Source organism: Streptomyces sp. NPDC102279, from assembly GCF_044766365.1.
In the GTDB taxonomy this organism is placed as follows: domain Bacteria; phylum Actinomycetota; class Actinomycetes; order Streptomycetales; family Streptomycetaceae; genus Streptomyces.
In genome coordinates this window covers 248721-305171 of the sequence record NZ_JBIWLU010000008.1, presented here as the reverse complement: position 1 = coordinate 305171, position 56451 = coordinate 248721, and the positions used below count along the sequence as shown (strand labels likewise).

The following is a 56451-nucleotide window of genomic DNA, read 5'->3' as shown; positions in this document are numbered from 1 at the left end:
GACGCCGAACAGATCCGCAAGATAGCGGGACAGCCGACCGGCGAGTGGATCGGACCGGAGAACCCGGAGCAGGAGGCGCGCGGTTTCACCGAGGCCGCCGAGAAGGCCGACCGGGCCGCGATCATCGTCCTCTACAACATCCCGCACCGCGACTGCGGCCAGTTCTCGCAGGGCGGCGCCGCCGACGGCAACGCCTACCGGACCTGGATCGACGGCGTGGCCCGGGGCATCGGGGACCGCCCCGCCACGGTGATCCTGGAGCCGGACGCCATCCTGCACCTGGTCAACCAGTGCACCCCACAGGAGTTCCGCGAGGAGCGCTACGACCTGCTCAAGGGTGCCGTCACACAGCTCACGTCCCTGAAGAACACGAAGGTGTACCTCGACGCGGGCAACGCCGGCTGGGGCCACCCCGACCAGATCTTCGAGCCGCTGCGCGCCGCCGGAGTCGACCGGGCCGACGGCTTCTCGGTCAACGTCTCCAACTTCTACTCGACCGAGGACTCCGTCGCCTACGGCAAGCGGCTCGCGGCGAAGGTGGGGAACAAGCACTTCGTCATCGACACCAGCCGCAACGGCAACGGCCCCTACACGGGCGGCAAGCCCGACGAGAACTGGTGCAACCCGCCGGGCCGCGCGCTCGGCGAGAACCCGACGACGAAGACCGCGGACCCGCTCGTCGACGCCTACCTGTGGATCAAGCGTCCGGGCGAGTCGGACGGCACCTGCAAGGGCGGCCCGAAGGCCGGCGAGTGGTGGGCGGACTACGCGCTCAAGCTCGCGAAGGCGTCCAAGTAGCCGCACCGGCCCGCACACGAGAGGGCGCCCTCCGCCGGGGAGCGGAGGGCGCCCTCTCGCGCAACCACCCTGCTGTCAGGGCACCTTGACCCACTGGGCCTTGCTCGGGGTGCCCTGGTCGTCGGTCACGAACAGCATGTACCAGCCGGACTCCACGAGGTTCCGGCTCTTCGGCACGGTCACCGAGATCCCCGTCGCCGTCTTCGTGAAGTCCAGCGCGACGGACCGCTGGTCGACGTCGGTGACATGGGTGGACGCGCTCGGCCGGATCAGCCGCGCCGTCCTGATGGACGAGCCGTGCGCCGAGGTGAACGTCGCCGAGGCCCCCCGGGCGATCGTCTTCGGCCCCCCGGACAGCGAGGGCCGCGAGTCCCGGTAGAGGTACGGCGGCGTGTAGATCTCGATGCGCTGCTCGAACGTGGCCGGCTTGGTGTTGGCCTTGTCCGCGTAGAGCGAGTTGGAGCCGAAGAACATCACGCGGCCGTCGGGCAGCAGGATCGAGCCCGAGTGGTAGTTCCGGCCCACCAGCGGATCGGCGACCCGGTCGAAGCTGTTGGACTTCGCGTCGTAGATCCGTGCCTGCAGGATGTCGGAGTCGCCGCGCCCCCGGTAGTCCTCGGAGCCGCCGGACACCAGGACGGTGTCGTCGGGCAGGATCGAGGACTGCGGATAGCGGGTGCCCTTCTCCAGCTCGGGCCCGTCCACGAACGCCGGGTCCGGGTCCTTGAGGTCGATCAGCCGGGTCTTCCTGCTGGACAGCTTGGACTCGCCGACCCCGCCGCCCCCGATCACCAGGTACTTCTCGTCCTGCGCGGGCGGCAGCAGCACGGTGCCGGACGTCTCCATCATGTTCGGGTCGCTCAGGCCCCCGAGCTTGGTGAACGTGTTGCTAGCCAGGTCCCAGACGCCGGGGTCGCGGCCCACGTCGTCGGGGCCGTAGCCGGCGTTCGAGCCCGAGTAGAAGAGCTTGCCGTTCTGCATCAGGGAGATCGCCGGATAGGTCGGGAACTGCCGGATGCCCTTGGTGTACGTCCACTTCCTGGTCTTCGGGTCGAAGACCTCGTTCTTGCCGGGGACGAGCTGGCCGATCTCGTCCAGTCCGGAGAGGCTGAGGACCTTGCCGTCGCTCAGGGTGGTCAGCGTCGGGTACCAGCGGGCCTCGTTCATCGGGTCGACCTTGATGTACCGCTCGGCGACCGGATCGAACTCGTAGGCGTCGCGGATCCCCTGGAAGTCCTTCTTGTCCAGGGCGAGCTTCTGGGCGATCCCGTACGTGTTGCGGGCGTCGGAACCGCTCAGACCCCGGATCCGGTAGTTGTCCTGCGTACCGGTCTCGTACTTCCGGCCGCTCTTCTGCGCCTCGACGTAGATGCGGCCGAGCCCGGGATCGTTGCGCAGGAACGCGCCGGTCTTCTTGTCGAAGACCTTCTTGGCGCGGGGGACGAGCACCGGGTCCTTGGAGACGAACGTCCTGCCGTTCTCCTTGCCGGTGAAGGCGCTGCCCGCCGGCAGCGTGATCGGCCTGTCCGGGTTCTCGTTGTGGACGACCATCAGGCCGCCCGCCTTGGTCACGTCACCCTTCAGCGTCTCGTACCGCTTGGTGCCGCCCGCGATCAGCAGATTGCCGTTGGCGAGCTGGGTGTGCCCCGTGCAGAAGAGGTCGGCGGGGGTCGGGATCTTCTTGATCGTGCCCTTGACCGGGTCCCAGATCCTTGTGTCGAACCTCTTCGCGTCGAAGTTCTGCTGGTTGTTCCCGGAGCCGGCGATCAGCAGGATCTTGCCCGTGTGGAGCAGGGCGGCGTGGATCGTGTTGAGCCGGTACCGCTTCGGGAAGTCGATGATGTCCCAGTGACCGTTGTCGGCTTTGTACTCCGGCTTGTTGATCGTGTACTGGTGGTACTTGTCCGTCCCGAAGCGGTACAGCCACGGCCCGTTCATCCCGGCCAGCGCGAGCACCACCACCCCGGTTATCCCGAGGCGGCGGGCACGGCGGCGACGGGCACCGTCATTCATTTCTTACGTCCCCCAAGGGCGATCTGCACGGTCTGGTCGCCGCCCCCGCTCGCCGCGGCCCAACTGGGCTTGTTCTGCGGCGCGTGCGGGGCGTGCTGCTCCTGCTGCGGGGCCGGGGCCTGCTGCGGGACGGCCACGTTCCCGGGTACCGCCGGCGGCCTGCGCCGCTCCTGCCGCAGGCTCCAGCGCCAGGCGAGGATCGGCGACGCGGTGATCAGCAGGGCGAAGGCGCCCCAGGTGATCATCGCCGGGTGGGAGTGGCCGAAGACGAAGCCGGCGGTGATCGAGCCGGCGAAGACCAGGATGAAGAACAGATGGATCCGGAAGGTCCCGAACAGTGTGTCGGGACTGGCCGAATCGCCCTTGGGCGTCACCACGAACGAGCTCTTGCGGCGCAGCACGGTGTCCATCAGCGACCGTGCGTAGATCGGCGCGGACAGCGCCGACATCACCATGCCCGCCACACCGCCGGAGCCCTCCGGCTCGTGCGGCGAGACGTTGTGACGGCGGTTCCAGATGTACAGGCCGATCTGGAGGGCCGAGGCGTTGCCGTACAGCATCAGCCACACCGTCGGGTCGATGTTCACACCCGAGGCGCCGAGCCCGAGGAACAGGGCGCAACTCAGCGCCGCGAGGATCCAGTTGAGCGCCGACATCGGGTAGAAGATGATCATCATGGTGTAGTTGAAGAGCTTGCCCGGAGGCATCGTGGCGAAGCCCTTCCAGTACTGCTTGAGGATCGTCTCGTAGGTGCCCCGCGACCAGCGCAGCTGCTGGGTGAAGAAGTCCGTCCAGGCGCCCGGGCCCTCACCCACGGCCAGCACGTCCGGCGTGTACACGGACTTCCACCGGCGGCCCGTCGCCGGGTTCTTGGCCCGGTGCATCTCGAACCCGGTCGCCATGTCCTCGGTGATCGAGTCGTACAGCCCGCCGATCTGCTTCAGCGCCCTGATGCGTACGGCGTTGGAGGTGCCGACGAACATCGGGGAGCCGTAGAAGTTGCCGGCCCGCTGGATCAGGGCGTGGAAGAGGAACTGCTGGGACTCGGCGGCCTTGGTGATGGGGTTGTCGTAATTGCCGTACACCTGGGGGCCGATGACGAAGCCGACGTTCGGGTCGCGGAAGAAGCCGAGCATCCGCTCCAGGTAGTTGGGGAGCGGAACGTGGTCGGTGTCGACCGAGGCGAAGTAGTCGTACGCGTCGCCGTGCGCCTCCAGCCAGGCGTTGTAGTTGCCGTGCTTGGTCCTGGCGCGGTGCGAGCCCTTGGGCTGGTTCCACTTCGCGATGCCCTTGCGGGAGAAGTGGTGCACGCCCAGGCGCGCGCAGACCTCCTTCACCTCCGGGTCGTCGCCCTCGTCGAGGAGCCAGATGTGCAGAAGGCCCCGGTGACGCAGCCTGACGGCGGCCTCCAGGGTCTTCGTCACCATGGCGAGCGGCTCCTTGCCCGGCACGAACGAGGTGAGGAAGGCGACTCTGGTGCCGGTCTCGGGCACCACCGGGACCGGGTCGCGGGCGACCAGGGTGGCGTGCGCGTTCGACAGCACGTTCATGCAGCGGAAGAACTCGATCAGACCGATCGAGACCAGCATCACGATGTCGAGGGCCGGCAGGAAGTCGTAGGCGGGATAGTCGCGTTCGGTCCAGTGCTCGGGCTGGAGCAGCCAGCCGAGCAGCACCAGCGACAGCAGCGGGGCGGCTCCCAGCATGAGCGCGGCCCTGATGCGGTGCGGTTCCTGCGAGAGCAGGGAGCGGTACTGCACCCTGTACGGCTTGTCCGGGTCGGGCTGCGTGAGCGGGCCCGCGAGCCGGCTGTAGTGCTCGTAGTCGTATCTCGGCAGTGTGCTCTTGATCCTGCGGATGCTGCCGGTGCGGTGTGACGGCATGCGCAGCTGGGTCGTCTCGGACGGGTCGAAATCCTTTCGGGCACCCGTCGGCGTCGACGTCATGAGTCATCCCCCCAACACGCGCCGTCGGGCGCGTGTTCGTCGGTTCTCTTCGTCCGCGGGGTCCCCCTCGACCTTCGCGGGCGTGTCACTGGCAGACCGGGGCCAACGTGTCGTCCACACCGTATGGACGTGGAACCCCGGCTATCCGGTTGCGCGACGCCCCCCTCGGCGTCCGGCGATGAACGGGGCCCCCAACCCCCCATGCCGCAACCGGCCAAGCCCCCCCACTTCTCTCAACTGTCATGAATCGACAGCCTCTTGAGGGCCCAGGGTTCTACGTCTCCCTTCATGATCGCAAGATGCGAAACGCGGTGTTAACCGGTCATACGCGCTAATTGGGACGCGTGTGCGAAGAAGGGGCGCACGGGAGCATCCGCGAGGGGTTCCCGGGGTATGACGAAGAGCCCCCTCGTCGTGACGAGGGGGCTCTTCGGTCGGTGCGCCGCCAGGGACTCGAACCCCGGACCCGCTGATTAAGAGTCAGCTGCTCTAACCAACTGAGCTAGCGGCGCCTGCTGACGCGAAAACTCTACCCGACCCGCGGGAGTGCTCCCGACCGCGGGCGCGTGCTCCGCAGCAGGTGGGAGGCGTCGTGTACATCATTCGGACCGTCAACATGCGACACCGGACGACAGTTGCGAAACTGACGACTGTGCAGAAATGCGGACATTTCCATCTGGAGTGTGAGGGGCAGCGCATGGAGACTCCGGTATTCGAGGACCTCGATCCCGCGAGTGACTGCGACTGCCCCGGGTGCGTCCACTGGCGGCGCGTCCTACCCCCAGGGTCCCGGACAGTGGCCCCCGTGGGCCATCCGGCGGCCCTCTCCCACCTACTCGGTCTCGCCCGGGCCGGGCGGACCCCCATGGCTCTCGCGCTGGCGGCCACGGCGGGCGCCGTCCTCGCCGCGGGACAGGCGGTGCCGGCGGTCGCCGCCGCGCACGGTCCCGCCCTGCCGGGCGTTCCCGCAGGTGACGAGCCCGACACCCCGCAGGGCGGCAAGGCGCCGCTGCACGGTCCCGCGGGAAAACCGGCGGCAGCGGCCAAGCCGGGCCAGGCCGCCACGGCGCCCGCCACCACACGGGCCGAGATCATCAACCGGGCCAAGACCTGGATCGACGCGGGCGTGCCGTACAGCATGAGCGCGTACTGGAAGGACGGCTACCGGCAGGACTGCTCCGGCTTCGTCTCGATGGCCTGGGGGCTCCCGGACAACGAGTGGACGGGCAGCCTCGACACCTTCGGCGTGCGGATCACCCGCGACCAGCTGCAGCCCGGGGACATGCTGCTCTTCCACAACCCGGACAACCCGGAGAAGGGCTCGCACGTCGTCATCTTCGGCGGCTGGACCGACTACACCCACACCTACTACGTCGCCTACGAGCAGACCCCGCCGCGCGCCAGGAAGCAGTCCACCCCGTACGCGTACTGGTCGAACTCGGACCACTACGTGCCCTACCGCTACAAGGGCCTGGCGGCCGGCGCGAGCGGTGCGGAGCCGTCCAGGCCGACGGTGCCGGGCACGGCGACCCGCTTCCCGGGGGCCGCGTACTTCGGGACCGGCGCGAACAACGCCTACGTCACCCAGCTCGGCAAGCTCCTGGTCCAGCGGGGCGGCGCCCGCTTCTACGCCACGGGTCCCGGACCGCGCTGGACGAGCGCCGACCAGCGTGCGACCCAGGCGTTCCAGAAGGCGCAGGGCTGGACCGGCGCGGACGCGGACGGCCGGCCCGGACCGACCACCTGGGCCTACCTGACCGGCAAGAAGGGCAAGGACATCCCGGCTCCCGCCGGAAGCCCCGGGGCCCCGGGCACGGGTACCTCGCACCCCGTGCCCGCCTATCCCGGACGCGCGATGCTCCGGCCCGGCGCGAACAACACGTACGTCACCCAGCTCGGGAAGCAGCTCGTCAAGAAGGGGTTCGGCACCCACTACACGACCGGCCCCGGGTCCCGCTGGGGAGAGGCGGACCGGCGCAACGTCGAGGCGTTCCAGCGGGCCCAGGGCTGGCGCGGCGGCGCGGCGAACGGCTATCCCGGGCCGGAGACCTGGCGGCGGCTCTTCTCCTGAGCCGGCCGCACCCCGGACCCCGAACCGGCCGGATTCCCCGCCGAACCGGCCGGGCTCGCCCACGGCTCGTGAACACCCTTCCAGGCGCGGAGGCATGGAGGCAGCTATGACCACGACGACGTCACACACCCCGGATCACACCCCCGAGCCCGAGGGACCGCCCTCGTCCGAGTCCCGGTCCGAGGGCCCCGTCGAGGGCGGCGGCGGTTCACGGGCCGTCCGGCTCATCCAGAACGAGGTGACCACCGAGATCCCCGTCCACCTGCTCTTCCGCGACGACCCCGACCCGGTGTCGGTGCCGCTCGCGCCAGCCGTCGTGGGCCGGCGGCGCGGCACCGGCGAACAGCCGAGGATCAGACGGCCCGCCGTGGGCAGACCGCCCCGCCCGGTCCCGGAGACCGACCCCGACCTCGTCGAGCGGCCGGCCCGCGTGCTCCCGGGACTGGTGGGCGTGCTCGCCGGGACCTGCGGTGTGGCCGGCTGCGCGGTCACCGCGTGGTGGGCCGGCGTCCTGCCGCCCGCCGTCCTCGACGGACTGCACCTGCCCCAGACCGCGGGTGCCGGGTTCGGCCCCGCGCAGTGGGCGGCGTACGCGGGATCCGGCACCCTCGGTCTGTTCGGCTTCGGCGGGCTCGCCCGCGGCCGGACCGGACGGGCCTGGGTGCTCGGCCTCTTCGGGCGCTACCGCGGCACGGTCCGGCGCACCGGGCTGATGTGGGTCAACCCGCTGGTGCTGCGCCGCCGGGTCGACGTCAGGCTGCGGCACTGGCGCAGCGAACCGATGTCCGTGGTGGACGCGAACGGCGTCGCGCTGCGGGTGGTCGTGCTCGTCGTCTGGCGCGTCAAGGACACCGCGCGGGCCACGCTCGGGGTCGACGACCACCAGACGTACCTGCGCGAGTGCGTGGAGGCGGCCCTGTCGCGGGTCCTCTCGCAGCAGCCGGCCGAACTGCCCCCCGCCGTGTTCAAGGACCTGACCCTGCGCAACACGGACGCGGTCGGTGAGGCGCTGACCCGGATGGTGGCCGCGGACACCGCCCCGGTCGGCCTGGAGGTCTTCTCCGCCCAGCCGACGCGGATCGAGTACGCGCCCGAGATCGCCGCCGTGATGCAGCGGCGCAGGATCGCCGCCCTGGACGCGCAGCACCGTGACAGCGTGCTCGGCTCGGTCGTCGACTCGGTGGAGGACACGGTGACCCGGCTGACCATGCGGGGACTGGTCGAACTGGACGACTACGAGCGCAAGGCGTTGGTCAAGGACCTCACGGTGGCGTTCTGCACGGGACGCGGGGAGGTGTCGTCGTAGGCGGGTCCGCGATTGGTATGGACATGTTCAACTACCCGCAATAATCTGGGGCTTGGTCTAGACCTGAACACCGCGCGCACAGCTCACGAGAACATCCCCCACGTCCTCCAGGAGCGGCAGCATGCGCAAACGGACGAACAAGTCCCTCACCAGCGGCAAGACGAAGATGTACGCGGCGGCTCTCGGCCTCGCCACGGCGGGCACGTTCGTGCTCTCCAGCGGCGGGGCGAGCGCCCACGGCTACACCGACCAGCCCCTCAGCAGGCAGAAGATGTGTGCCAGCGGCGGCAGCGTCGCCAACTGCGGTGACATCCAGTGGGAGCCGCAGAGCGTCGAGGGGCTCAAGGGCTTCCCGGCGGCGGGTCCGGCCGACGGGCAGATCTGCTCCGCGGGCCACGGCAACTTCAGCCAGCTCGACCAGCCCAAGACCCCCGCGGGTACGGCCTGGCCGACGACCAAGGTCAGTGCGGGGCAGAGCTACAGCTTCCGCTGGCAGTTCACCGCCATGCACGCGACGACCGACTTCAAGTACTTCATCACCAAGACCGGCTGGAACCAGAACCACGCGCTGACCCGCGCTGATCTGGAGACCACCCCGTTCCTGACGGTCCCCTACAACGGACAGCGCCCCCCGTCCACGCTCTCGCACACGGGCACCCTGCCGAGCGGCAGGAGTGGCCACCACATCATCCTCGGGGTGTGGACGGTCGCGGACACGACGAACGCGTTCTACTCCTGCGCGGACGTCACGTTCTGAGGCCGGCACAGTTCTGAGCCTCCCTTGAGGCGCGGGCGCCCCCGGCCCGGGTAGGTTCCCCGCACGCCGTCCCGACCGCGACGGCGTGCGGGGAAGCAGTGTCCGACCACCGGGGGTCCTGATGAGTGTGTTCTTCTATGCCGTGCCCGTACTGATCATCGCCGGAGCGCTGCTCATCGCGGTCAAGGTGGTGCGCCGCTCGCTCGAACTGCGCAGCGCCTGGAGCAGCGGCCTGACCGCCGAGGGCCGCTGCCTGCGTTCGTACACCACGACCAGCGGCGGCAGCGGCGACTCCTCCGTCACCACGACGCAGCACCACGTCTACGAGTTCACGACGCGCGACGGCCGCGCCGTCCGCTTCGACGAGGACAACGGCCGCCCGACGATCGTCGAGGGCGACATCGTCACCGTGCACTACACCGCCGCGCACCCCGAGAAGGCCACGGCCCACGCGCCGAGCCCGGTCAAGGCCGCGGCGGGCACCGTCGCCATGCTGGCGTTCTGCGGCGTGATCGTCGCCTTCTGCGTCGGCTTCATGATCACCTTCCACGAGGTCTTCGCGGGGGACTCCTTCTTCGGTGGCATCTAGGACGTCACGGGCGGCGTGCACGCCTCTCCACATCTAACGGTCCGTCAATTACCGTACGCCTCCATGGGGTTCAGCAGGCGTACCGTCGGGGAACTCGTGGCGCAGCGGTGGGGTGACCACCGGCCGGGGCTGTGGTTCGAGGGCCGGACCGTCAGCCACCACCAGGTGGCGGCGGGCGCGGCCCAACGGGCCGCGCTGCTCTCCCGACTGCTGCCGCCCGGCGCCGAACCGCACCTCGGGGTGCTGCTCGACAACACTCCCGAGTACCCGCTGTGGCTCGGCGCCGCCGCCCTCGGCGGAGCCACCGTCGCCGGGATCAACCCGACGCGGCGCGGCCCCGAACTCGCCCGCGACATCGTGCACACCGCGTGCCGCGTCCTGATCACCGAGCGCGCCCACCTGCCGCTCCTCGACGGCCTCCGGCTCCCCGGCGTACGCGTCCTGGTGACCGACACGGACGACTACGCCGAGCTCCTCGGACCCTACGAGGGCGCGCGGCCCGACGCGTCCGCCGCGCGTCCCGACAGCCGGTTCCTGTTGCTGTTCACCTCCGGTTCGACCGGCGCTCCGAAGGCCGCGATCTGCACCCAGGGCAGGATCGCGGCCGCCGGACTCTCGCTCGCCGGCCACTTCGGGGTGCGCCCGGACGACACCCACTACATCTGCATGCCGATGTTCCACGGCAACGCGGTGATCGCCGACTGGGCGCCCGCGCTCGCGGCCGGCGCGCGCGTCGCGCTGCGGCGCCGCTTCTCGGCGTCCGGGTTCCTCCCCGACGTCCGCGCCTGCGGCGCCACCTACTTCACCTACGTGGGCCGCGCGGTGCAGTACCTGCTGGCCACGCCCGCCCGTCCCGACGACCGGGACAACCCGCTGCGCATGGGATTCGGCACCGAGGCCGGAGCGGTCGACGCGGCGGCCTTCGAGAAACGCTTCGGCGCGCGACTGGTGGAGGGGTACGGCTCCTCGGAGGGCGGTGCCGCCATCCAGCGCACGTCCGGCACCCCCGCCGGGGCCATCGGGCGCGCGGCCCCCGGAGACGACCTCGCGGTCGTGGACCCACGGACCCGGCGCACCTGCCCGCCGGCCGTCTTCACCTCGGCCGGCCGCTTGCTCAACGGCGCCGAGGCGATAGGGGAGTTGGTGAACCGAGGCGCCAGCCCCTTCGAGGGGTACTGGCGCAACCCCGACGCCGACGCGGCCCGGCGCCGGGGAACGGACCCCCGGCCGGACGCCCCCGCCGCGGAGCGGGACTGGTACTGGACCGGCGACCTCTTCTACCGCGACACGGACGGCTACCTCTACTTCGCCGGACGCACCGACGACCGGCTCCGCGTCGACAGCGAGAACCTCGCCGCCGCGATGATCGAGAACATCCTCGCCCGGTACGAGGACGCGGCCGCCGTCGCGGTGTACGCCGTGCCGGATCCGGTGGCGGGCGACCAGGTCATGGCGACGCTCGTCCTGAAGGACGGAGCCGCCTTCGACCCCCGGGGCTTCACGGCGTTCCTGGACGCCCAGCCCGACCTGGGCACGAAGATGGCGCCCCGGTTCCTGCGGATCGTGGCGCGCATGCCCGTCACCGCCACCAACAAGATCCACCGGGTGGGACTGCGACGCGAGGGATTCCGCTGCCCGGACCCCGTGTGGTGGCGGCCCCCGGACGAGCGGACGTACCGGCCCCTGGCGGCGGCCGACACCGACGTCCTCGACGCCCAGTACCGGGCCCACGGCCGGGAGGATCTCCTGGCCCGAGCGGCGTCCGCGCCGACGGAGCCGCCGAAGCGCCGGCCTCCGGAGGGGTAGGCGAACGGGCCCCGGGTGTCGGGGTGTCGGGGCGTCGGGGTGACGGGGTGACGGCAGGGGTGGAGCCGGTCCACCCCGTGCGCACCCGCGGGCCGGATGGTCCGCGGTCACCGGGCCCGCTTACGGTGTTCGGCATGATCCGACCGGTGGCGTACACGGGATATCTCGTCGGCGGCGTGCTGGTCGGCGCACCTCTGTCGGCGGGCCTGCTGATCCTCGGCACCCTGGGCGCGGCGCTGACCCCCGTCCTCGTCGGGCTGCCCCTGCTCGGGCTGCTCGCGCTGTCCGGCATACCCGTCGGCGTCCTCGAACGGTGGAGGGCGGGCCGACTCGACCGGCCCGCCGTGAGGGACCGCGACCCGGGTGACGAGCGCGGCCACGCGCCGGTCGACCCGCACCGTACCCCGGCCGAGCCGGGACTCGGCCCCTGGGCCAGGCTCCGCTTCACCGAGCAGGCGACCTGGCGCGAACTGGCGTACACCGTGCTGCTCGCGTTCGTGCTGTGGCCGCTGGACCTGCTGGTCCTGGCCGCGGTGTTCGCCCTCCCCGGCGCCCTGCTCACGGCCCCGGCCCAACTCGCCCTGTCCGGCGACGAGACCCGCGTCGCCAAGCTCTGGCTCGTCGACGACTACCCGCAGGCGTCCCTGATCGCCGCGGTCGGACTCCTGCTGCTCCTCGCCCTGTTGTGGCCGCTCACGCTCTACGCCCGGGCCCGCGCGGCCCTTGCCCGGGTGCTCCTCGCGCCGCGCGATACGGAAGTGCGGCTCACCGAGGTGACGGAGTCGCGGGCCCGGCTGGTGGCCGCGTTCGAGGCCGAACGGCGCCGCATCGAGCGGGACTTGCACGACGGGGCCCAGCAGCGGCTGGTCGCCCTGAGCATGCGCCTCGGACTCGCACGCCTCGACGCCCCGTCCGAACTGGCCGATCGCCTGGCGGAAGCGCACAGAGAGGCCGACGAAGCTCTCGGTGAGATCCGGGAGTTGATCCACGGCATCCATCCCCAGGTGCTCGCCGACTACGGGCTCGGGGACGCGATCGCCGACGCAGCCGACCGCTCGGCCGTCCCGGTGGAGGTCGACGTCGAACTGCCCCGCTTCACCGAAGCCGTCGAGTCCGCCGCGTACTTCGCCGTCCGCGAGGCGCTCGCGAACGTGGCCCGGCACAGCGGGGCGGGACGGGCGTGGATCAGCGCCGGCTGCGCGACGGGGGACCGGCGCGGTCGGCGGCTGTGGATCGAGGTGCGGGACGACGGCCGCGGCGGAGCCGCACCGTCCGGCGGGGGGGCCGGGGGGACGGGGGGATCCGGCGGTCGTGCCGGTTCCGGCCTCACCGGTCTCGCCGACCGCCTCGCCGTTCTCGATGGAACACTGGCCGTCGACAGCCCGCCGGGCGGTCCCACCGTGCTGCGTATGGAGATCCCGTGCTGAGAGTCGTACTCGCCGAGGACGGCGTGCTGTTGCGGGAGGGCCTGGTGGGGCTGCTGAACCGCTTCGGACACGAGGTGGTGGCGGCCGTGGGCGACGCGGAGGCACTGCGCGACGCCGTGTCGGCGTACGCGCCCGACCTCGTCGTCACCGATGTCCGTATGCCGCCCGGCTTCCAGGACGAGGGGCTGCGCGCGGCCCTCGCGCTGCGCGCCGCCGACCCGCGCCTCCCGGTGCTGGTGCTCAGCCAGTACGTCCAGCGCGCCTACGCCGCCGACCTCCTCGACACCGGTGACGGCACCGGCGTCGGCTACCTCCTCAAGGACCGGGTCGGGCAGGTCGAGCAGTTCGCGGAGGCGGTCGAGCGGGTCGCGGCCGGCGGGACCGTCGTGGACCCGGAAGTCGTACGGCAGTTGCTGCGTCGTCGGCGCGATCCGCTGGCGACGCTGACACCCCGCGAGCGCGAGGTCCTCGGCCTGGTCGCCGAAGGCCGCTCCAATCGCGCCATCGCCGGGGAACTGGTCGTCACCGAGGCCGCCGTCGGCAAGCACATCGGCAACATCCTGGGCAAGCTGGAGCTGCCGCCGGCCGAGGGGACGCACCGCCGCGTTCTCGCCGTACTCGCCTACCTGCGGGGGTAGTTGAGGCGTGGCGGGGTTCTCCGGAGCGCTGTGAAGGATGCCGTGGTGAGGAGTCCCGGCCGGTTCGCGCGGGGAGGATACCGGGACACGTGAGCCGATGGGCCCGCGTGCCCGACGCCCGAGCCCAGGTGGGTCTTCGAACCGATCGGAGCGACACCCCCTGGGGGCCGGACCGTGCACCCGGCCCGACGGTCCGGCGGTGCCCCACTCACCCTCGACAGCACCCGAAAGGCACTCATGTCCCCCACGCATGACACGCTCGACCGCGGCCACGGCGACGACCTGCTCGCCTTCGTCAGGGCCAGCCCCTCGCCGTACCACGTGGTGGCGAGCGCGGCGCAGCGCCTGGAGAAGGCGGGCTTCGCGGAGCTGCGGGAGCGGGACGACTGGACGGCCGGAGCCGAGGGCGGCCGGTACGTCGTCCGCGCGGGCGCGCTGCTCGCCTGGTACGTGCCACCGGGCGCCCCCGCCCACACTCCGTTCCGGATCGTCGGCGCCCACACCGACTCCCCGAACCTGCGGGTCAAGCCCACCCCGGACACCGGCTCGGCGGGCTGGCGGCAGATCGCCGTGGAGGTCTACGGCGGTGTGCCGCTCAACACCTGGCTGGACCGTGACCTGGGCGTCTCGGGGCGGCTGGCCCTGCGCGACGGTTCGACCCGGCTGGTCTGCGTCGACAAGCCGCTGCTCCGGGTGCCCCAGCTCGCCATCCACCTGGACCGGACCGTCAACGAGGGGCTCGTCCTGGACCGGCAGCGCCACACGACGCCGCTGTGGGGGCTGGGCGACCCGCGGCCCGGCGCCCTGCTCGGCCGGGTCGCCGAGGCGGCCGGCGCCGACGTCTCCGAGATCCTCGGCTGGGACCTGATGCTCCACGACGTCCAGCCGCCCGGTTACCTCGGCGCGGACGAGGAGTTCATCGTCGCTCCCCGCTTGGACAACCAGATCTCGGTGCACGCGGGCGTCACGGCCCTGGTGGCCGCGGCCGGCGCGGCCCGCCCGCCGGCGCGCGTCCCGGTGCTCGCCGCCTTCGACCACGAGGAGGTGGGCAGCGGCTCCGAGTCAGGCGCCCAGGGCCCCCTCCTGGAACGGGTCCTCGGCCGGTCGGTGACCGCCCGCGGCGGGGGTGCGGAGGACTTCGACCGCGCTCTCGCCGGCGCCCTGTGCGTCTCCTCCGACATGTCCCACGCGGTCCACCCCAACTACGCCGAGCGGCACGACCCGGGCCACCACCCGCTGCCCAACGGCGGCCCGGTCATCAAGGTCAACGCCAACCAGCGGTACGCCACGGACGGCGCGGGGTTCGCCGCCTTCGCCGGGGCGTGCGAGCGGGCCGGGGTGTCCTGGCAGCCCTTCGTCTCGCACAACGCGATGCCGTGCGGCACCTCGATCGGCCCGATCACCGCGGCCCGGCTCGGCGTGGCGACGGTCGACGTGGGGGTGGCGGGGCTGTCGATGCACTCGGCGCGTGAGCTGTGCGGGGCACGGGACCCGGAGCTGCTGGCGCGGGTGCTGACGGAGTTCGTCACGTCGGAGTAGGCCGGTACGCGTGAAGGCCCCCCACTCGCGTGGGAGGCCTTCACCAAGGTGCGCCGCCAGGGACTCGAACCCCGGACCCGCTGATTAAGAGTCAGCTGCTCTAACCAACTGAGCTAGCGGCGCATGACTCTCGCCTCCCGCTTCCGCGGGCGGCGACAAAAGAAATACTACCTGGTCCTCGGGGTGCTTCCGACCACCCGCGCGACACCCCGGGGACACCCCGGAAGGCCGGGTCCCGGGGATGTCGTTCGTATCGGCCCCTAGATCGTGAGGGAGAGCAGGACGGGGGCCGCTCCGCGGTTCAGCGTGTCCGCGGCGCGGCGCAGCCGGTGGGCGTGCTCGACCGGGAGCGAGAGGGCGAGGCAGCCGACGGAGGCGCCCGCGGTGATCGGGACGGCCGCGCAGACCGTGCCGATCGCGTACTCCTGGAGGTCGAGCACCGGCACGGTGGCCGGCTGGGAGTCCAGGCGGGACAGCAGCAGCCGCTCGCTGGTGATGGTCCGCGAGGTGAGGCGGGCCATCTTGTGCCGGGCGAGGTGGTCACGGCGGCCGTTGTGGTCGAGCTGGCCGAGCAGGCTCTTGCCGACCGCACTGGCATGCGCGGCGGAACGGAAGTCGACCCATTCGTTGACCGCGGGGGTCGCCGGGCTCTCCGCGTACTGGGTGACGTGCACCTCGCCGTCGATGTACCGGCTGACGTAGACCGCCGCGCCGACCGAGTCGCGGAGCCGGTCGAGGGTCTGCTGGAGCGTCTCGCGCACGGCCTGGTCGCGACCCTCCGCGGTACCGAGCCGGCTGAGGGAGGTACCGGTCACGTACGCCCCGTCGGTGACCTGCTCGACGTACCCCTCCCGGCGCAGCATCCGGACCAGTGCGGTCAGCCGGTCACCGCCGAGGCCGGTCTGGCGGGCGAGCTCGGCGCCGGTGACGCCGGTGGTGTGCCGTGCGACCGTCTCCAGGACGCGCAGGGCGTCCTGGGCCGAGTGGTACGGCGCGGTCGGCTCGTTCTTCAGCGCCACGGTTTCCCCCTGCGCTTCATGGCCCGGCTCAAAGAAGACGTCGGTCCGGACGGCTGGGCTCACTCCACGATAACCGTCAAGCAGCTTTCTGTGAGCGCCTGTTGACGAGATCGGTGGTGCGCTCCACGCCGCTCAGCAGGAGCGCACCACCCTGGCATATGCCAGGGTCACGACCCATCGGGCATGACCCGCGCGCCGGACCTCGCGCCTTCCCGCCCACGCCCGCCGTCCGCCCCCGGTTCACTCCCCGTCGTCACAGCACGGCGCTGAGGAATTCCCGGGTGCGTTCCTGCTCCGGATCGCTGAAGATCTTCTCCGGCGGGCCGGACTCGATGACGTGGCCGGAATCGAACATGAGGACCTGGTCCGAGATGTCCCGGGCGAAATTCATCTCGTGGGTCACGCAGAGCATCGTGATGTCCGTGGTGTGGGCGATGTCACGGAGGACGTCGAGCACGCCCGCGACCAGCTCCGGGTCGAGCGCGGAGGTCACCTCGTCCAGCAGCAGCACCTGCGGCCGCATCGCCAGCGCGCGGGCTATCGCCACCCGCTGCTGCTGGCCGCCGGACAGCCGGCCCGGCCGCTCGTCGCACTTGTCCGCGAGGCCGACCAGGTCGAGCAGCTCCCGGGCCCGCACCTCCGCCTCGTCCTTGGACATGCCGAGGACCGTCACCGGCGCCTCGGTGACGTTTCTGAGCACGCTCATGTTCGGGAACAGGTTGAACTGCTGGAAGACCATCCCGATCTTCTTGCGGACTTCGCGGACCTGCTTCTCGGCCGCGGGGAAGAGCCGGTCCCCGGCCACGGTGATCGTCCCCTCGTCCGGCTGCGTCAGCGTCATCAGCAGCCGCAGGATCGTCGTCTTGCCGGACCCGGACGGGCCGATCAGCGTGACGTGCTTGCCGGAGTCGACACGGAAGTCGAGGTTGTCGAGGACCGTGTTGTCCCCGAAGCGTTTGGTGACCTGGTCGAAGCGGATCAGCTCGCTGCCGTCCACCTTGGGATTCGCGAGGTCCTTCAGAGGGCTGGTGTCGGTGTTCGTGTCAGCGGACAAGGCGTCGCTCCAGGGCTCGCAGCAGCAGGGAAGCCGGGTAGGAAATGAGGATGAAGGCCACGCCGATGACCGTGAGCGGCTCGGTGAACTGGAAGTGCTGCTGCGAGTACAGCCGCGCCTCCCCGAGCATCTCCAGCACGGTGATCGTCATCAGCATCGGGGTGTCCTTGAGCATGGCGATGACGTAGTTGCCGAGCGCCGGCACCACGCGGCGGATCGCCTGCGGCAGGATCACGGCCGTCCAGGTGCGCCGCAACGGCAGGCTGAGCGCCGTGGCCGCCTCCCACTGGCCGGCGGGCACACCCTCGATACCGGCCCGGTAGACCTGCATCGTGTACGTCGAGTAGTGCAGCCCGATCGCGACGACACCGGTGGTCAGCGCGGAGAACGTGATGTCCCATTCGGGCAGCACGTAGAAGAGGAAGAACAGCTGCACCAGCAGCGGGGTGTTGCGCACGAACTCGGTGACCACCCCGACCGGCCAGCGCACCCAGCGCGTCGGCGTCCGCATCAGCAGCGCCCACACCAGACCGAGCGCGAACGAGATCACCGAGCCGAGGGCCAGTGCCTGCAGGGTGACCAGCAGGCCGTCCCAGAAGTGTGGCATGAAGTCGCCGACGGCGTTCCAGTCCCACGTCATGAGGCACCTCCGGTCGTCGTCTCCATGAGGTCCGTGGTGCTCATGAGCCACTCCCGCCCGCGGTACCGGCACCGGCGCCCACGCCGGTCGTCTCGGCCCGCTTCAGCTCGCGCGCCGGCATGCTGTCCGGCTCCTTGCCGATCCCGGCCTTCAGCCGCTTCTCCAGACCGCGCATCAGACGGGTGAGCAGGAAGGCGATGACGAAGTAGATCAGCAGGACGTACGTGTAGACCTCCGCGCTCTGCTGGAGCGCGAGCCGCACCAGGTTGGCGCTGAACGTCAGATCGCCCATGCCCATCACGGAGACCAGCGCGGTGCCCTTGAGCAGTTCGACGAGCAGGTTGCTGAACGGAGGCACCATCTCCGGCACCGCCTGCGGCAGCAGGATCAGCCGCATCCGCTGCCAGTGCGTGAAGCTGAGCGCGATCCCGCCCTCACGCTGCGCCGGGTCGACCGCGTTCAGCGCGCCACGCACGATCTCCGAGCCGTACGCGCCGTACGTCAGCCCGAGCGCCAGCGTGCCCGCCCACAGCGGGACCAGCTGCCAGCCGAAGGCGAGCGGCAGCACGAAGTACACCCAGAAGATCATGATCAGGGCGGAGGTACCGCGGAACACCTCGGTGTAGAAGCCCGCGAGGAAGCGGACGATCCATCGCCGCGAGGTACGCGCGATTCCGACCACGAAGGACATGGCGCCGGCCAACAGTGCGCTGCAGAACAGCAGTTGGACGGTGACCCAGATCCCTTTGAGTACGAGTTCCCAGAGTCCCGATGTCATCCGCGGCACAGCTCCTTCGCGGTCATGTCGGTCATCTCGGCCTTGGTGAAGCCGAACGGCCGCAGGATGCGGAAGATTTCGCCGCTCTCCTTCATCTTCCGCAGCTCGACGTTGAAGGCGTCCCGCAGCCTCGTCTCCGGCGAACGGAACGCGAAACCGCCGCCGTCGACGTGCGGCTTGCCCTTGACCAGCGGCGCGAAGGGCTTGGTGCTCTCGGTCCTGCCGGACTTCTTCACCACTTCGCGCACGGTCAGCGCGGTCCCCGCGAAGACGTCGGCGCGCCCCGCCTCGACCGCGTTCAGGCCGGCGACCTGGTCGGGCACGATCAGGATCTCGCTCTCCTTGTACCCGGCCTCGACCGCGTACTGGATCTCCGCGTAGCCGGTGCCCGTCGCGAATTTGGCCTTCTTCGCCACGACGTCCTTGTAGTCGTGCAGCCCCTTCGGGTTGCCCTTGCGCACGATGAACGCGTCGAGCATCTGGTAGTCGGGGTCGGCGAAGATGACCTGCTCGCACCGCTCGGCGTTGATGTACATCCCGGCGGACACGACGTCGAACTGCTGCGAGTTGAGCCCGGGTATGAGGGAGCCGAACTCGGTCGGAACCGGCTGGACCCGGTCGACGCCGAGCCGCTTGAAGACGGCCGTGGCCAGTTCCGGTGCCTCCCCGGTGAGCCGGCCGTCCCGGTCGATGTACCCGAAGGGGATCTCGCCCGCGATGCCCAGCCGGACGACGCCCTGCGCCCTCAGCCGGTCGAGGAGGTCGCCGCCGTCGGTCGAGGACGCGGTGGCCACCCGACTGCAGCCGGCGGCGCCCAGCGCACCGAGCGCCGCGACCCCCGCGAGCAGCGACCGGCGGGTGGTCCCGGGTGTGTGTCTGTCGTGTGCGCGGTCATTTCCGCGTGCTTTCCCAAGAGGTGGAGCCATGGCCGCGCGGCTACCCGAGACCATGCGAAGTATTCGGATCGATTTCAGCCCCGTACCTATCCGAGGCGCACTTGACCCCGGGGGGACCATGGAATGCATGGCTGATCGATTCATCGAAGTCTCGCTGGTCAAGCGCGATGTGCACTGCACCGCGAAACTCCTCGACGACCGCGCGCCGATCACCTGCGCGGCGGTGTGGGACGCCCTTCCGCTGAGCGGCGACGTGTACCACGCGAAATACGCACGCAATGAGATCTACGCTCTCTTCCCCCCTTTCGCGATATCTGAGCCACCCCTGGAAAATCCGACAGTTACCCCTATTCCAGGAGACCTCTGCTATTTCGCTTTTGCGGGAACGGAGCTGGGCACCAAGGCCTACGGCTACGACGCGGACGTCCGTCCCGGCACCACAGTGGTCGACCTCGCCCTCTTCTACGAGCGCAACAACCTGCTCCTGAACGGGGACGTGGGCTGGATCCCGGGCATCGTCTGGGGCCAACTGGTCGACGGCCTCGACGAGATGGCCGAGGCCTGCAACGACCTGTGGCGGACCGGCGCCGCGGGGGAGACGCTCAGCTTCCGGCGGGCCTGAGGCGCCCCGGCCCGTCTCCGGCACCGGCGTCACCGCCGGTGCCCCTCCCAGCAGTCCGCCGGGACACGGGAGTCGCCGGGGGTGCCACCCCGGCGGCCACCGCCTCGTACAGCGCGTGCGCCGTCCGCAGGACGAGGTCGTCCCGGTGCCGGGCCGCGACGATCTGCAGCCCGGCCGGCAACCCGTCGCCGTCCAGGCCGACGGGGACCGTCGCGGCGGGCTGCTGCGTCAGGTTGAAGGGGTACGTGAACGGCGTCCAGCCCGTCCAGCGGCGCAGCCCCGAGCGGCCCGGCACCTCGACGCCCGCGGCGAACGCCGTCAACGGCAGCGTCGGTGTGACGAGCACGTCGTACGTCGTGTGGAACAGCCCCATGCGGCGGCCCAGCGCCATCCGGACGTCCGTCGCGGCGAGGTACTCCAGCGCGCTGTACCGGGCGCCCCGGCCGCAGACCTCCCGCAGCCCCGGATCGAGCAGGGCCCGCCGGTCGGGCCCGAGCTGCTGGGTCACCCGGGCCGCTCCGCTGAACCACAGGGTGTGGAACGCCTCCACCGGATCGGTGAAGTCCGGGTCCGCCTCGGTGACATGGGCGCCGAGCCCGGCGAGCCGCTCCACCGCCCGCCGTACCGCCGACGCGACCGCGGGGGCGACCGCGACCTGCCCGCCGAGGGACGCCGAGTACGCGACGCGCAGACCGCGCACCCCGCCGTCGAGGGTGTCCATGAAGGAGCCGCCCGCCGGGCCGAGCGCGGACCAGTCGCGGGCGTCCGGCGCGCCGATCACGTCGAGCATCAGCGCCGCGTCGGCGGCGTCCCGGGTCATCGGGCCCACGTGCGCGAGCGTCCCGAAGGCGCTGGCCGGATAGAGCGGCACCCTGCCGTACGTCGGCTTCAGCGCGAAGATCCCGCAGAACGCGGCCGGTATGCGCACACTGCCACCGCCGTCCGTGCCGAGCGACAGCGGACCCGCGCCGAGCGCGACGGCCGCCGCACTGCCCCCGCTGGAGCCGCCCGCGGTGCGCGAGACGTCGTACGGGTTGCGGGTCACGCCCGACAGCGGTGAGTCCGTGACTCCCTTCCAGCCGAACTCGGGCGTCGTCGTCTTGCCGAGGAACACCGCGCCGTGCTCGCGCAGCCGGGCCACCGACGGCGCGTCCTCGTCCCAACGCCCCCGCTCGCTCACGGTCTTCGAGCCGCGCAGCGTCGGATGCCCGCGCAGCAGCAGGATGTCCTTCACCGTGACGGGCACCCCGTCCAGCAGGCCCATCGGTTCCCCGCGCCGCCAGCGGTCCGCCGACGCGCGGGCCCGGGCCAGGGCGTCGTCCGCGAGGAGGCGGACGAACGCGTTCACGTCGGGCTGCACCCGCTCGGCCCGTTCCAGGGCGGCGCGCGTCACCTCCTCGGGGCTGAATTCGCCCTTGCGGTACCCGTCGACGAGTTGTACGGCGGTCAGCTCGGTGAGTTCCGACATCGGCCCCTCCACGGTGGTTCAGTGTCCGGGTACGTACCCACGCTTCTTGTCGACCACGTTCCGCAGGGGCTTACCCGCCGCCCAGCGGTCGTACAACTCCAGGAACTGTGTGCCCAGTTCGTCCCGCCAGCCGATGGTGTCCCCGCTCATGTGCGGCGACACGATCAGACCCGGGACCTGCCACAACGTGCTGTCGGGGCCCAGCGGTTCGTGCTCGAAAACATCGAGGGCCGCGCCCGCGATCCAGCGTTTCGACAGCGCCTCGGCGAGCGCCGCCTCGACGACGAGCTGACCGCGCCCCACGTTGATGAAGCGGGCGGAGGGCTGCATCATCCCGAAGCGCCGCGCGTCGAACATGCCGTGTGTCTCGTCGGTGAGCGGCGCGGCGCACACCACCCAGTCGGCCCGGGCCATCAGCCGGTCCAGGTCCTCCGGTCCGTGGATCCCGGTGCGCGGCATGCGGCCCACCAGGGCCGTGGTGATGTCGAGCGCCTTGAACGTCCGGACGATCGCCCGTCCGATGGGCCCGGAGCCCACCACGCAGGCCCGGGTGCCGGCCACGCGCTGGGACTCGCGGTGGCGCCACTCGCGGTCGCGCTGGAGGTCCCAGGTCCGCGGCAGGTCCTTCGCCATGGCGAGCACCAGCGCCGCCACGTACTCGGCGATGGGCTGGTCGAACACCCCGCGCGCGTTCGTCACCACCGTTTCGGAGGCGGCGAGTTCGGGGCACATCAGATGGTCCACACCGGCGCTCGCGGTGTGCACCCAGCGGGGCCGCGGACCCTCGCCCGGCCACGCGCGGCGCACGGCGTCCGAGGCGAAGTCCCACACGAGCAGCGCGTCCGCGTACGGCAGCTTCTCCGCGAGCGTGGAGTCGTCGGCGTGCTCGACGCGCACGCGGCCGGTGAGACGGCCGAGGCGGGGGAGGGGATCGGCGTCCAGGACGAGCAGGGTGGTCCCGGGGGAGGACGAGGAGGACGGGGCGGGGGACATACGGGCGTTCATCGGGGGAAACCGTTTCGCAATGCGAGTCCGCTTTTCTGGGGTGTCCTGAGGCGAGATGGCCGGGGAGACGTGCGGGCGAACAGGGGTCGGAGCCGTCTGAGATGCGCGGATTGACCACGCTCGCACCCGAACCTACCTTCGTCAACACGGGCCCGCACACGGTCCGTTGCCCGCCTGTTTCCCTTCGTGAGGCCGGTGCCAGCCATGGACGTTTCCTTTCTCGGCGGTCCGTATCCGCAGCGCGGGGTCGGCGTCGTCGCCCCGTTCGACTTCGCCCTCGACCGTGAGCTGTGGCGCTGGGTCCCGGCCGAGGTCTCCCTGCATCTGACCCGCACCCCCTTCGTGCCGGTCGAAGTCAGCCTGGACCTGGCGCGGCTGGTCTCCGAGCACGAGACGCTCGGCGACGCGGTCCGCGCCCTGAACGCGGTCGCGCCCGAGATCGTCGCGTACGCCTGCACCTCCGGCAGCTTCGTCGGCGGGGTCGCCGGGGAGAGGGCCATGTGCGAGGCGATGACACGGGCGGGCGCGATCCCCTCGCTCACCACCTCCGGCGCCCTCCTGGACGCCCTCGCGGAACTCGGTGCCCGCCGGATCGCCCTGGTCACCCCGTACACCGTCTCCGTCACCCAGTCCCTGGAGGAGTACCTCGCCGAGGCCGGCATCACCGTCACGGACCGCGCCTTCATGGGCCTGACCCGGCACATCTGGAAGGTCCCGTACCGCGATGTCGCCGACATGGCCCGCCGGGCGGTGCGCGGCCACGCCGACGCCCTCTTCATCAGCTGCACCAACCTTCCGACGTACGACGTCATCCCCCAGCTGGAGGCCGAGCTGCGCATCCCGGTGATCTCGGCCAACCAGGTGACGATGTGGGCGGCACTGCGCCAATTGGGTACCCGAGCTGTGGGCCCCTATCAGCGGCTGATCGATCAGGCCGCCCGCAGGGACCCCGTACTGCCGGAAGAACAGGAAGGTTGGGCATGACCGCACTCGGATTCCTCTACCCCGGCCACTCGGCCGAGGACGACTACCCGCGCATGGAGCTGCTGCTCGGCAGCGACGTCCGCCTGACCGTCGTTCACACGGACATCGGGGAGGACGCCCACCGCGTGGACGCCCTGCTCGAGATGGGGTCCCCGGAACGTCTGGAGGCGGGTGTCGAGGAGCTGCGCCTGTCCGGTGCCGAGGCCGTGGTCTGGGCCTGCACCAGCGGCAGCTTCGTCCGCGGCTGGCAGGGCGCCCACGAGCAGGTCCGCGGCCTCGCCCGGTCTGCGGGCCTCCCCGCGTCCTCGACGTCCTTCGCCTTCGCGCACGCCGTCCAGGAGATCGGGGCGCACCGCGTGGCGATCGGGGCGACCTATCCCGAGGACGTGGCCGCGCTCTTCGCCGCGTTCCTCAAGGAGGCGGGCACCGAGGTGGTGGCCGTGAGCGCCTCCGGTGTCGTCACCGCGGCCGAGGTCGGCACCTGGGAGTACGGCCAGGTCCTGGCCCTGGCCCGCGAGGTGGACCGCCCCGACGCCGAGGCGATCCTTCTCCCGGACACCGCCCTGCACACGGTGTCCCACATCCCGGACCTGGAGAAGGAGCTCGGCAAACCGGTCCTCACCGCCAACCAGGTCTCGGTCTGGGAGGCCCTCCGCCTCACGGACCGCCGCGTGAACGCCCCCCGCCTGGGCACCCTCTTCACGAGGGAACCCATCGTCCAGGCGTAGCGAGGCGCTCGTGACGGTTCAGCCCCTCCGGCGTTCGAGGAGCGGAGTACGGGACGGAGCCCCGGGTACGGGACGGGCAGGGGCGGGGTGGGCGGATCGGCGCGTCCCCCCGCCCACCCCGCCGGGGGCGACCGGAGGACCCGAGGAATAAACGGAGCCACCCTCCTGTTGGCAGGCGCGAGGACACGATCGCGCAGCAACAGGAGGCACCCCCGGTGGACGAGACGGCCGAAACGGGCGAGATCCGAGGCACGGCACAGGGCACAGCCCCGGTACCGCTGTCCGTACTGGACCTGGTCACCGTGGGCGCGGGCCGCACCGCGACCGACGCACTGCGCACCAGCGTCCAGATCGCCCGCCTCGCGGAATCCCGCGGCTTCCACCGTTACTGGGTGGCCGAACACCACTCGATGCCGGGCGTGGCCAGCTCCTCGCCCGCGGTGATCCTCGCCCACCTGGCCGCCCACACGGACCGCGTCCGGCTGGGCTCCGGCGGAGTGATGCTCCCCAACCACGCCCCGCTGGTCATCGCGGAGCAGTTCGGCACCCTCGAAGCGATGGCCCCGGGCCGTGTCGACCTCGGCCTCGGCCGGGCCCCCGGCACGGACGGCGCCACGGCCGCGGCCCTGCGCCGCACCGAGCGTCTCAACGAGGGCGCCGACGACTTCCCCGAGCAGCTCGCGGAACTCACCCGCTTCCTGGACGACGACTTCCCCGACGGCCACCCCTACGCGCGGATCCACGCCGTTCCGGGGCCCGTCCAGTCCACCTCGCCCGGCGGCGTCCAGTCCCCGCACCGGCCGCCGATCTGGCTGCTCGGTTCGTCCGGTTTCAGCGCCCGTCTCGCCGGAGTGCTCGGTCTGCCCTTCGCCTTCGCCCACCACTTCTCGGCGCAGAACACCGTTCCCGCGCTCGACCTCTACCGGGAGTCCTTCCGGCCGAGTGCGGTCCTCGACGCGCCGTACGCCCTCATCGGCGTCTCCGCGCTCGCCACGGACGACGAGCGGGAGGCCCGCCGGCAGGTGCTGGCCGCCGCTCTGAACATGGTCCGCCTGCGCACCGGCCGCCCGGGACTCGTCCCGACCCCCGAGGAGGCCGAGGCGTACGAATTCAGCCCGATGGAGCGGGAGTTCATCGACTCCTGGAACGCCAACGTCATCCACGGCACCGCCGACGAGGTGCGCACCGGTCTCGACGACCTCCAGAAGCGCACCGGGGCCGACGAGTTGATGATCACGGGCAACGCGCACGGCGGCGACGTACGCCTGCGCTCCTACGAACTGATCGCGGACGCCTACGGGTTGCCGAAGGCCGAGGGCGCCGGCGCCTGAGGGCCGGTCCGGAGATCCGGGCGCGGACCGGGTCGGCCCGCCCGGGACCCGGTCAGGCCAGCGGGCAGGCGCCCGAGGTCAGCAGCGCGGAGATGCGGTCCGGTGCCACCGGCCGGGAGTACAGCCACCCCTGGCCGGTGTCGCACCCGATCCCGCGCAGCCGGGACGCCTGCGAGGCCGTCTCCACGCACTCCGCGGTGACGGTCAGCCCCAGCCGGTGCGCGAGCTGGATCAGGGCCTCGACGATGACCTCGTCGGCCGGGTTGGGGTGGGCGGAGGTCCCGTCGGCGTTCTCGTACTGGAAGCCGCGGACGAAGGAGCCGTCCAGCTTCAGCACGGACACCGGGAGCCGGCTGAGGTAGGCGAGGTTCGAGTAGCCGGTGCCGAAGTCGTCGATCGCGATACGGACACCCATGTCGCTGAGCGCCTGGAGGGCCTGGAGCGGGCGGCCCGCCGAGCCCATCACCGCCGACTCCGTGAGCTCCAACTGCAGGAGATGCGGGTCGAGTCCGGTCTCCGCCAGGATCTCGGCCACATCCGCCACCAGATCGGAGTCCCAGACCTGCCGCACGGCGACGTTGACACTGACGAAGAGCGGTGGCGCGTCCGGATGGTCCAGCTGCCAGCGGCGGGCCTGCCGGCAGGCGGTGGCCAGCACCCAGCGGCCGAGCTGCACGATCGAACCGTCCTCCTCGGCCAGTCCGATGAACCGATTCGGCGTCAGCATGCCGAACCGCGGATGGTTCCAGCGGACCAGCGCCTCCACGCCGTGCACGCCGCCGTCCTCCATGCCCACCAACGGCTGGTACTCCAGGGCGAATTCGCCGCGCTCGACGGCGGCCCGCAGGGTGGACGACAGCGCCTGGCGTGTCATCCGGTGCGCGTTGCGCTCCGGGTCGAAGAGCGTCCACCGCCCCTTGCCGTCGGCCTTCGCCCAGTACAGCGTGGTGTCGGCGGCCTGCATCAGCCCCGTCGCGGTCGTCCCGGTGGCGCGGCGCTCGACGACCCCGATGGACGCCGACAGCGACAGCCGCTGGCCCGACAGGTCGAACGGCGCCTGGAGTGCCTTCAGCGCGGACTCGGCGAGGTCCGCCACCTGCTCGGTGCCGGTCGAGTCCTCGACGAGCAGCGCGAACTCGTCGCCGCCCAGCCGTGCCACCAGGGGAGACGTGGCACGGGCGTGCCCCGCCTCGTCGGCGCAGCGCGTCAGCCGCTCCGCGACGGCCGCGAGAAGCCGGTCCCCGACCCGGTGGCCGAGCGTGTCGTTGACCGCCTTGAATCCGTCGAGGTCCAGATAGCAGAGCCCGATCCGGCCGGTGCCGCCGTCCTCGTACGCCTCCGCCTCCAGGGCGGCCGTCAGGCGCTCGAAGAACAGCGTGCGGTTGGGCAGCCGGGTCACCGGGTCGTGCATCTGCAAGTGCCTTAGCCGGGCCTGGAGTTCACGCCGGGGACCGATGTCGGCGACCGACACCAGGACGGCCTCCTCCTGCGGGGGCAGCGGGGTGACCGTGATCTGCACCCAGAGGGAGTGGCCGTCGGGGTGCTTGAGCCGGCGGGTGCAGCGCAGCCGCGCCTGCCGGCCGCGCAGCACCTCGCGGTACGCGTGCCAGGTCCGGGCGTCGGAGGCCAGGTCCACCAGCTCGGAGGCGGACCGGCCGGCGAACGTGTGCGCCTCGACGCCCAGCAGTGTGGCCAGTGACTCGTTAGCGGTGACGACGGTGCCGTCGCGGTCGACGACGGCCATCGCGAGGGGAGCGGAGGCGAACGCAGCCTGGAAGGCGCGGGGTGACGTTCCGTCGGGAGCCGCCGCCTCCACGGGCATCCCCGGTGACACGGAGGACACGGGTGGCAGGGGTGGGGCGGATGTGCCGGGAGAGGACCCGGTGGACGGACCTGAAGACGTGTCGACGTGACGCTCTGTGACGGTCGGCCGGACGAGGTCTCCCGCGGGCGCCGGCCCTTCGGACGTTCCGCTCACCGCTCGCTCCCGCAGTGCACTCGTTCTTCGTATGGGTCTCTCGGGTGGTCGGCCGGACTGGGCGGCCGCACAAGCCGTGTCGGTGCAGGAAAGTGTGCCGATCATAGAGGCTGGCCTCGGGACGGTGCAGCCCCTGTCCAGTGTCCCGGAACAACCACCCGTTCTGACAGATCGTTTCTGCCTGCATCTGGACGGGTTCCCTCCCCTGCCGACCGCATGTGACGTTCCGTGAGTGGTCGGGGGTGTCGGCCCGTCAGCCCTCTCACTCTTCTGGTGCAGACAAACAGGGCGAAGTAATACAAATACACACAGGCTGGGTGCGGTGTCCCGAAATCCGCATCCGGAGGTCGACGTGCCGCGTCCGCTCCCCCTGGGGGTTCTCACTCGTGGGGCCCTGCGCGGCCTCGCCCGTGACGGGTTGCCCCGCTGGCGCAGCACCGCGGCCGCGTTCACCTCGATGACGGCGCTCGCCGCGACCTCCCTGGTGCCCGGTCCCGCGCTCGCAGAGCCCCTCGCGGACCCGTGCGCCCTGACGCGGACCGAGGCGCACCACTCGGAGGGCGTCGACACCTGGAACTCCTCCTACGTGCGCCCCACCCGCCCTCTCAACGCCGTGATGGTGTTCCTGTCCTTCCCGGACTCCACGCCGACCACCACCCCGGCGGAGCTGACCGGCGACTACTTCCCCGCCACCAGCCGTTTCTTCGAACGCGCCTCGTACGGCAGGTTCACGGTCCGCCCGCATCCCCAGCACGCCTGGATCCAGATGCCGCACGCCTCCACCTCGTACGCCATACAGCGCGACTGGAACGCCACCGACCGGGCCGCCTACCTGCGCGACGCCCTCGCGGTGTCCGACCCGCAGGTCGATTTCTCGCGCTACGACGTCGTCTACTTCGTCGCCGACCCGGACGCGCCGGGCGTCGACTCGGACGCCACGAAGGTCGTCAACATGGACACACCGCTGCGTGCGGACGGCAAGGACATCCGCCGCGTCGTCACGGTCTTCGAGAAGCACCCGCCGGACCGTCTCGTCCTCGCGCACGAGACCGGCCATGTCTTCGACCTGCCCGACCTGTACCACCGCCCCGAGGACGGCAAGGGCGACTGGGACACGTATGTCGGCGACTGGGACCTCATGGGCAGCCAGTTCGGCCTCGCGCCCGACCTCTTCGGGTGGCACAAGTGGCGGCTGGGGTGGCTGGAACCGAACCAGGTGGCGTGCGTACGGGGCTCGGGAACCACCCGTCTGACACTGGAGCCGCTGGGCGCCGGGCCGGCCGGATCCGCCGGCTCCGCGGGTTCGGCGGTGCGCTCGGTGGCCGGTACGGGTGCCGTCGGTGCGGCCGGGACCTCGGGCGGTGCGGCCGGGAGTTCCGGCGGGGCGGCCGGGATCTCGGGCGGTGCGGCCGGGAGTTCCGGCGGGGCGGCCGGGGCCGAGCCCGGGGCTTTGGGGGTCGCTTCCCTTCCGGGCACGCGGACGTTCGGTGTGGGGCGCGGCACCAAGCTGGCGGTCGTCCCGACGGGCCCCGGCAGCGCCCTCGCCTTCGAGGCGCGCGGCTCGGTGGGCAACGACGGCTCGACCTGCACGCAGGGGGTTCTCGTCTACCGGGTCCACAGTGGCACCGAGTCGGGCGGCGGCCCCGTCCAGGTCCTCGACGCCCACCCGCACACCGAGGCCTGCTGGGAGGACTCGGTCTACCCGCCCCTGGCGGACGCGCCGGTGAGCCTCGGTGAGAGTTTCACGGTGCCGGGCGAGGACGTCCGGGTCGAGGTGGAGAACCGGACCGTGTCGGGCTCCTGGACGGTCAAGATCACGACGGGCTGAGCGGGCGCGCGACGGCATTCCCGCACCAGCCGCGGCCGTGCGGGCGAGATCCGGCGGCCGTGGGGACTGGGGGCGGAGACTTCCGGGGGAGGGGGAGAAACGACAAGAGCGGGACGCTCGCGTTTCCGCGATCATCCCGCTCTCGTTGGCGTGCGCCGCCAGGGACTCGAACCCCGGACCCGCTGATTAAGAGTCAGCTGCTCTAACCAACTGAGCTAGCGGCGCCTGCTGACGTCGTAGACCTTAGCATCCTGATCGGCGGGAGGAAAAATCGATATCCGCACCGCCGCCGACACCGCCGCACGGGCCGCCCGCACGGCCGCCCAGAGCAGGATCTCGGGCCCGGGGAGCCAGGGCTGACGGGTGTCGGGGGCGACCAGCCAGCGCGCGTCGTTCCGGCCGGAGTCCGCGGTGGCGCCGGGCGCGGCGAGCGCCGGAACGGTCACCGCGTCCCCGGTGCCGTGGCAGAGCAGGGGCGGCACCTCGCGGCAGCGGCCCACATGCCCGCCCGCGGTTCCGTGCGCTCCGGAGTCGCGTCCCTCGGAGCCCCACTCCTCCCAGCGCATCAGCGATGGCAGCCGCTGGGCGGTGCCGGGGGCGGCGAACAGCAGCATCCGCCCGCGGTACGCCGCCACCGGGCCCGAGCCCGGCCCGTCGTCCCAGAGCCGGTCGAGCATCCGCCGGCCGAAGAGCGACGGCGCGCTGACGATGTCGAAGGCGCTGCCGCACGGCAGCACGACCGGGGCGTCCGGCCGCTCCGCCCACAGGGCGAGCGTGCTTCGCGGATACGTTCCCGCCGAGGCGAGCCAGGCGGCTCCCTCGGAGGTGACCCCCGAGGCGTCCCGCCACTCGGGCAACGGTGTTCCGGGGCTGTGCGGGGTGCTGCTGGCCGGGTTCCGTGTGCTGCTCATGACGCATACATCTACCGGCAGTGAGGGGACCGCTTCGGAGGGTTGCGAAAAGCCGGGACAGGAGCGGGTGGAGGGGAGTATCTTGCCCGCCTGGCATATGCCAGCGATCTTGTCCGCCCGGGACACCTGATCACCGGCCGCCTCCGGGCGGCCCGCGGGCGGGCCCGCCGAGGTGCCGGAGGGCGGGACGGGAAGCGCCGGGGTGTGCCGTGACCGGCACCGGTCGGAGGTGGTGCGGGGCTCGGGCTCCGCACCTCGTACGGGGCCCGAGCCGGGGCGGGGTGACCGGGCGCGAGACCGTGCCGGGGCCGGACCGCCGGGCGGAGGAGGCCCAGCGGGCCCGGGGCGCAGGCCGCGTGGAGCCGGAGGCGGGTGCGCGGGGACTCGGTCGGAGGCTGGCCGCAGGCCCCGGGGCCTGCGGCCGCACGGCTCCCGGCCGGCGGACGCGGCCCCGTCAGAGGGTGTCGGACACCCCGTGGCCGTGGCCGCTGCCCTCGGCGCCGGAGAGCAGGTCGCGGCCGAACTCGACCATCTTCTTCGCGTAGTCCTCGGTCCACTCGGCGCGCTCGGCGATCTCCGCCGTGGTCAGCCGGTCGAAGCGGCGCGGGTCGGCGAGTTGCGCGGCCGCGATGGCCTGGAACTCGAGCGCCCGGTCCGCCGCGGCGCGGAACGCCTGCGTCAGCTCCGTCGCCCGGTCCAGCAGCGCGCGGGGATCGTCTATCGACTCCAGGTCGAAGAAGTGCTCCGGGTCCCCGGCGGCCTCCGCCGGCTCGAAGAGCAGGGGCGCGGGGCGAAGCCGTGGTTCGTTCCGACGCGGCGTGGGCTCCGCCATGTCTTCTCCTCCTCGTACGGTTCAGGTGCCCCTCTCGGAAGAGGGCCACCGTCCATTGTCCCCCTGCGGCGCAAGTGGGCCCCGGGGAGCCGGGCGCGCCCCCTGTGCGGGTGCCCGGTCCGCCGGTTTGCACCGGGTCCGTCCCGAACGGGTCGGTCCGCGGTCCGGGCGGCTCCGGAGCCGGGGCTCAGGAGCGCCACGCCACCCGATGCTCCTCCAGGTGGGACAACACGGAGTGGTTGGCTTCCCAACCGTCCGGGAACTTCACCGTGACGCCCAGCTGGACGGGCTCGGTCGAGGGGTGGTCGTCCAGCAGGTCGCTCACACCCTCCCGGCACACCACGATGCAGGCGTGCCGGTGCCGGGAGGTGAGCACGCACAGACGTCCGGTCTCCAGATGGAACGCCGTGGCGTCCGGCCGTCCCGACAGGGGATGCAGGACGACCGTGACGTCGAACTCCCGTCCCTGGAGCCGGTTCGCCGTGTCGACGGTGACGTCCGTGACCCCGAGGTCCGCCAGCGCCGCGCGTACGGCCGCGGCCTGGTCCCGGTGCGCGGTGCCGACCGCGATCCGGTCGGCGGTCAGCGGCACCGGATCCGGTGCCCGCTCCGAAGTGGCCGCGCCGCCCCGGTCGAGCAGCCGCCGGACCACCTCGGCCACCGCCCGTACGGCCTCCGGGTCCGTGCGCGGTGTGTGCCGGGCGGGGAGCTGGAGCAGACCCCAACCGGACTCCGCCGCCTCGTCGATGACCCGGTCGGTCCCCGAACCGTCCGACGGGACACCGAAGTTCAGCCGCCGGTCGGCGTGACCGGTGCCGCTGCGGAACGGCGTGTACGGGTAGAAGGCGTCCGAGACGAGCGGGGCCGCCGACGCGGGCAGCCGCCAGGACACCGGCAGCCGGTGCTGCGGCAGGTGCGGATTGTGCGCGAGCAGCGTGGTCACCGCGGACGCGGACGGGTCGTACGACAGTCCGGCCCACTGCTCCGAGCCGACGATGGCGAACGGGTCCAACTGGCCCGGGTCGCCGACGAACAGCGCCCGCTCGAAGAGTCCCGCGACGGCGAGCAGCGCGTCCGAGCGCATCTGGTACGCCTCGTCCACGATCGCGTGCCGCCAGGGCTCGACCCCCTTGACGTGGGCCCACTTCGCGGCGGTGGAGATGACGACGTCCAGGCCCGCGAGGTCGGCCGCCTTCGTCGACTTGCGGACCTGGTCCAGGCCGTCGAGCGCCTTGTCGTACGGGTCGGAGTCGCTGCTGTGCAACCGCCCCACGGGCATGTCCGGGGCCTTCTCGGCGATCCGCAGCACCAGGTCGTCGACCTGGGCGTTGGTCTGCGCGATGACCATCAACGGGCGCCCGGCGGCGGCCAGTTCGAGGGCCGCCCGGACCACGAGCGTCGACTTCCCGGCGCCGGGGGGCGAGTCGACGACGACGCCGCGGTCGGTGCCGTGCAGGGTGTCGCGCAGGATCGCGTCGGTGGCGCGGGCGGCCTCGGCACCCGGGTCGAAGACGGCGGTCACAGGACGTCCTCCTCGGTCACCGGGTCCGGCAGCGGCAGGGCGTCCGGCTCACCCGGTGGCCCCCCGTGCGTCCACGGCGTGTCCTCCGGGTCGGGCAGCTTGGCGCCGCCGCGCTGCTCGTGCTCGAAGAGGGTGAAGCAGACGAGGTCCCCCTTCTCCGGCACGGACCCGGCCGCGGGTTCCTTGCTCCGCCCCATCTTGTCGGTGATCCGCAGCACCACCGCGGCACCCTCGTCCTCGTACCCCACGAACTCCGCGGACTGCGGCTTCCCGCCGAGCGAGCGGTACACCTTGGCCCGCTCGCCGAGGTGCGGGCGGTCGTCGGTGCGGACGGTGACGAGCGGACGGGGACTCGGCCGCTTGCCCTCGCTGTACGCCATGACGACGTCGGTGACCTCGCCCGCGAAGGCCTCCCCGGCGAGCCGCCTGCCCGCCATCACCAGCGGGTCGTCCAGCGCCTCCTGCGCTTCCAGGCGCGCCTGTTCCCGCTCGCGCGTGGCCAGCTTGTTCGCCGCGGTGACCGCGTCGTCCCGGCGTGGCTGCGGCGGTTCGCCCGCCACCACCCGGTCGCGGTGACCGGTGAACGACCAGCGGTCGCGGGTCCACCGGTCAGCGGCGTGCGGTCCCTCCGGCAGGGCGCGCAGCAGGTCGAGGCCCCGCCACACCGCGTCCCAGGTGGGCCGGGTGACGCTCGCGACGAGATCGCGGATCCGCCGCTCGGCCGCGGTCAGTTCACCGAGCCGGTCGTCCGCCTCGATGCCGTCCTCGGCGGCGGCGAACGCCGTCCGCGCGCGGTCGTACGCCTCGATGGCGGGAGCGAGCAGCTGGTTGTCGAAGGCGGGGTCCGTGGCGGGACCCGCGGGCGGCCACACGAGCTGGCCCCGGGTGTCCCGCTGGAGCTCGGCCCGCACCGCCGCCTCGGCGCCCGGCTCGCCCTCCGGCGGATCGATCCAGGCGAGCAGCGCCCCGAGATGCTGGTCCTCCAGGCTGCTCTGGCCGGTGGCCCAGTGCCGGGACAGCACGTCGGTGAGGGCGAGGAGCAGGGCGGAGCCGGGCACCCGGGCCCGCTCCCCGAAGTGGGTGAGCCAGCGCCCGGACAACGGCACCCGCGGCGGTGCCGGATGCGGTGCCTCGGGATCCTGCTCGGCGGTGCGACGGAACCGGGTGGAGCGCCCCAGCAGACGGACGAACTCGATGCCCGCCCGGCCCGGCACGATCAACTGCGGTGCGTCCGCGCACAGTTCGACCTCGACCTTGACGCGCTTGCCGGTCTCCGGGTCCGTGTCGCTGCGCTCGGCCGCCTCGACCACGTCCGCGAACGTGTCGATGTACGGCAGGACGACGTCCGCCAGCTCGGCGAGGAACGCGAACCGCAGGTCGCGGTCGCGGGGCTGCGGCACGACCAGCAGCCGCGGCGCGTCCCGGTCGGTGCCGACGAGCGCGCCGAGCGGCGCTCCCGCCTCGCCCGCCGTGGTCAACGGCACGAACACCAGCGGCCGCTCGACGAGATGACGGTGGAGCACGGTGGCGGTGGGCTGCGCCCGGCCGCTCTCGACGGCCTCCAGCCGGGCGAGCGTGGAGATCAGCGACATACGCCCGCCTCCCGGCCGTCGCCCGACGCGGCGGTCACCGACACCTGCGCCGGGACGGTGGCGACCGGAGTGCCCAGCGCCTCCGCCCGCAGCAGGGCCGCTCTCCGCAGCGCCGCGACGGCAGGGTCCGCCGGATCGCCGGCCTGGCCGTGCGCCGCCGCGAGGACGTCGGTGACCGTCGTCAGACCGCCCAGCTCGGCGCGCAGGGAGCGGCCCAGGGACGTCACCACGCCCCGCGCGCGGGAGCGGGCCCGGCAGTGGAAGGCCAGCTCGCAGGCGGACAGGCACTCGGGCGCGTACGTCGCCGGGACCGCCTCGACCGTCGTGATCAGTTCCTCGGCGGGGAGGTCGGGGGAGAAGCAGCTGCCCTCGGGGAGGGCCGCCGCGATGTCCTCGACCCGGGTGAGGCGGGCGAGCTGCCGGCGGGTGACGGCGCGCTGTTTGCGCACGTCGACGGCCGAGGCGGTGGGGAGGTTGGAGAAGTCCTTCGGGCAGACCAGCAGGACGCGGTGGCGGACCTCGGGGGCGGGATCGAGGCGGGCCGCGACCTCCTCCAGCGCGAGGACGTACACCGCGGACTGCCGGGCGGCGGCGCCCACCTTCGCCGGGTCGGCCGAACCGTCCAGCATCGGGAACGACTTGATCTCGACGACCGTCCAGCCGCCGTCGGGGTGCACGACCACCGCGTCCGGCTCCAGGAAGGCGGCGGAACCCGCGACGTCCAGGGCGAGCATCGGATGGTCGAGCAGCGTCCAGCCGCCGGCCTCGGTGGCCTCGCGCAGGGCGAGGGCCGTGCGGGCGGCACGCCCCTCGGGGCCGATCGCGCTCAGGTCGGGCACGGCACCGGAGCCGGGCGGTGCGGCGCCGGGGTCGAGCTTCTCGTGCACCAGCCGCAGCAGTTCGGCACCGCCGTCGGCCTTGACCCGGGCCTCGAACGCGTTGCCCCGCATGAAGGCGAACTGCGACTGGCCGAACGCGGACGGCGCACCGAGCGCTTCCGCCAGCTTCGCCTTGTCGACCCCCGCGCCGTCCAGCAGGGCCCGGCGGTCGCAGCCGGGGTTGGCGGCGAGCGCCGCGAGGGCGCGCGCGTCCAGTGCCTTCGGTGGGACGTCCGGACCGCGCAGCTCAGCGAGCTGCTGCCGCAGCGCCGTCCCCCGCGTCCGCGGGAGAGGCACCCGGCTCGGCTCCCGGTCCGGATCGGGACTCGCGCTGTCGGGGGATGCGTTCACCCGGGGAAGTCTGGCACCCCGCACTGACAATCGCGGAACCCTCGCCCCGGGCGACACCCGCGACCCACGGGACACGGCCCTCGAAGAGCGACCACAGCCGGGTCGCCGTGCGCATCACGAACGGGGTCAGCAGCAGGCCGACGCCCATCACCGCCGCGCCCGCGACGGCGTCCAGGAAGTAGTGGTTGGCGGTGCCCATCACGACGATCGTGGTGAGCAGCGGATACGCGACACCGGCGACCTTCGCCGCGGGTGTACGGCCGTGGCGCCACAGCATGACCCCGCACCACAGCGCCCAGCCCACGTGCAGGCTCGGCATCGCCGCGTACTGGTTCGTCATCCCGCCCATACCGCGCGGGGCGCTCGCCTCGCCGCCCCACCAGCCGTAGTCGCTGTACTGGGCCATCGTGTCGACGAAGCCGTGCCCCGGGGACAGCAGGCGGGGCGGGCACGTCGGCAGCAGCGTGAAGCCGATCAGGCCGATGAACGTGGAGGTCATCAGCCAGGTGCGGGCCGCGCGGTAGCGCACGGCCCGGGAACGGAACAGCCAGACGAGGATCCCGGGCGTCACCAGGTAGTGCAGTGACGCGTACCAGAAGTCGGCGGGCACGCCCAGCCAGGCCTCGTGCGTGAACAGCCGGTTCAGCGGGTGCTCGGCGTTGAGGCGCAGGACCTTCTCGATGCGCAGGAGCTGCAGGCCGTGGTCGACGGCGCCGGCGGTGTCACCCCGGGCGAGCAGCCGGCCCGCCGAGTAGCACGCGTACACCAGCACTATCAGCGGGAGCTCGGTCCACCAGCGGAGCCGGCCCTGCGCCGCTGCGGACCTGCGCAGCTCGGTCCACCGGCGCAGCCGGGCGCGTGGTGCCGCCTCCGTACGCGGTGCATCGGTCTGCGGCATCCGATCGCCCTCCCCCATCTGCTCGTGGCCCTTCGTCTGTCGTGACCCGACAGTCTGCAGTCTGCTGACGGCGGTGTATGGCCACATGGGATTTTACGGTGCGTACGGCCGCCCCGAAGGGGCGCCCCCGGTCCTCAAAGACGCGGAGATCGCCCCCCGGGTTGCGTCGCGCGCCGGTGCGCGATGATGGAGTGACCGACTTGTCAGCGGTTCCGAGTGCCCGTCCCCTCGTGCCGCCCGTTCCGGAAAGGCTCCTCTCCATGGCACCGCGCATCCTGCTGGCCCGGCACGGACAGACCGAATGGTCGCTGTCCGGAAAGCACACCGGCAGGACCGACATCCCCCTCCTTGAAGAGGGACGGCGCGGCGCCAAGCTGCTGGGCGAGCGGCTGCACCGGGCGCCCCTGGACGGACTCCCCGGTGTCGAGGTGCGCACCAGCCCGCTCGTCCGCGCGCGGGAGACCTGCGAACTCGCCGGTTTCGGGGACCGCGCGGACACCTGGGACGCGCTCATGGAGTGGGACTACGGCGCCTACGAGGGCATGACCCCGGCCGAGATCCAGGCGGTCCGCCCCGGCTGGTTCATCTGGCGCGACGGGGTCCCCGAGGGCGAGACCCTGGAACAGGTCACCGCGCGCGCGGACGAGGTCGTCTCCTGGGCCCGCTCCGCCGACCGTGACGTGCTGGTCTTCGCCCACGGCCACATCCTGCGGTCGATAGGCGCCCGCTGGCTCGGACTCCCGCTGGACTTCGCGGCCCGCGTCCGCCTGAACCCGACCTCGCTGTCGGTGCTCGGCTGGGCCTACGACGAGCCCGCCATCGAGACGTGGAACGACTGCGGACACCTGAGCGGCTGACCGGTGGCACCGCACCCGGCGGATGTCACGCCGTGCGCGGCAGGCTCGCGTGGCGGTCCAGGAACGCCGAGACGCCCGAGGCCCTGCGGTGCGGGAGCAGCACCCGGGCCGTGCCCGCCAGCATGGTCTGGATGCGGGAGGACTGGACCTCGCTCAGCAGCTCCAGGACGCGCAGGCCGGCGACGGCGGCCTCGTCCGGACGCCCGCCGCGCGCCAGGTCGTCGGCGAGCTCGGCGGTGTAGAGGGCGATGTTGCGGGTGAAGTGCGGGTCCTGGAGATCGGCCGCTCGGCGGGCGTGCCGCGCCGCCCGGGGCCAGTCGCCCAGCATCGACCAGCACTGCGCCTCGAGACCCTCCAGTTCGGCCTCCCCGTAGAACGTCATCCACTCGGGGTCCGTCTCGGCGGGGCCGCGCTCGTAGAGGGCGTGCGCGCGGGCCATCGCCTGCTCGCAGCTCCTGCGGTCGGCGAGTCCCGCCCAGCCGCCCGCCTCGCGCAGCGCGAGCAGCGAGAGCAGGCGGGGGGAGCCGAGGGGGCGGGCCGCGCGCTGGGCCGCCTGGGCCGCGCGCACCGCCTCGCGCGGGCGGCCCGCGTCGCGGGCGAGGAACGCCGTGTTGCAGAAGGCGTGGGCTTCGAGACCCCCGTCGTCGGCCATCCGCGCGGTGGCGAGCGCCTCCGCGTAGTGCGAGCGGGCGTCGTCGAAGCGCCCGGAGTCGTGGGCCAGCCAGCCGACCGAGATGGCCAGTTCGCCCGCGCCGGAGTAAAGCCGGTCGGCGGTCGCCTGCCGGGTGGTGCCGGCGTCGAGCAGCTCGTAGGCGGTGCGCAGCGGTGTCGCCGCGCGCCGGTACAGGCCGTCGGCCCCGTGCCGGTCGTCGAGCAGCCGGATCCTGCGGACCGCCTCCTCCAGGGCGCCGGCCTCGGAGGTCCCCGCGCGGTGGACGCGCCGTTCGGCGGCCGCGGCGCTGTTGCCGAAGGCGACGGCGAAGGGTCCCAGTGAGGCCGCCGCCACGGTGGCGGTGCCTCCCGTCATGAATGCGCGACGCTGCACGTCGCTCTCCTCGTGGTTCTGATCGTGTTCCTCGTACGGGGCGTACGGATCGCACCCGGGATGCGGGTCGTACGGAGCGTGCGGATCGTGTGCTGCGTACGGGGTCTGCGGCTCGTGGGGGGTGGGGTGGTGCGGGTTCGGCGTCTCATACGTCCCGGGCGCATCGTCCGTCTCATACGAGGCGGGCGGCGGGCTCGCGAGGTGCTGCGGGGGCGCCTCGTCCGTGCCACGCGCCCCGCGTCCGCGTACCCATGAGCGGGGGGCGAAACCCAGGTCGGTCAGCGTGCGGCCGGGGAACATGTGCAGGAACACCCGCTCGTACGCGTAGTTGGGACAGCGGATCTCGCCCGCCTCGACGCGCCCGATGTAGCGCGCGTCGCAGCTCACCCGCTCGCCGATGTCGCGCGCGGCCCGCCGGACCAGCGCGGCGAACTCGCCGGGGGAGCGCTGGCCGCGCAACCGCCTGAAGGCGAGATTCGGCCGGGGTGGCCTGGGGGACGGGGACGAGGTCACCGTTGACGACGCCATGGCCGGGCCCTCTCTTACGAACCGTCGAACCATGCAGGAAGCGTGGCGAGTTGCCCGGGTTGTGCCCGGTAGGTGCCCTGCTTCCGGCGGGCAAGAACGTACCTGCTGTGACGAGGCCGCCACGCTGGGTTTGGCTACAAACCGGATATCTCATCCACGATCTGCCATGAACTGCCATCCTTTGCGGCGGAGTTTCGCCGTAGCCGTTGACGTCCTGGCGCGTTGAACCCGATGGACCGGGAGCCGCCCGAACTCCCGACCCACTCGTCATGAGGAGGGGTTCCGTTGGAGGCCGGGATGCAGATCAGGCAGAGCACCGAGTCACGTACACCGCCGGCGATGGCACAGCAGAGACCGTCCCCGGAGCGCGGCGCCCCGCAGCGCCCGGTCGCCGAGTGCGACCTGGTGACCGTTCCGGCACGTCAGGGGCTGGAGGCGGTCGACATCCTGCGCCGCGGCGCCGGTGGCGCGGGCGACGCCGTGGGGCCCGTGCTGCACGACGACGACTGCGACACCCTCGGCTTCCTGGTGCCGCCCGGCACCGCGGACGCCTGGGACGTGCCGGGCAGCACCTGCACACAGACGGAGGGGCGCGGCCTGCGGCTGGCCCCCCAGCCCCCGGTCGAGGGCTCGGACTGGCTCCTCCCGCCCGGCGAGGCCGACCTCGCCACCGACCCGGCGGTGCTGCGGGCCGCGCTGGGCGAGGCGGCCCGGCTCATCGAGGCCGCGGACGGCTGCCAGTGACGCGGCCGGCCTACGGCCGGCCGTCCCCGGTGACCCGCCGCTGAGCCGAGCCGCCCGCGCCCCCCGATAATGGCGGGATGGCACGGGCGAAGAACCAGCGGTCGGACGACCGGCGCGACACGGGACGCGGCGCGCGGCGCGGTCAGGCGGCCGAGGCGGTCGTCGAGACCGTCGACGGCGGGCTCGCCGAGCTGCTGCCCGACCGGGACCGGGCGCGTGCCTGGACGCTGCTCATCGACGGCGCCCCGCAGTCCCACGTGGACCTCGACGACCCGTCCTACCTGAGCTTCGAGTACCAGCGCCGCCTCGGCCACGTCATCGACCTCGTCGCACCGGCGGGCAAGCCCGTGCAGGCCGTGCACCTCGGCGGTGGCGCCCTGAGTCTCGCCCGCTACACCGCCGCGACCCGCCCCCGGTCCACCCAGCAGGTCGTCGAGCGCGACGCCGCCCTCGTCCAACTGGTCCGCCGTGAACTCCCGTTGGATCCGAACGCCCGGATCAGGGTGCGGTCCGCGGACGCGCGCGAAGGGCTCGCCAAGGTGCCCGACGGCTGGGCCGACCTGCTCATCGCGGACGTCTTCAGCGGCGCGCGCACCCCGGCACACCTCACGTCCGTCGAGTTCGTCACGGAGGTCCGCCGCGCGCTGAAGGCCTCCGGGGTCTACGCCGCGAACCTCGCCGACGGACCGCCGCTCGCCCATCTCCGCGGCCAGATCGCCACCGTGGCCGCCGTCTTCCCCGAACTCGCCCTGATCGCCGACCCGGCGGTGCTGCGCGGCAAACGCTTCGGCAACGCCGTCCTCGTCGCCTCCGGGCTGCCGCTCGCGGCCGCGGAACTCACCCGCCGCGCGGCCTCCGACCCGCACCCCGCGCGGGTCGAACACGGCAGGCAGCTCGCGGACTTCACCGGCGGCGCCGTACCGGTCACCGACGCGGTGGCCGTGGCGTCACCGGCCCCGCCGCCCTCGGTCTTCCGCTGACCCGCAGACCCGCTGACCGCAGACCCGCCGACCGGGAGTCCGGGCCGGGTCCCGCCGGACGTCAGTACGTCCCGATCTCCACACGCGGCGGCCCGTCGTGCCAGGTGCAGAACACCGACACCCGGTCCGCTCCCGAGGTGTACTCCACGCGGATCCACGACTCGGTCTTCCACACCTGCATCGACCAGCCGGCCTTCGGCGTCGCGGAGACCAGCGTCGCGTACGCGGGCCCGATGTCGAAGACCGCCCGGCCGCCGTCGGTGTCGTAGCTCTTGACCTTGCCGGACGCGCTCGGGGAGGCGGGCGGGCTGCTGCCGCTCGGGGACGCGGACGCCGTCGGTGTCGCGCTAGGCCGCGGCGTCGCGGACGGCCTGTCCGGCGTCTTCTTCGACGGCTCCGCCCGATGGGTCGAGGAGGCCAGCGGCTTCGACTCCTGCGTCGTCGCGCCGGCCGCCGTGATGGGCAGGGCACGCGGCGGGTCGTACGCCGTCCCCGTCATCACCGTGTGCACGCCCCACCACGACAGCGTGACCGCCGCGCCCGTGGCGAGCAACCACGCGAGTACGTGTACGAGTCCTCTGCGCATCGCGGCCATACTGCACCACGCGCCCCACGGGTGTCTCAGGGACCCGGCACCGTAGGGAGGCTCCGCAGACGTCCGGCCTGGATTGTCCACAGGTGCCCGGAAGGGGTTGTCCACAGGCGCCGTGGGGCATCGCCCGGATGGCGTACGGTGCCGCCCATGGCAAGTGTGCTCGTGGTCGAGGACGACCAGTTCGTACGCTCGGCCCTCATCCGGCACCTGACCGAGGCCGCGCACACCGTGCGCAGCGTGGGTACGGCCCTGGAGGCGCTGCGCGAGGTCGCCCATTTCTCCTTCGACGTCGTGATCCTCGACCTCGGACTGCCCGATCTGGACGGGTCCGAGGCGCTGAAGATGCTGCGCGGCATCACCGACGTGCCGGTCATCATCGCCACCGCGCGGGACGACGAGACGGAGATCGTCCGCCTGCTGAACGACGGCGCGGACGACTACCTGACCAAGCCGTTCTCGGTCGAGCACCTGTCGGCGCGGATGGCCGCGGTGCTGCGCCGTTCCCGCACGAGCGCGGCCGACGCCGCGCCGTCCACGGTCATCCGCGTCGGCGGCCTCGCCATCGACCCGCTGCGCCGCCAGGCCGAGCTGGACGGCGTACGACTCGACCTCACCCGGCGCGAGTTCGACCTGCTCGCCTTCCTCGCCGGCCGCCCCGGCGTCGTCGTCCCGCGCAAGGAACTGCTCGCCGAGGTGTGGCAACAGGCGTACGGCGACGACCAGACGATCGACGTCCATCTGTCCTGGCTGCGCCGGAAACTGGGCGAGACGGCGGCGCGACCGCGCTATCTGCACACCCTGCGAGGCGTCGGCGTGAAGCTGGAGCCGCCGAGAGCGGAGCGGCCGCTGTGAGGTGGGCGCTGGTCAAGGTCTGCGTGGCGGTGACGACGATGGTCGTCGTCGCCTTCGCGGTGCCGCTCGGCCTGGTGATCAAGGAGATGGCGCGGGACCGGGCGTTCTCGAACGCCGAGCGGGAGGCCGCCGCCATCGCTCCCGCGCTCTCCATCACCACCGACCGGGACGAGCTGGAGCGCGTCGTCGCCTCGGCCGGCTCGGACGCGGGCATCGCCGTGCACATACCCGCCGCCGACCGTGAACCCGCGGTCGAGATCGGCAAGCGGCGTGCCGCCGCCAAGGACATCGTCATGACCCGCAAGCTCGGCCGGGCCTCCACCACCGAGGTGGCCGGCGGGTCGACCCTGCTCCAGCCCATCGCGCTCAGCTCCGGCGAGATCGCGGTCGTCGAGGTGTACGTCCCCGAGGCCGAGGTGAGCAACGGCGTGGGCACGGCCTGGGCGGTCCTCGCTGCGGTGGGCATCGCGCTCATCATCGGTTCCGTCGCGGTCGCCGACCGGCTCGGCGTCCGTATGGTCCAGCCCGCTCAGCGCCTGGTCGAGAGCGCGCACGAGCTGGGGGAGGGCAAGCTGGGTGCCCGGGTGCCCGAGGAGGGGCCGAACGAACTGCGGCTGGCCGCCGTCGCGTTCAACGCGATGGCCGACCAGGTCGTCCAACTCCTCGCCAACGAGCGGGAGCTGGCCGCCGACCTCTCGCACCGGCTGCGCACCCCGCTGACCGTGCTCCGCCTCAACGCGGCCTCGCTCGGGGACGGTCCGGCGGCCGAGCAGACCCGGGCCGCCGTCGCGCAGCTGGAGCGCGAGGTCGACACGATCATCCGGACGGCCCGGGACGCCAAGCCGCAGACCGCGGCGATCGGCGCCGGCGCCGGGTGCGACGCGGCCGAGGTGGTCCGTGAGCGCATGGACTTCTGGTCCGCGCTCGCCGAGGACGAGGGCCGCAAGGTGCGGGTGGCCGGGGTGGACCGGCCGGTCCGTATCCCCGTGGCCCGCGCGGATCTCGCGGCAGCGCTCGACGCCCTCCTCGGCAACGTCTTCCGGCACACCGCCGAGGGCACGGCGTTCGCGGTCGACGTGCACAACGGCGAGGACGCGGTGATCGTGCTGGTGTCGGACGCGGGCCCGGGCATCGTGGACCCGGTGGCCGCCATGGCGCGCGGCCGGGGCTCGGGCAACGACGGCTCCACGGGCCTCGGCCTGGACATCGTGCGGCGGCTCGCCGAGTCGACCGGCGGTGACGTACGGATCGGTTCCTCCGTGCTGGGCGGAACCGAGGTGCGCATCTGGATCCAGCTGGACGGCCGCGCGCCGGTCCGCCGCGGCCACCGGGGGACGGTCCGCCGCCGCAGGCGCGGCGCGGGCGTGAGCTGAGCACGACCCACGCGCTCGGCGGACCGGCCGCGTGACGCCGGGCACGCCGGTCCGGTCGCGGCCGGGTGCCGAGCCGTTCCGCCCTCGCGCCGACCCGCCGAACCGCCCATATTGGTCTCGACCTTTAACCGTTCCCGATGCCTTCCTTAAGCGGACCCTAAGATCCTCAACCCCCGCCCGGATGAGCCGGTTTGACCGATTCCGGATCGCTAGCGTGTGCCGCACCCCCCATGGGACCCCCTGAGAAACCCGTGAAACCGCGAAGGCAGGCACGCGATGAGCAGTACGCACCGGCGCAAGGTCAGTGGCAGGAACAAGGCGATAGGCGGCGTGGTCGCCGCGGCCGTGGTCGGCGGCGGCGCCCTCCTGTTCACCGGCAGCGCGCAGGCGGCGAGCGTCGGCGCGGCGTACACCAGGACCAGCGACTGGTCGACCGGCTACACCGCGCAGTACGTCATCACCAACGACACCGCCCAGGCGAAGAAGGACTGGAAGCTGGAGTTCGACCTGCCCTCCGGCAACACGCTCGGCTCGCTGTGGAACGGCACGTCGAAGGTGAGCGGGCAGCACGTCACCGTCAACCCTCCGTCCTGGGACAAGGACGGCCTCGCGCCCGGCGCGACCGTCACCGTCGGCTTCGTCGTGAACGGCACCGCGAACCCCACCGGTTGTCTCGTCGACGACAGCAAGTGTTCGGTGGATGGGGGCGCGACGCCCGAGCCGAGCGGCCGTCCGAGCGAGTCCGCGACCCCCACCGCGACGCCGACCGCCACCGCCTCGCAGAGCGAGAGCCCGAAGCCGACCGCGACGGCCACCACCGCGACCCCCACGCAGAGTTCGGGCAGCGGCAGCGCCACGACGGCTGGCTTCGCGCCCTACGTCGACACCTCCCTCTACCCGGCCTTCGACCTGGTCAAGGCGGCCGAGGCGACCGGCGTGAAGAACTACAACCTCGCCTTCATCACCGACGGCGGCGGCTGCACCCCCAAGTGGGGCGGCGTCAGCGACCTCGCGAGCGACGCGGTGGCCGCGCAGATCGGCGCGCTCCGCGCGAAGGGCGGCGACGTCCGGGTCTCCTTCGGCGGCGCCTCCGGCTCGGAGCTGGCCACGACCTGCTCCTCGGCGGACACGCTCGCGGCGGCGTACGGGAAGGCCGTCGACGCGTACAAGCTCACGAAGGTGGACTTCGACATCGAGGGCGGGGCGCTGCCGAACACGGCCGCGAACACCACCCGCGCGAAGGCCATCGCCAAGCTCCAGCAGCAGCACCCGGACCTGGACGTCTCGTTCACCCTGCCGGTCATGCCCGAGGGCCTCACCCAGGACGGCGTGAACCTGCTCTCCAACGCCAAGTCGAACGGCGTGAGGACCAACACCGTGAACATCATGGCGATGGACTACGGACCCTCGTACAGCGGCGACATGGGCACTTACGCCGAGCAGGCCGCCACCGCCACCCAGGCGCAGGTCAAGAGCGTCCTCGGCCTCTCCGACAGCGCCGCGTGGAAGGCTGTCGCGGTCACCCCGATGATCGGTGTCAACGACGTCTCGTCCGAGATCTTCACCGTCGGCGATGCCTCGCAGCTCGTGACGTTCGCGCAGTCGAAGGGCCTCGGCTGGCTCTCCATGTGGTCCGCGACCCGCGACAAGCAGTGCGCCGGCGGCGCCAAGAACTCCGCCGACCCGGTCTGCAGCTCCGTCGTGCAGAGCGACGGCGCCTTCTCGAAGGCCTTCGGGGCCTACAAGTAGCCATCCGAAAACGGGGGTTGCGCGCCCCGGCCGGACTCTCTCCACCCCCCACCCGGCCGGGGCGTCGTAGCGTCGGACCCGGCCCGGGAACACCGGGGCGCGGCACCCCCCTCGGTGCCGCGCCCCGTCCCCGTGTCCCCCGCCCCGCGCCCGGCCTACTCGGCGGCCGTCACCGGCGCGAGCGTCCCGGTGCGTGCGGCCCGGCTGTACCAGTGGGCGCTCGACTTCGGGGTGCGGACCTGGGTCGCGTAGTCGACGTACACCGCGCCGAACCGCTTGCCGTAGCCGTACGCCCACTCGAAGTTGTCCATCAGGGACCAGAGGTAGTAGCCGCGCACGTCCGCGCCGTCGGCGATCGCCCGGTGCACGGCGGACAGGTGGCCGTTCAGGTAGGCGATGCGCTCGGGGTCGTGGACGCGGCCGTCCGGGTCCGGCTTGTCGTCGTAGGCCGCGCCGTTCTCCGTCACGTACAGCGGCAGGCCCGGCACCTCCCGGGTGTAGCGCATGATCAGGTCGTGCAGACCGGTCGGGTCGATCGTCCAGCCCATCTCCGTGCGCTCGCCCGGCGTCTGGTGGAACGCGACGTCGTCCGCTCCGGGCCAGGGGGAGTGCGTGCTGGCGCCGTGACCGTCCGCGCGCGGACCGTCCGCGGTCGCCTCGGCGGCCGAGACCAGCGTCGGCGTGTAGTAATTGAGACCGAGCGCGTCCAACGGCTGCTTGATCGCCTTGAGGTCGCCCTCCTGGACGAACGACCAGTCGGTGACCGACCGCGTCGCCGCGAGCAGCGTCCGCGGGTACGCGCCGTGCAGCATCGGTCCGTGGAAGATGCCGTTGGCGAGGTCGTCGATGCGCTGCGCGGCGTCCAGGTCCGCCGGGTCCTGCGAAACGGGCCTGACCACCGAGGAGTTGAGGCTCACCGCGACCGAGTTGCGGGACGGCATCACGGAACGCAGCGCCGACGTGCCGAGCCCGTGGGCCAGGTTGAGGTGGTGGGCCGCGCGCAGGGAGGCCTCGGGGTCCGTCCGGCCGGGGGCGTGCACCCCGGAGCCGTACCCGAGGAACGCGCTGCACCAGGGCTCGTTGAGAGTGATCCACTGCTCGACGCGGTCGCCGAGCGCCTCGCCCACGATCTGCGCGTACTCCGCGAACCGCAGCGCGGTCTCCCGCTCGGGCCAGCCGCCCGCGTCCTCCAGCTCCTGCGGCAGGTCCCAGTGGTAGAGGGTGACGGCGGGCTTGATGCCGTGGGCGAGCAGTTCGTCCACCAGCCGCCGGTAGAAGTCGAGGCCGCGCTGCACGGCGGGACCCCGGCCGGTCGGCTGCACCCGCGACCAGGAGACCGAGAAGCGGTACGCGCTCAGGCCGAGGTCGGCCATCAGGGCCACGTCGTCGCGGTAGCGGTGGTAGTGGTCGACAGCGATGTCACCGTGCTCGCCGCCGGCCGTCCTGCCCGGCGTATGGCTGAAGGTGTCCCAGATCGAGGGGGTGCGGCCGTCCTCCCTCACCGCGCCCTCGATCTGGTAGGCGGAGGTCGCCGCGCCCCAGAGAAAGGCCGGAGGGAAAGTCACAGGGGTTACGGACTCAGGCATGGAAGCGCTCCCAAGGGGGTCGTGAAGACCGACGGGTCGGAGGAGGGGGAGAGAGGCGGGAGATGGAGCGGGCGAGCGAGGAAGGGGGCCGGGGCAGCGGTGGCCCGGCCCCCGGGCGGGGTGGTCAGCCCTTGATCGCGCCCTGCATGATCCCGCCGACGATCTGCTTGCCGAAGAGCAGGAAGGCGATGAGCAGCGGCAGCGTGCCGAGCAGCGCGCCCGCCATGATCACGGACTGGTCGGGGATGTATCCGGTGCCCAGCGAGGCCAGGGAGACCTGCACGGTCGGATTCTGCTGGTTGAGCGCGATGATCGGCCACAGGAAGTCGTTCCAGGCCATCACGAACGTCAGCAGGCCGAGCACCGCCATGGCCGGCCGCGCGGCCGGGAAGACGACGTGCCAGACGACCCGCAGACTGCTGGCGCCGTCGACCCGCGCCGCCTCGATCAGCTCGCTGGGCAGCGCCTGGATCAGGTACTGCCGCATGAAGAACGTGCCGAAGGCGCTCACCAGGGTGGGCAGGATGACCGTCTGCAGCTGGTTGGACCAGCCCAGGTTGCTCATCCACAGGTACAGCGGCACGACGGCCAGCTGCGGCGGGATCATCATCGTGCCGATGGTCAGCAGCAGCAGAAGACCGGAGAACCTGAACCGCAGCTTGGCGAAGGCGAACCCGGCGAGCGTGGAGAACACGACCGTACCCAGGGTGATGGTCCCGGCGACGATCGTGGAGTTGACCATCGCGGTGCCGAGCCCGGCCTGCTCCCACGCGGCCTGCAGGTTCTTGAACAGGTTCCCGCCGAACCACAGCGGCGGGGGTGACTGCGCCAGCCGCACGTTGTTGCGGGAGGCCGCGACGGCCGTCCAGACCAGCGGGGCGAGCGAGAACAGCGCGAAGACGGTCAGGACGAGGTAGGTGACCGGACCCGCGTGCAGCTGCTTGCCCGCGCCGAGGAACCGGCGCCGTACGGGGACCCGGTCCTGCGGAGTCCCCTTCGCCTCTGCCTGAGGGGCCGTCAGTTCAGTCGTGGTCATTGGGTCTTCCTCAGCCGTCGGGTGACCAGCAGGTTGATCGCGGCGATGATCAGCAGGATCAGGAACATGGTCCACGCGATCGCCGACGCCTTGCCGAGGTTGCCGATGCCCCAGCCCTGGTCGTACATGTAGAGGCCGAGCGTCTGGTACTGGTGCGCGGAGCCGCCCTTCGAGCCGCTGACCCCGCCGAACAGGAGCGGCTCACCGAACAGCTGCGTCGCGCCGATCGTGGAGACGACCACCGTGAACAGGATCGTCGGCCGCAGCATCGGAACCGTGACGTGGCGGAACTGCTGCCAGCGGCCCGCGCCGTCGAGCGCCGCCGACTCGTACAGGTCGGCGGGGATGGCCTGCATCGCGGCGAGGTAGATCAGCGCGTTGTAGCCGGTCCACCGCCAGATCACGATCGAGGAGACGGCGAACTGACCGCCCCAGTCGGACTCGCGCCAGTTGATCGGGTCGACCCCGACGAAGTGGAGCAGCCAGTTGACCATGCCGCCGTCCCACGAGTACAGCAGCGTGAAGACGAGCGTCGCCGCCGCCACCGAGGTGGCGTACGGGGTGAGCATCACGACCCGCCACACGGTCGAGCCGCGCAGCCGGTAGTTGAGCAGGTGGGCGATCCCGAGTGCCATGACCAACTGCGGCACCGTGGAGATCACGCCGATGGTGAAGGTGTTCTCCAGGGCGTTCCAGAAGAACTCCGAGGACAGCAGGTTCTTGTAGTTGTCCAGGCCTGCCCAGGTCTGGTGGTCCAGGCCGGACAGCTGCACGTTGTGCAGCGAGTACCAGGCCGTGTAGAGCAGCGGCACGAGCCCGAAGGCTCCGAAGATGATGAAGAAGGGGGCGATGAACGCGTACGGCGACGCCTTCATGTCCCAGCGGTACAGCCGGCTGCGCCAGGAGTCCGGGCCCGGCGGCGGCGTACCGCGACCCTGAGCGCCCCGGGCCGCGCCCGGCTGGGAGCCGGGCGCGGCGTCGGCGCTCGTCGCGGGGTGCGCGAGAGCCTGCTTGGAGCTGGTCACTGGCCGAGCACGTCCTTGATCTCCGCCTTGGCCGCGTTCCAGCCCTGCTCGGGGGACTTGCCCTTCTGCTCGACCTGGAGGATGCCGACGTCGGTGATCGCGGTGCCGATCGGCTGGTCCTTGGTGCCGAAGTTCTGGACCGGGATGGTCTTCGCCGAGTCGGCGAAGATCTGGGTGATCGGCGCGTCCGAGAAGTACGACGTCGTCGCGGTCGCCGGCTTCAGGGTGTCGTACGCCGCCGGGGTCGACGGGAAGCTGGCCTGCTTGGCGAAGACCTTCGCCTGCTGCGCGGGCGCGGTGAGCCACTTGGCCAGGGCGATGGCCTCCTTCTGGTGCTTGCCCGCCGTCGGCACGCCGATGAACGAACCGCCCCAGTTGGCCGCGGTCGGCGCGGCCGCCACGTCCCACTTGCCCTTGCCGGCGTCACCGGACTTCTCCTGGATGTAGCCCATCATCCAGGCGGGGCAGGCCACCGTCGCGAACGAACCCTTGGCGAAGCCCTGGTCCCAGGTCGGGTCGAACTGCTTCAGCTTCGCCGACATGTCGCTGGTCGCCACCGTCATCGCGGCGTTCCAGGACTTCTTCACGCCCGTGGACTTGTCCCAGATGACGTTGCCGTCCTTGTCGTAGTACCGCTGGCTCTCGCCACCGAGCGCGGCGTTGTAGACCGAGGAGGCGGAGTCCACGAACTTGGTGCCGCTCGGCGCCTTCTTCATGTACTGCTTGCCCAGGTCGACGTACTTCGCCCAGTCGCCCTTCCACTGCGCGGCGAGCTTGGTGCGGTCGGTCTCCAGACCGGCCTTCTCGAAGAGGTCCTTGCGGTAGCAGATCGCCATCGGACCGATGTCCGTACCGAGCGCGATGGTCTTGCCGTCCTTGTTGGTGGCCTGGGCGAGCTTCCAGTCCAGCCACTGCGACTTGTCGACCTCCTTGCCGAGGTCCACGAACTTCTCGGACTGGGTCTGGACGGCCTCCGTTATGTTGCCGACCTCGATCGCCTGGAGGTCATCGGTGCCGGCGCCGGCCTGCAGACGGGTGAGCGTCTTGGGCCAGTACACGTCGGTGCGGGTGGTGACGTTCTCCTTGATCGAGATGCTCGGGTGCTGCTTCATGTACTCGTCGTAGAGACCGGCCTGCTTGTAGCCGAAGACGCCGAAGGTGCCGACGGTCAGGGTCGTCTTGCCCTTGCCGCTGCCACCGTTGTTCGCGTCCGACGAGCCGTTGTCCGGGTCGCTGGAACAACCGGCCAGCAGTCCCGTGGCGAGCGCGGCGACGGCCGCGATGGCCCCCAGCCTGCGGGACCGGCGGGTACTCGTGCGCATTACGTCCTCCTGTTGCCTGACGTGCCGACCCCCCGGCCAACTGCATTGGTGGCGCCCGTTGTTACTCGCTGCGGCTCGGGCGGGGAACGTGCGGGTTGTGTATGTGTCAGGTACTGTGGGAGCGCTCCCACCAGTGATGTGTTGAAGAGTCGTCGGTTCCCGCGGGGGTGTCAAGGGTGGGGGAGCGGAGAGATGCGTTCAGTTATCGGCCTGTTAGCTGAAGATGTCATTCCGCTACATGGCCCGAGTTGTCTTATAGCCCCTTCGGAGCCCGAAGGCGAGCGCCGGGGTGCGGGAAGGGTCCCCGTACGTACGTGAGCGGCGCTCACCTCGGCAGACGGGGCTGTTAGATTCCAGGCCACTTGGTGTCGACGGGAGGGCGAAGCCCATGGCAGTCCACGGAGCGCGGGGCCGCAGTGGCGGGCGGCCCACCCTCGAAGAGGTGGCAGCGCGCGCCGGCGTGGGCCGTGGCACGGTCTCCCGGGTGATCAACGGCTCCCCGCGGGTCAGTGACGCGACCCGCGCCGCGGTCGAGGCGGCGGTCGCCGAGCTCGGGTACGTCCCCAACACGGCGGCCCGGGCCCTGGCCGCCAACCGCACGGACGCCATCGCCCTGGTCGTCCCCGAGCCGGAGACCCGGTTCTTCGCGGAACCGTACTTCTCGGACATGCTGCGCGGTGTCGGAGCGGAACTCTCCGACACCGAGATGCAGTTGCTGCTGATCTTCGCGGGCAGTGACCGGGAGCGGGAGCGCCTCGCCCACTATCTGGCGGCGCACCGCGTGGACGGGGTCCTGCTCGTCTCGGTGCACGCGGACGACCCGCTGCCCGACCTGCTCTCCCAGCTGGAGATCCCGGCGGTGATCAGCGGCCGGCGCTCGGCCGAGGAGACGCTGCCGTCGGTGGACTCCGACAACTACGGCGGGGGCCGCGCGGCCGTGCGGCACCTGGTCGCCCGCGGTCGCCGCTCCATCGTCCATCTCGCCGGCCGCATGGACGTGTACGGAGCCCAGCAGCGCGTCGCCGGCTACCGCCAGGGGCTGCTCGACGCCGGCCGCCCGGTGGACGACCGGCTGATCGTGCCGGGCGACTTCACCGAGGAGGGTGGCCGCCGGGCCATGACCCTGTTGCTGGAGCGCTGCCCCGGCCTCGACGCGGTCTTCGCCGGCTCCGACGTCATGGCGGCGGGCGCCCGGCAGGTCCTGCGCGAGACCGGCCGCCGCATCCCGGACGACGTGGCCCTGATCGGCTACGACGACTCGGCCATAGCCCGCCACATGGAACCGCCGCTCACCAGCGTCCGCCAGCCCATCGAGGACATGGGCCGCGCGATGACCGACCTCCTCCTCGGCGAGATAGCGGACCGCCGCCCCACCTCCTCCCGCACCCTGGAGCAGCGCCAACTGGTCCTGCCGGCGGAGCTGGTGGTGCGGGCGTCGTCGTGACTTCGGTGCTCCCGGTCGGGTGAACGGACAACGTCCCGTCGTCCGGGCGGGAGTCGTGCAACGCGCACCCCGAGTCGCTCAAGCGTTGAACCACTGGCCGGAAGAGGTCGTGTCGAGCGTCACACGTGGCAATGAAAGCGTTCGCACGCAGGTGTTCGGCCCTTGTGGCGCGGGGTGCGTGAGCGTCGTTGCCCGTGGCGTTTGCAAACGGAAGGGGTCTTTCGGCCGTCCCCGGCCCGCTGTCCCGGGAGCGCGGGATTACCTGTGGAGACCTCTGATCCGTCTGGACTAGCGTTGCCGTCGAACCGGGGGGAAGCGGTCCCTGACCAGGACGTTTTTCGTGTCCCCCCACATCGATGATCAGGGGGAGACATGCGTAGGACTGTAGCTCTTGCCACGGCCGCGACCGCGCTCGCGGGATCGCTGGCCGGCTTCGGAGGCCAGGCGGTGGCCGTGTCGAAGGGGACGGCGCCGCGAGCGGCGCAGGCTTCGTCGCAGGCGGCCGGGTGTGTGACGGTCGTCCGCTGGTACAACAAGCGCTTCAACCGCATGGTCGAGGTGAAGAACAGCTGCGCCCGCAAGGCGTGCTTCAGCGTCACGGTGGCCGCGCGGCGGGACCCGGACCTCTCGATCGGCAAGAACAAGAAGGAGTCCTTCGCCTATGGCGGGGTCGCCTGGACCAAGGGCTCGGGCATCAAGAACAAGGCCTGCTAGCCCTCACGTCCCCCTCGCGGCCCGGTTCGGGCCGTGAGCTCGCGTGATGACCCGGAAGCGCCCTGCGAACCGGGACGCGGGACCTCTCAGGTCTCTCGTCCGGAACGCAGGGCGCTCTCGTGTGCCCGTCGCCCCGTCGCCCCCCTACCCGGGAGCGGCGCCAACTGGTCCTGCCGGCGGAGCTGGTGCTGCGGGCGTCGTCCTGGTGGCCCGTCCGGGGTAGGTTCGACGCGCCCGGAATGCCTGGCCTGCGGTTTCCGTCCCTTCCGGGGCCTCGGTAGGGCAGGCTGGCGGGCATGGTCCTGCATCCCTTGCTCGGAGTCGACGAAGTGCCCGCCGTGGAGACGTACTTGGGCCGGGTGGGTGAGGTGTTCACGGTGTTCCGTGAGCAGGACTCCGGATGTGTGTCCTACGGAGTGCGCCTCCTCGACGGCGCCCGCTGGTTCGTCAAGGAGGCCGCCGACGAACGAGGCCGCCGCTCGCTCGACCGGGGATGGACGTTCCACCGGGCCGTACGGCACACGGCGATCGTGCCGCAGGTCCACCGGATGGCCGTCCGGGACGGATGGGCGGTGGTCATGCCGTGGCGCGAGGGCGAGGTGCTGTACCACCCCACCGCGGGCGGCCCCCGCGACCGTACGACCGCGGGCAGTCCGATGGCCCGCTTCCGGTCCCTGCCCGTCGCCGACATCCTGCGCGCGTTCGACCGGGTCCTCGACGCGCACCTCGCCGTCGAGGCCGCCGGCCACGTCGCCGTCGATTTCTACGACGGCACGCTGCTCTACGACTTCACCGGCCGGACGGTCCACCTCGTCGACCTCGACGCCTACCGGCCGGGCCCCTTCGTCCTCGACGAGGAGCGGCTGCCGGGCTCACGACGGTTCATGGCCCCGGAGGAGTTCGAGCGCGGGGCCGTGATCGACACCCGTACGACCGTCTTCACGCTCGGCCGGGCGGCCCGTCTGCTGCTCGACGCGGGCGACGACGAGCGGGCCTGGCGCGGCACCCCGGAGCTGCTGGCCGTCGTCGAGCGTGCCACGTTCCCCGCTCCGGACGACCGCTTCCCCGACGTCCACCACTTCGCGGCGGCATGGCGCACGGCGGGCGGGTCCCGGCAGCGCTGACGTCAGCCACGCACCGTCAGTTCCCAGCGGACCTCGCCGTCCTGCCACGTGTCGGTCGGTGACAGCCCCGCCGCCGCGGCGACGGCGGCTGAGGCGTGATGCGCGGGGTGGACGTGCGCGACGACCGTACGGACGCCGAACCCGTCGGTCAGCAGGGGGACCAGTGACCGTGCCGCCTCCACCGCGTACCCGCGTCCCTGCCAGGGCGTGCCCACCACCCAGGCGACCTCCGCGACCTCCCCCTCGACGGTGGCCTGGACGGTCCCCACCAGACACCCCTCCGGGCGTGCCCTGAGCACCCAGTTGCGCCAGACGACGGCGGGGTCCGGGGAGCCCGCGACGAGCCGCTCGTACCGCGCCCGGAGCGCGTCGACGGAGGCCGGTTCCCCGCCGATGAACGCGTGCAGCGCCGGATCGGAGAGCACCGCGGCCATCTCCTCGGCGTGCCGGGCCCGCAGCGGGAGCAGATCGAGCCGGGCGGTGGTGGTGTCGGGCTCGGGGTCCATGGCGTCTCCGTTCGGCGGCCGCTCGCGGACCGGGTTCCCCCGGAACGCAGTCAGCCGGTGACCTGTTCAACAGGTCACCGGCTGACTGCTCAGGGTGAGTGACGGGACTTGAACCCGCGGCCACCTGGACCACAACCAGGTGCTCTACCAACTGAGCTACACCCACCATGTCCGGTCTTCGTGCTGCTCCGACCGGCCGAGAAAAAGTGTACAGGGTCGGAAGGGGTGCTCGCGCACGGCTTTTTCCGGGGCCCGCGAGGGCCCCGTCAAAGGCCTACTCGGTGGGGACGACGTGCTTGGCGGCGATGGTGCGGGCGGTGTCCGAGTCCGGTCCGGGCTGCGGGACGAAGATCGCCTCGCGGTAGTAGCGGAGCTCGGCGATGGACTCGCGGATGTCGGCGAGGGCGCGGTGGTTGCCGTTCTTGTCCGGGCTGTTGAAGTACGCCCGCGGGTACCAGCGGCGCGCCAGCTCCTTCACCGAGGACACGTCGACGATGCGGTAGTGGAGGTAACTCTCCAGGCTCGCCATGTCGCGCAGCAGGAAACCGCGGTCGGTGCCGACGGAGTTCCCGCACAGCGGGGCCTTGCCGGGCTCCTTGACGTGCTCCCGTACATAGGAGAGGACCTGCGCCTCGGCGTCCGCCAGGGTCGTGCCCCCGGCGAGCTCCTCCAGCAGACCGGACTTCGTGTGCATCTGGCGCACCACGTCCGGCATCGTCTCCAGGGCGGCGTCCGGCGGGCGGATCACGATGTCCACACCGTCGCCGAGTACGTTCAGTTCCGAGTCGGTGACCAGCGCGGCCACCTCGATGAGCGCGTCATCCGACAGCGAGAGCCCGGTCATCTCGCAGTCGATCCACACCATGCGATCGTTCATGTGTCTCACCCTACGGCCCGCCCCGGTCAGGTGGACCCGCCCGTGCGCCGGGCCACGGCGACGGATCGCCTCGCGGCCGGCATGCGTGAGGGCCCGCACCCGAAGGTTGCGGGCCCTCACGCATGAGACGGTCGGGCTACGGCGCGCTGCGCTGCCCGGGCAGGCTCGGCCGGCCCGCGACGTACAGCTCCGGCCGTTCGCGCAGCGCGTCCGGCGAGAGAGCCGAGGCGCCCAGGGCCGCCGCGGTGCGCCGGGTCTGCATCGGGACGGGGCCCGGATGCTCCTGGTGCACCGACGGTGGCGGTCCGACCGGACCCGTCGCGCTCTCCGTGTCCACCGAACGCTCCGCATGGGGCCGACGGGCGCGGTACGCCGCCCGGTACGCGGCCGGGGACGACCCCAGCTGACGCCGGAAGTGACCCCGCAGCGCGACCGGTGAGCGGAAGCCGCAGCGGCCCGCGACCTCGTCGACCGAATAGTCGGACGTCTCCAGCAGCCGCTGTGCCTGCAGCACGCGCTGCGTGATCAGCCACTGCAGCGGAGCACTGCCGGTCAGTGAACGGAACCGGCGGTCGAAGGTGCGGCGGCTCATGTAGGCGCGCGCCGCCAGCGTCTCCACGTCGAACTGTTCGTGGAGATGCTCGAGCGCCCAGGCGACGACCTCGGCCAGCGGGTCGGCGCCGATCTCCTCCGGCAGCGACCGGTCGAGGTAGCGCTCCTGGCCGCCGCTGCGCCGGGGCGGCACCACCAGACGCCGGGCGAGCGCGCCGGCGGCTTCGTTGCCGTGGTCCGTGCGCACGATGTGGAGGCACAGATCGATTCCGGCCGCCGTCCCCGCCGAGGTGAGCACGTCGCCGTCGTCCACGAAGAGTTCGCGGGGGTCGACGTGCACCGACGGGTAGCGCTTGGCCAGTGTCGGTGCGTACATCCAGTGGGTGGTCGCCGGACGGCCGTCCAGTAAACCGGCCGCGGCCAGCACGAAGGCGCCGGTGCACAGTCCGACTATGCGGGCACCTTCCTCGTGCGCGCGGCGCAGTGCGTCGAGTGCCTCCTCGGGTGGTGGCGAGGTGATCGACCGCCAGGCGGGCACGACCACCGTGCCGGCCCTGGAGATCGCTTCCAAGCCATGTGGTGCGGTGAGTTCCAGGCCCCCTGTGGTCCGCAGCGGGCCTTCCTCGCCGGCACACACCAAAAGGCGATAGCGCGGCACGCCGGCGTCCTGGCGGTCAATCCCGAACACCGACAACGGTATGGAACTCTCGAAGATGGGGCCGCCGCTGAACAGCAGCACCGCGACGATCTCCTTGCGGCGTCGCCCGGACAGCTTCCGGGCCGCGGCATCCGGCGCGGCAGTGGAGTCGTGGCTCATCCTGCTAAGCCCCCCTCGGTGGTCGCGGCTCCTCGGTTGTGTCGCTCCTGCACGTTTCCCCTCGGTCCTGCACGAGTCCCCCGCCGTAAGACAAGATCGAATCTACTGTGTCCCGTGGCGCCAAGGTGACCAGATCGGTACTCCGCAGAATGTCGACATGGCAACTTGGCGTGAAGCATTCGATCACGAAGCGTTGCACTCGTGGGCCGTGCAGGGAAGTGCGCCTCGTGGCAGTGGCCAATCCACGTAGGGTGCGCGCGTCCTCCGTACCCCTTTCGGTGCAGGTGGAACGGGGGTTGGGGGGTCGTTCGACCAAGGGATGGGCCATAACGAGAAGTTGGCTGAAAAGAAACGCAGGAGTGCGTGCAAACCGGTCAGTCGACCGGCTTGTTTCCCGCACCGTGACGTCCGCCACGACGGGATCCCGGGCCGCTTCTGCCGCGTTGGCCGCCCCCCGCCTCCGCACCGTTCCCCCGTCCCGCGTCCGCCGCCGGACCCGGTGCGGTCCTCCCGTGCCGGC

Annotated in this window: 49 protein-coding genes and 4 tRNA genes (2 of these 53 running past the window's edge); 23 read left to right on the top strand and 30 right to left on the bottom strand. The window is 71.8% G+C overall.

Annotated features, from left to right (window positions below; genetic code table 11):
* A protein-coding gene (locus ACIRQH_RS22475; RefSeq protein WP_358814959.1) for a glycoside hydrolase family 6 protein crosses the window boundary here: on the top strand, positions 1-798 show its 3' portion. 219 nt of this gene lie to the left of the window's left edge; the window shows 798 of its 1017 coding nt (coding positions 220-1017); its start codon lies off the left edge, out of view; its stop codon occupies positions 796-798.
* 75 nt (positions 799-873) lie between these two features.
* Here ACIRQH_RS22475 and ACIRQH_RS22470 read toward each other — a convergent pair whose 3' ends face one another.
* From ACIRQH_RS22470 to ACIRQH_RS22460, 3 genes are all read right to left on the bottom strand, one after another.
* On the bottom strand, positions 874-2811 hold the full coding sequence (locus ACIRQH_RS22470; RefSeq protein WP_404226866.1) for a galactose oxidase-like domain-containing protein: 1938 nt from the start codon (positions 2809-2811) through the stop codon (positions 874-876).
* A complete protein-coding gene (locus ACIRQH_RS22465) occupies positions 2808-4757 on the bottom strand; it encodes a glycosyltransferase family 2 protein (RefSeq protein ID WP_404226865.1) in 1950 nt (649 codons plus the stop codon). The genes ACIRQH_RS22470 and ACIRQH_RS22465 overlap by 4 nt, the downstream gene beginning before the upstream one ends.
* A 438-nt stretch (positions 4758-5195) precedes the next feature.
* Positions 5196-5269, bottom strand: a tRNA-Lys gene (locus tag ACIRQH_RS22460).
* 185 nt (positions 5270-5454) lie between these two features.
* Here ACIRQH_RS22460 and ACIRQH_RS22455 point away from each other — a divergent pair.
* From ACIRQH_RS22455 to ACIRQH_RS22420, 8 genes are all read left to right on the top strand, one after another.
* The gene (locus tag ACIRQH_RS22455) at positions 5455-6828 is read left to right on the top strand and encodes a peptidoglycan-binding protein (protein ID WP_404226864.1); all 1374 of its coding nucleotides are present in this window, start codon (positions 5455-5457) and stop codon (positions 6826-6828) included.
* Positions 6829-6934: 106 nt separating this feature from the next.
* Positions 6935-8134, top strand: coding sequence for an SPFH domain-containing protein (locus tag ACIRQH_RS22450; RefSeq protein WP_404226863.1), 1200 nt, complete (start codon positions 6935-6937; stop codon positions 8132-8134).
* A 121-nt stretch (positions 8135-8255) separates the two neighbouring features.
* The gene (locus ACIRQH_RS22445; protein WP_358814954.1) at positions 8256-8891 is read left to right on the top strand and encodes a lytic polysaccharide monooxygenase; all 636 of its coding nucleotides are present in this window, start codon (positions 8256-8258) and stop codon (positions 8889-8891) included.
* A gap of 121 nt (positions 8892-9012) precedes the next feature.
* A complete protein-coding gene (locus ACIRQH_RS22440) occupies positions 9013-9480 on the top strand; it encodes a DUF3592 domain-containing protein (protein ID WP_358814953.1) in 468 nt (155 codons plus the stop codon).
* Positions 9481-9543: 63 nt separating this feature from the next.
* The gene (locus tag ACIRQH_RS22435; protein ID WP_388931182.1) at positions 9544-11286 is read left to right on the top strand and encodes a long-chain-fatty-acid--CoA ligase; all 1743 of its coding nucleotides are present in this window, start codon (positions 9544-9546) and stop codon (positions 11284-11286) included.
* A gap of 134 nt (positions 11287-11420) precedes the next feature.
* Positions 11421-12713 carry a sensor histidine kinase gene (locus ACIRQH_RS22430; RefSeq protein WP_404226862.1) on the top strand — a complete coding sequence of 431 codons (1293 nt, stop codon included), beginning with the start codon at positions 11421-11423 and terminating at the stop codon, positions 12711-12713.
* Complete coding sequence (locus tag ACIRQH_RS22425; protein ID WP_358814950.1) at positions 12707-13351, top strand: response regulator transcription factor; 645 nt, start codon at positions 12707-12709, stop codon at positions 13349-13351. The genes ACIRQH_RS22430 and ACIRQH_RS22425 overlap by 7 nt, the downstream gene beginning before the upstream one ends.
* A 237-nt stretch (positions 13352-13588) precedes the next feature.
* Positions 13589-14890 carry a M18 family aminopeptidase gene (locus tag ACIRQH_RS22420; protein ID WP_404226861.1) on the top strand — a complete coding sequence of 434 codons (1302 nt, stop codon included), beginning with the start codon at positions 13589-13591 and terminating at the stop codon, positions 14888-14890.
* Between the two features lie 49 nt (positions 14891-14939).
* Here the strand turns inward: ACIRQH_RS22420 and ACIRQH_RS22415 are convergent.
* From ACIRQH_RS22415 to ehuB, 6 genes are all read right to left on the bottom strand, one after another.
* Positions 14940-15013, bottom strand: a tRNA-Lys gene (locus tag ACIRQH_RS22415).
* 137 nt (positions 15014-15150) lie between these two features.
* A complete protein-coding gene (locus ACIRQH_RS22410) occupies positions 15151-15909 on the bottom strand; it encodes an IclR family transcriptional regulator C-terminal domain-containing protein (RefSeq protein WP_358814948.1) in 759 nt (252 codons plus the stop codon).
* 253 nt (positions 15910-16162) lie between these two features.
* Positions 16163-16963 carry an ectoine/hydroxyectoine ABC transporter ATP-binding protein EhuA gene (gene ehuA / locus ACIRQH_RS22405; protein WP_388866115.1) on the bottom strand — a complete coding sequence of 267 codons (801 nt, stop codon included), beginning with the start codon at positions 16961-16963 and terminating at the stop codon, positions 16163-16165.
* A complete protein-coding gene (gene ehuD, locus ACIRQH_RS22400; protein ID WP_358814946.1) occupies positions 16953-17603 on the bottom strand; it encodes an ectoine/hydroxyectoine ABC transporter permease subunit EhuD in 651 nt (216 codons plus the stop codon). Before ehuD ends, ehuA begins: the two co-directional genes overlap by 11 nt.
* Before the next feature lie 40 nt (positions 17604-17643).
* A complete protein-coding gene (gene ehuC / locus ACIRQH_RS22395) occupies positions 17644-18381 on the bottom strand; it encodes an ectoine/hydroxyectoine ABC transporter permease subunit EhuC (protein ID WP_358814945.1) in 738 nt (245 codons plus the stop codon).
* Positions 18378-19307 carry an ectoine/hydroxyectoine ABC transporter substrate-binding protein EhuB gene (gene ehuB, locus ACIRQH_RS22390; protein WP_388866111.1) on the bottom strand — a complete coding sequence of 310 codons (930 nt, stop codon included), beginning with the start codon at positions 19305-19307 and terminating at the stop codon, positions 18378-18380. Before ehuB ends, ehuC begins: the two co-directional genes overlap by 4 nt.
* A 97-nt stretch (positions 19308-19404) precedes the next feature.
* Here ehuB and ACIRQH_RS22385 point away from each other — a divergent pair, with 97 nt between their 5' ends.
* Positions 19405-19899 (top strand): DUF3830 family protein, encoded by a 495-nt coding sequence (locus ACIRQH_RS22385; RefSeq protein ID WP_358814943.1) that lies wholly within the window; start codon positions 19405-19407, stop codon positions 19897-19899.
* Here the strand turns inward: ACIRQH_RS22385 and ACIRQH_RS22380 are convergent.
* A complete protein-coding gene (locus tag ACIRQH_RS22380) occupies positions 19880-21367 on the bottom strand; it encodes an amidase (RefSeq protein ID WP_404226860.1) in 1488 nt (495 codons plus the stop codon). The two genes, ACIRQH_RS22385 and ACIRQH_RS22380, sit on opposite strands and share 20 nt — an antisense overlap.
* 18 nt (positions 21368-21385) lie before the next feature.
* Positions 21386-22372, bottom strand: coding sequence for a D-2-hydroxyacid dehydrogenase (locus ACIRQH_RS22375; RefSeq protein ID WP_404226859.1), 987 nt, complete (start codon positions 22370-22372; stop codon positions 21386-21388).
* A gap of 204 nt (positions 22373-22576) precedes the next feature.
* Here ACIRQH_RS22375 and ACIRQH_RS22370 point away from each other — a divergent pair, with 204 nt between their 5' ends.
* The 3 genes from ACIRQH_RS22370 to ACIRQH_RS22360 all read left to right on the top strand — a co-directional run bounded on the left by ACIRQH_RS22370 (position 22577) and on the right by ACIRQH_RS22360 (position 25415).
* On the top strand, positions 22577-23356 hold the full coding sequence (locus ACIRQH_RS22370; protein WP_388866105.1) for an aspartate/glutamate racemase family protein: 780 nt from the start codon (positions 22577-22579) through the stop codon (positions 23354-23356).
* Positions 23353-24084: a decarboxylase gene (locus ACIRQH_RS22365; RefSeq protein ID WP_388931172.1), complete on the top strand. Its 732-nt coding sequence runs from the start codon at positions 23353-23355 to the stop codon at positions 24082-24084. Before ACIRQH_RS22370 ends, ACIRQH_RS22365 begins: the two co-directional genes overlap by 4 nt.
* A 215-nt stretch (positions 24085-24299) precedes the next feature.
* On the top strand, positions 24300-25415 hold the full coding sequence (locus tag ACIRQH_RS22360) for an LLM class flavin-dependent oxidoreductase (protein ID WP_358814938.1): 1116 nt from the start codon (positions 24300-24302) through the stop codon (positions 25413-25415).
* Positions 25416-25467: 52 nt separating this feature from the next.
* On the opposite strand, the gene ACIRQH_RS22355 is transcribed toward ACIRQH_RS22360, so the two are convergent.
* Complete coding sequence (locus tag ACIRQH_RS22355; RefSeq protein WP_358814937.1) at positions 25468-27393, bottom strand: EAL domain-containing protein; 1926 nt, start codon at positions 27391-27393, stop codon at positions 25468-25470.
* A 322-nt stretch (positions 27394-27715) separates the two neighbouring features.
* On the opposite strand from ACIRQH_RS22355, the gene ACIRQH_RS22350 reads away from it, so the two are divergent.
* Positions 27716-29221: a M6 family metalloprotease domain-containing protein gene (locus ACIRQH_RS22350; RefSeq protein WP_404226858.1), complete on the top strand. Its 1506-nt coding sequence runs from the start codon at positions 27716-27718 to the stop codon at positions 29219-29221.
* A 151-nt stretch (positions 29222-29372) separates the two neighbouring features.
* Here ACIRQH_RS22350 and ACIRQH_RS22345 read toward each other — a convergent pair.
* The 7 genes from ACIRQH_RS22345 to ACIRQH_RS22315 form a co-directional block, all read right to left on the bottom strand.
* Positions 29373-29446 (bottom strand) — tRNA-Lys (locus tag ACIRQH_RS22345).
* Positions 29437-30132 (bottom strand): bifunctional DNA primase/polymerase, encoded by a 696-nt coding sequence (locus tag ACIRQH_RS22340; RefSeq protein ID WP_388866093.1) that lies wholly within the window; start codon positions 30130-30132, stop codon positions 29437-29439. Before ACIRQH_RS22340 ends, ACIRQH_RS22345 begins: the two co-directional genes overlap by 10 nt.
* Positions 30133-30586: 454 nt before the next feature.
* Complete coding sequence (locus ACIRQH_RS22335; protein ID WP_388866090.1) at positions 30587-30964, bottom strand: hypothetical protein; 378 nt, start codon at positions 30962-30964, stop codon at positions 30587-30589.
* A gap of 187 nt (positions 30965-31151) precedes the next feature.
* Entirely contained in the window at positions 31152-32486 is a 1335-nt protein-coding gene (locus ACIRQH_RS22330) for an AAA domain-containing protein (protein WP_404226857.1), read from the bottom strand.
* On the bottom strand, positions 32483-34078 hold the full coding sequence (locus ACIRQH_RS22325) for a hypothetical protein (RefSeq protein WP_388866084.1): 1596 nt from the start codon (positions 34076-34078) through the stop codon (positions 32483-32485). Before ACIRQH_RS22325 ends, ACIRQH_RS22330 begins: the two co-directional genes overlap by 4 nt.
* Positions 34069-35253, bottom strand: coding sequence for a hypothetical protein (locus tag ACIRQH_RS22320; RefSeq protein WP_388931156.1), 1185 nt, complete (start codon positions 35251-35253; stop codon positions 34069-34071). The genes ACIRQH_RS22325 and ACIRQH_RS22320 overlap by 10 nt, the downstream gene beginning before the upstream one ends.
* Entirely contained in the window at positions 35204-36205 is a 1002-nt protein-coding gene (locus ACIRQH_RS22315) for a phosphatase PAP2 family protein (RefSeq protein WP_358814931.1), read from the bottom strand. Before ACIRQH_RS22315 ends, ACIRQH_RS22320 begins: the two co-directional genes overlap by 50 nt.
* Before the next feature lie 260 nt (positions 36206-36465).
* Between ACIRQH_RS22315 and ACIRQH_RS22310 the strand changes: the two genes are divergently transcribed.
* Positions 36466-37062 (top strand): histidine phosphatase family protein, encoded by a 597-nt coding sequence (locus ACIRQH_RS22310; RefSeq protein ID WP_358814930.1) that lies wholly within the window; start codon positions 36466-36468, stop codon positions 37060-37062.
* A 25-nt stretch (positions 37063-37087) separates the two neighbouring features.
* Here ACIRQH_RS22310 and ACIRQH_RS22305 read toward each other — a convergent pair whose 3' ends face one another.
* On the bottom strand, positions 37088-38635 hold the full coding sequence (locus ACIRQH_RS22305; RefSeq protein WP_388931154.1) for a hypothetical protein: 1548 nt from the start codon (positions 38633-38635) through the stop codon (positions 37088-37090).
* A 339-nt stretch (positions 38636-38974) separates the two neighbouring features.
* Between ACIRQH_RS22305 and ACIRQH_RS22300 the strand changes: the two genes are divergently transcribed.
* Together ACIRQH_RS22300 and ACIRQH_RS22295 are read left to right on the top strand one after the other, a co-directional pair.
* Positions 38975-39379, top strand: coding sequence for a hypothetical protein (locus tag ACIRQH_RS22300; RefSeq protein WP_388931152.1), 405 nt, complete (start codon positions 38975-38977; stop codon positions 39377-39379).
* Between the two features lie 77 nt (positions 39380-39456).
* Positions 39457-40359, top strand: a complete 903-nt coding sequence (locus ACIRQH_RS22295; RefSeq protein ID WP_358814927.1) for a fused MFS/spermidine synthase — start codon at positions 39457-39459, stop codon at positions 40357-40359.
* Positions 40360-40420: 61 nt separating this feature from the next.
* On the opposite strand, the gene ACIRQH_RS22290 is transcribed toward ACIRQH_RS22295, so the two are convergent.
* Positions 40421-40945, bottom strand: coding sequence for a hypothetical protein (locus ACIRQH_RS22290; RefSeq protein ID WP_358814926.1), 525 nt, complete (start codon positions 40943-40945; stop codon positions 40421-40423).
* A gap of 156 nt (positions 40946-41101) precedes the next feature.
* Here ACIRQH_RS22290 and ACIRQH_RS22285 point away from each other — a divergent pair, with 156 nt between their 5' ends.
* From ACIRQH_RS22285 to ACIRQH_RS22275, 3 genes are all read left to right on the top strand, one after another.
* Positions 41102-41806 (top strand): response regulator transcription factor, encoded by a 705-nt coding sequence (locus ACIRQH_RS22285; protein WP_358814925.1) that lies wholly within the window; start codon positions 41102-41104, stop codon positions 41804-41806.
* Positions 41803-43179 (top strand): sensor histidine kinase, encoded by a 1377-nt coding sequence (locus tag ACIRQH_RS22280; RefSeq protein ID WP_404226856.1) that lies wholly within the window; start codon positions 41803-41805, stop codon positions 43177-43179. Before ACIRQH_RS22285 ends, ACIRQH_RS22280 begins: the two co-directional genes overlap by 4 nt.
* A gap of 276 nt (positions 43180-43455) precedes the next feature.
* Complete coding sequence (locus ACIRQH_RS22275) at positions 43456-44928, top strand: cellulose binding domain-containing protein (protein WP_388931150.1); 1473 nt, start codon at positions 43456-43458, stop codon at positions 44926-44928.
* A gap of 155 nt (positions 44929-45083) precedes the next feature.
* Here ACIRQH_RS22275 and ACIRQH_RS22270 read toward each other — a convergent pair whose 3' ends face one another.
* The 4 genes from ACIRQH_RS22270 to ACIRQH_RS22255 all read right to left on the bottom strand — a co-directional run bounded on the left by ACIRQH_RS22270 (position 45084) and on the right by ACIRQH_RS22255 (position 49897).
* A complete protein-coding gene (locus tag ACIRQH_RS22270) occupies positions 45084-46514 on the bottom strand; it encodes a GH1 family beta-glucosidase (protein ID WP_388866066.1) in 1431 nt (476 codons plus the stop codon).
* A 124-nt stretch (positions 46515-46638) separates the two neighbouring features.
* Positions 46639-47550: a carbohydrate ABC transporter permease gene (locus tag ACIRQH_RS22265; RefSeq protein WP_358814921.1), complete on the bottom strand. Its 912-nt coding sequence runs from the start codon at positions 47548-47550 to the stop codon at positions 46639-46641.
* Positions 47547-48575: a sugar ABC transporter permease gene (locus ACIRQH_RS22260; protein ID WP_358814920.1), complete on the bottom strand. Its 1029-nt coding sequence runs from the start codon at positions 48573-48575 to the stop codon at positions 47547-47549. The genes ACIRQH_RS22265 and ACIRQH_RS22260 overlap by 4 nt, the downstream gene beginning before the upstream one ends.
* Complete coding sequence (locus ACIRQH_RS22255) at positions 48572-49897, bottom strand: ABC transporter substrate-binding protein (RefSeq protein WP_358814919.1); 1326 nt, start codon at positions 49895-49897, stop codon at positions 48572-48574. The genes ACIRQH_RS22260 and ACIRQH_RS22255 overlap by 4 nt, the downstream gene beginning before the upstream one ends.
* Positions 49898-50285: 388 nt before the next feature.
* Here ACIRQH_RS22255 and ACIRQH_RS22250 point away from each other — a divergent pair, with 388 nt between their 5' ends.
* The 3 genes from ACIRQH_RS22250 (at position 50286) to ACIRQH_RS22240 (ending at position 53179) form a co-directional block, all read left to right on the top strand.
* Entirely contained in the window at positions 50286-51341 is a 1056-nt protein-coding gene (locus ACIRQH_RS22250; RefSeq protein WP_358814918.1) for a LacI family DNA-binding transcriptional regulator, read from the top strand.
* 372 nt (positions 51342-51713) lie between these two features.
* A complete protein-coding gene (locus ACIRQH_RS22245; RefSeq protein WP_388866058.1) occupies positions 51714-52055 on the top strand; it encodes a hypothetical protein in 342 nt (113 codons plus the stop codon).
* Positions 52056-52351: 296 nt separating this feature from the next.
* The gene (locus ACIRQH_RS22240; RefSeq protein WP_358814916.1) at positions 52352-53179 is read left to right on the top strand and encodes a serine/threonine protein kinase; all 828 of its coding nucleotides are present in this window, start codon (positions 52352-52354) and stop codon (positions 53177-53179) included.
* A gap of 2 nt (positions 53180-53181) precedes the next feature.
* Here the strand turns inward: ACIRQH_RS22240 and ACIRQH_RS22235 are convergent, their stop codons facing one another.
* The 5 genes from ACIRQH_RS22235 to ACIRQH_RS22215 form a co-directional block, all read right to left on the bottom strand.
* The gene (locus ACIRQH_RS22235; RefSeq protein ID WP_404226855.1) at positions 53182-53685 is read right to left on the bottom strand and encodes a GNAT family N-acetyltransferase; all 504 of its coding nucleotides are present in this window, start codon (positions 53683-53685) and stop codon (positions 53182-53184) included.
* A gap of 93 nt (positions 53686-53778) precedes the next feature.
* Positions 53779-53851, bottom strand: a tRNA-His gene (locus ACIRQH_RS22230).
* Positions 53852-53959: 108 nt separating this feature from the next.
* Positions 53960-54562 (bottom strand): oligoribonuclease, encoded by a 603-nt coding sequence (gene orn, locus ACIRQH_RS22225; RefSeq protein WP_358814914.1) that lies wholly within the window; start codon positions 54560-54562, stop codon positions 53960-53962.
* A gap of 136 nt (positions 54563-54698) precedes the next feature.
* Positions 54699-55931, bottom strand: coding sequence for a helix-turn-helix domain-containing protein (locus ACIRQH_RS22220; RefSeq protein WP_358814913.1), 1233 nt, complete (start codon positions 55929-55931; stop codon positions 54699-54701).
* A gap of 374 nt (positions 55932-56305) precedes the next feature.
* Positions 56306-56451 carry the 3' end of a hypothetical protein gene (locus tag ACIRQH_RS22215; RefSeq protein WP_388931143.1) on the bottom strand. The gene runs 370 nt beyond the window's last position, so only the last 146 of its 516 coding nucleotides appear in the window; its start codon lies off the right edge, out of view; it ends in the stop codon at positions 56306-56308.

Coding starts and splice junctions, on each gene's coding strand:
- ACIRQH_RS22235 (WP_404226855.1), bottom strand. CDS start 53,685: ATGGACCCCGAGCCCGACACCACCACCGCCCGGCTCGATCTGCTCCCG.
- ACIRQH_RS22430 (WP_404226862.1), top strand. CDS start 11,421: ATGATCCGACCGGTGGCGTACACGGGATATCTCGTCGGCGGCGTGCTG.
- ACIRQH_RS22445 (WP_358814954.1), top strand. CDS start 8,256: ATGCGCAAACGGACGAACAAGTCCCTCACCAGCGGCAAGACGAAGATG.
- ACIRQH_RS22245 (WP_388866058.1), top strand. CDS start 51,714: ATGCGTAGGACTGTAGCTCTTGCCACGGCCGCGACCGCGCTCGCGGGA.
- ACIRQH_RS22240 (WP_358814916.1), top strand. CDS start 52,352: ATGGTCCTGCATCCCTTGCTCGGAGTCGACGAAGTGCCCGCCGTGGAG.
- ACIRQH_RS22365 (WP_388931172.1), top strand. CDS start 23,353: ATGACCGCACTCGGATTCCTCTACCCCGGCCACTCGGCCGAGGACGAC.
- ACIRQH_RS22470 (WP_404226866.1), bottom strand. CDS start 2,811: ATGAATGACGGTGCCCGTCGCCGCCGTGCCCGCCGCCTCGGGATAACC.
- ACIRQH_RS22300 (WP_388931152.1), top strand. CDS start 38,975: ATGGCACAGCAGAGACCGTCCCCGGAGCGCGGCGCCCCGCAGCGCCCG.
- ACIRQH_RS22295 (WP_358814927.1), top strand. CDS start 39,457: ATGGCACGGGCGAAGAACCAGCGGTCGGACGACCGGCGCGACACGGGA.
- ehuC (WP_358814945.1), bottom strand. CDS start 18,381: ATGACATCGGGACTCTGGGAACTCGTACTCAAAGGGATCTGGGTCACC.
- ACIRQH_RS22265 (WP_358814921.1), bottom strand. CDS start 47,550: ATGACCACGACTGAACTGACGGCCCCTCAGGCAGAGGCGAAGGGGACT.
- orn (WP_358814914.1), bottom strand. CDS start 54,562: ATGAACGATCGCATGGTGTGGATCGACTGCGAGATGACCGGGCTCTCG.
- ACIRQH_RS22375 (WP_404226859.1), bottom strand. CDS start 22,372: ATGAACGCCCGTATGTCCCCCGCCCCGTCCTCCTCGTCCTCCCCCGGG.
- ACIRQH_RS22335 (WP_388866090.1), bottom strand. CDS start 30,964: ATGGCGGAGCCCACGCCGCGTCGGAACGAACCACGGCTTCGCCCCGCG.
- ACIRQH_RS22305 (WP_388931154.1), bottom strand. CDS start 38,635: ATGGCGTCGTCAACGGTGACCTCGTCCCCGTCCCCCAGGCCACCCCGG.
- ehuB (WP_388866111.1), bottom strand. CDS start 19,307: ATGGCTCCACCTCTTGGGAAAGCACGCGGAAATGACCGCGCACACGAC.
- ACIRQH_RS22450 (WP_404226863.1), top strand. CDS start 6,935: ATGACCACGACGACGTCACACACCCCGGATCACACCCCCGAGCCCGAG.
- ACIRQH_RS22255 (WP_358814919.1), bottom strand. CDS start 49,897: ATGCGCACGAGTACCCGCCGGTCCCGCAGGCTGGGGGCCATCGCGGCC.
- ACIRQH_RS22440 (WP_358814953.1), top strand. CDS start 9,013: ATGAGTGTGTTCTTCTATGCCGTGCCCGTACTGATCATCGCCGGAGCG.
- ACIRQH_RS22315 (WP_358814931.1), bottom strand. CDS start 36,205: ATGCCGCAGACCGATGCACCGCGTACGGAGGCGGCACCACGCGCCCGG.
- ACIRQH_RS22285 (WP_358814925.1), top strand. CDS start 41,102: ATGGCAAGTGTGCTCGTGGTCGAGGACGACCAGTTCGTACGCTCGGCC.
- ACIRQH_RS22250 (WP_358814918.1), top strand. CDS start 50,286: ATGGCAGTCCACGGAGCGCGGGGCCGCAGTGGCGGGCGGCCCACCCTC.
- ehuD (WP_358814946.1), bottom strand. CDS start 17,603: ATGACGTGGGACTGGAACGCCGTCGGCGACTTCATGCCACACTTCTGG.
- ACIRQH_RS22385 (WP_358814943.1), top strand. CDS start 19,405: ATGGCTGATCGATTCATCGAAGTCTCGCTGGTCAAGCGCGATGTGCAC.
- ACIRQH_RS22370 (WP_388866105.1), top strand. CDS start 22,577: ATGGACGTTTCCTTTCTCGGCGGTCCGTATCCGCAGCGCGGGGTCGGC.
- ACIRQH_RS22275 (WP_388931150.1), top strand. CDS start 43,456: ATGAGCAGTACGCACCGGCGCAAGGTCAGTGGCAGGAACAAGGCGATA.
- ACIRQH_RS22340 (WP_388866093.1), bottom strand. CDS start 30,132: ATGAGCAGCACACGGAACCCGGCCAGCAGCACCCCGCACAGCCCCGGA.
- ACIRQH_RS22220 (WP_358814913.1), bottom strand. CDS start 55,931: ATGAGCCACGACTCCACTGCCGCGCCGGATGCCGCGGCCCGGAAGCTG.
- ACIRQH_RS22270 (WP_388866066.1), bottom strand. CDS start 46,514: ATGCCTGAGTCCGTAACCCCTGTGACTTTCCCTCCGGCCTTTCTCTGG.
- ACIRQH_RS22325 (WP_388866084.1), bottom strand. CDS start 34,078: ATGTCGCTGATCTCCACGCTCGCCCGGCTGGAGGCCGTCGAGAGCGGC.
- ACIRQH_RS22310 (WP_358814930.1), top strand. CDS start 36,466: ATGGCACCGCGCATCCTGCTGGCCCGGCACGGACAGACCGAATGGTCG.
- ACIRQH_RS22380 (WP_404226860.1), bottom strand. CDS start 21,367: ATGTCGGAACTCACCGAGCTGACCGCCGTACAACTCGTCGACGGGTAC.
- ACIRQH_RS22290 (WP_358814926.1), bottom strand. CDS start 40,945: ATGCGCAGAGGACTCGTACACGTACTCGCGTGGTTGCTCGCCACGGGC.
- ACIRQH_RS22420 (WP_404226861.1), top strand. CDS start 13,589: ATGTCCCCCACGCATGACACGCTCGACCGCGGCCACGGCGACGACCTG.
- ACIRQH_RS22455 (WP_404226864.1), top strand. CDS start 5,455: ATGGAGACTCCGGTATTCGAGGACCTCGATCCCGCGAGTGACTGCGAC.
- ACIRQH_RS22465 (WP_404226865.1), bottom strand. CDS start 4,757: ATGACGTCGACGCCGACGGGTGCCCGAAAGGATTTCGACCCGTCCGAG.
- ACIRQH_RS22435 (WP_388931182.1), top strand. CDS start 9,544: ATGGGGTTCAGCAGGCGTACCGTCGGGGAACTCGTGGCGCAGCGGTGG.